The organism is Curtobacterium caseinilyticum, from assembly GCF_030363035.1.
GTDB classification, from domain to species: domain Bacteria; phylum Actinomycetota; class Actinomycetes; order Actinomycetales; family Microbacteriaceae; genus Curtobacterium; species Curtobacterium caseinilyticum.
The window spans coordinates 461,374-519,044 of sequence record NZ_JAUCMN010000002.1; the positions used below are offsets into that span (position 1 = coordinate 461,374).

40 protein-coding genes, 3 tRNA genes and 1 other RNA gene (2 of these 44 only partly in view) are annotated in these 57,671 nt (G+C 72.7%); 33 read left to right on the forward strand and 11 right to left on the reverse strand.

Annotated features, from left to right (window positions below; all coding sequences use genetic code 11):
* From QUG93_RS04715 to QUG93_RS04735, 5 genes are all read left to right on the forward strand, one after another.
* Positions 1–1,261 carry the 3' portion of an ABC transporter ATP-binding protein gene (locus QUG93_RS04715; RefSeq protein ID WP_289472635.1) on the forward strand. Its footprint begins 671 nt before the window's first position, so 1,261 of the gene's 1,932 nt are visible here — the last part of the coding sequence; its start codon lies off the left edge, out of view; the stop codon is at positions 1,259–1,261.
* Between the two features lie 10 nt (positions 1,262–1,271).
* A complete protein-coding gene (locus tag QUG93_RS04720) occupies positions 1,272–2,636 on the forward strand; it encodes a cystathionine beta-synthase (protein ID WP_289472506.1) in 1,365 nt (454 codons plus the stop codon).
* A 116-nt stretch (positions 2,637–2,752) separates the two neighbouring features.
* Entirely contained in the window at positions 2,753–3,898 is a 1,146-nt protein-coding gene (locus tag QUG93_RS04725; protein ID WP_289472507.1) for a cystathionine gamma-synthase, read from the forward strand.
* A 99-nt stretch (positions 3,899–3,997) separates the two neighbouring features.
* Positions 3,998–5,383: an MFS transporter gene (locus QUG93_RS04730; RefSeq protein ID WP_289472508.1), complete on the forward strand. Its 1,386-nt coding sequence runs from the start codon at positions 3,998–4,000 to the stop codon at positions 5,381–5,383.
* A 61-nt stretch (positions 5,384–5,444) separates the two neighbouring features.
* Positions 5,445–5,996 (forward strand): substrate-binding domain-containing protein, encoded by a 552-nt coding sequence (locus tag QUG93_RS04735; RefSeq protein ID WP_289472510.1) that lies wholly within the window; start codon positions 5,445–5,447, stop codon positions 5,994–5,996.
* Positions 5,997–6,027: 31 nt separating this feature from the next.
* Here the strand turns inward: QUG93_RS04735 and QUG93_RS04740 are convergent, their stop codons facing one another.
* Positions 6,028–6,609 (reverse strand): TetR/AcrR family transcriptional regulator, encoded by a 582-nt coding sequence (locus QUG93_RS04740; protein WP_289472511.1) that lies wholly within the window; start codon positions 6,607–6,609, stop codon positions 6,028–6,030.
* 295 nt (positions 6,610–6,904) lie between these two features.
* Between QUG93_RS04740 and QUG93_RS04745 the strand changes: the two genes are divergently transcribed.
* Complete coding sequence (locus QUG93_RS04745; RefSeq protein ID WP_289472513.1) at positions 6,905–8,161, forward strand: multidrug effflux MFS transporter; 1,257 nt, start codon at positions 6,905–6,907, stop codon at positions 8,159–8,161.
* A gap of 382 nt (positions 8,162–8,543) precedes the next feature.
* On the forward strand, positions 8,544–10,622 hold the full coding sequence (locus tag QUG93_RS04750) for a helicase HerA-like domain-containing protein (RefSeq protein WP_289472514.1): 2,079 nt from the start codon (positions 8,544–8,546) through the stop codon (positions 10,620–10,622).
* A gap of 10 nt (positions 10,623–10,632) precedes the next feature.
* Here QUG93_RS04750 and QUG93_RS04755 read toward each other — a convergent pair whose 3' ends face one another.
* Positions 10,633–11,277: a hypothetical protein gene (locus QUG93_RS04755; RefSeq protein WP_289472515.1), complete on the reverse strand. Its 645-nt coding sequence runs from the start codon at positions 11,275–11,277 to the stop codon at positions 10,633–10,635.
* A 281-nt stretch (positions 11,278–11,558) separates the two neighbouring features.
* Positions 11,559–11,646, reverse strand: a tRNA-Ser gene (locus tag QUG93_RS04760).
* Positions 11,647–11,790: 144 nt separating this feature from the next.
* On the opposite strand from QUG93_RS04760, the gene pta reads away from it, so the two are divergent.
* Both pta and QUG93_RS04770 read left to right on the forward strand, forming a co-directional pair.
* Complete coding sequence (pta, locus tag QUG93_RS04765) at positions 11,791–13,899, forward strand: phosphate acetyltransferase (RefSeq protein WP_289472516.1); 2,109 nt, start codon at positions 11,791–11,793, stop codon at positions 13,897–13,899.
* A 74-nt stretch (positions 13,900–13,973) separates the two neighbouring features.
* Complete coding sequence (locus QUG93_RS04770; protein ID WP_289472517.1) at positions 13,974–15,170, forward strand: acetate/propionate family kinase; 1,197 nt, start codon at positions 13,974–13,976, stop codon at positions 15,168–15,170.
* A 126-nt stretch (positions 15,171–15,296) separates the two neighbouring features.
* Here QUG93_RS04770 and QUG93_RS04775 read toward each other — a convergent pair whose 3' ends face one another.
* Positions 15,297–15,971 (reverse strand): SDR family oxidoreductase, encoded by a 675-nt coding sequence (locus QUG93_RS04775; RefSeq protein WP_289472518.1) that lies wholly within the window; start codon positions 15,969–15,971, stop codon positions 15,297–15,299.
* 36 nt (positions 15,972–16,007) lie between these two features.
* Here QUG93_RS04775 and ffs point away from each other — a divergent pair.
* The 13 genes from ffs to QUG93_RS04840 all read left to right on the forward strand — a co-directional run bounded on the left by ffs (position 16,008) and on the right by QUG93_RS04840 (position 38,117).
* Positions 16,008–16,104: signal recognition particle sRNA small type (gene ffs / locus QUG93_RS04780), an RNA gene on the forward strand.
* Positions 16,105–16,438: 334 nt separating this feature from the next.
* Positions 16,439–23,914 carry a choice-of-anchor G family protein gene (locus QUG93_RS04785; protein ID WP_289472519.1) on the forward strand — a complete coding sequence of 2,492 codons (7,476 nt, stop codon included), beginning with the start codon at positions 16,439–16,441 and terminating at the stop codon, positions 23,912–23,914.
* 199 nt (positions 23,915–24,113) lie between these two features.
* Entirely contained in the window at positions 24,114–27,104 is a 2,991-nt protein-coding gene (locus tag QUG93_RS04790; protein ID WP_289472520.1) for a DNA polymerase III subunit gamma and tau, read from the forward strand.
* On the forward strand, positions 27,104–27,703 hold the full coding sequence (gene recR / locus QUG93_RS04795; RefSeq protein ID WP_289472522.1) for a recombination mediator RecR: 600 nt from the start codon (positions 27,104–27,106) through the stop codon (positions 27,701–27,703). The genes QUG93_RS04790 and recR overlap by 1 nt, the downstream gene beginning before the upstream one ends.
* Positions 27,704–27,824: 121 nt before the next feature.
* Positions 27,825–29,090 (forward strand): aspartate kinase, encoded by a 1,266-nt coding sequence (locus tag QUG93_RS04800; protein WP_289472524.1) that lies wholly within the window; start codon positions 27,825–27,827, stop codon positions 29,088–29,090.
* A 52-nt stretch (positions 29,091–29,142) separates the two neighbouring features.
* A complete protein-coding gene (locus QUG93_RS04805; protein ID WP_289472526.1) occupies positions 29,143–30,192 on the forward strand; it encodes an aspartate-semialdehyde dehydrogenase in 1,050 nt (349 codons plus the stop codon).
* A gap of 132 nt (positions 30,193–30,324) precedes the next feature.
* Positions 30,325–31,812, forward strand: a complete 1,488-nt coding sequence (locus tag QUG93_RS04810) for a malate:quinone oxidoreductase (RefSeq protein ID WP_289472528.1) — start codon at positions 30,325–30,327, stop codon at positions 31,810–31,812.
* Positions 31,813–31,858: 46 nt separating this feature from the next.
* On the forward strand, positions 31,859–33,058 hold the full coding sequence (locus QUG93_RS04815) for an Rv2578c family radical SAM protein (RefSeq protein ID WP_289472530.1): 1,200 nt from the start codon (positions 31,859–31,861) through the stop codon (positions 33,056–33,058).
* Between the two features lie 157 nt (positions 33,059–33,215).
* Complete coding sequence (locus QUG93_RS04820; RefSeq protein WP_289472532.1) at positions 33,216–34,460, forward strand: sensor histidine kinase; 1,245 nt, start codon at positions 33,216–33,218, stop codon at positions 34,458–34,460.
* A complete protein-coding gene (locus QUG93_RS04825; RefSeq protein ID WP_289472534.1) occupies positions 34,457–35,635 on the forward strand; it encodes a hypothetical protein in 1,179 nt (392 codons plus the stop codon). The genes QUG93_RS04820 and QUG93_RS04825 overlap by 4 nt, the downstream gene beginning before the upstream one ends.
* The gene (locus QUG93_RS04830) at positions 35,622–36,323 is read left to right on the forward strand and encodes a response regulator transcription factor (RefSeq protein ID WP_289472535.1); all 702 of its coding nucleotides are present in this window, start codon (positions 35,622–35,624) and stop codon (positions 36,321–36,323) included. Before QUG93_RS04825 ends, QUG93_RS04830 begins: the two co-directional genes overlap by 14 nt.
* The gene (locus QUG93_RS04835) at positions 36,323–36,958 is read left to right on the forward strand and encodes a thymidine kinase (protein ID WP_289472537.1); all 636 of its coding nucleotides are present in this window, start codon (positions 36,323–36,325) and stop codon (positions 36,956–36,958) included. Before QUG93_RS04830 ends, QUG93_RS04835 begins: the two co-directional genes overlap by 1 nt.
* A 121-nt stretch (positions 36,959–37,079) precedes the next feature.
* Complete coding sequence (locus QUG93_RS04840; RefSeq protein ID WP_289472539.1) at positions 37,080–38,117, forward strand: LLM class flavin-dependent oxidoreductase; 1,038 nt, start codon at positions 37,080–37,082, stop codon at positions 38,115–38,117.
* A gap of 195 nt (positions 38,118–38,312) precedes the next feature.
* Here QUG93_RS04840 and QUG93_RS04845 read toward each other — a convergent pair whose 3' ends face one another.
* The 5 genes from QUG93_RS04845 to QUG93_RS04865 all read right to left on the reverse strand — a co-directional run bounded on the left by QUG93_RS04845 (position 38,313) and on the right by QUG93_RS04865 (position 43,818).
* Complete coding sequence (locus tag QUG93_RS04845) at positions 38,313–38,933, reverse strand: response regulator transcription factor (RefSeq protein WP_289472541.1); 621 nt, start codon at positions 38,931–38,933, stop codon at positions 38,313–38,315.
* Complete coding sequence (locus tag QUG93_RS04850) at positions 38,930–39,958, reverse strand: sensor histidine kinase (RefSeq protein WP_289472543.1); 1,029 nt, start codon at positions 39,956–39,958, stop codon at positions 38,930–38,932. The genes QUG93_RS04845 and QUG93_RS04850 overlap by 4 nt, the downstream gene beginning before the upstream one ends.
* 165 nt (positions 39,959–40,123) lie before the next feature.
* Positions 40,124–40,197 (reverse strand) — tRNA-Pro (locus tag QUG93_RS04855).
* A 112-nt stretch (positions 40,198–40,309) separates the two neighbouring features.
* A complete protein-coding gene (locus QUG93_RS04860; protein ID WP_289472545.1) occupies positions 40,310–41,266 on the reverse strand; it encodes a metallophosphoesterase in 957 nt (318 codons plus the stop codon).
* Positions 41,263–43,818, reverse strand: coding sequence for a transglycosylase domain-containing protein (locus QUG93_RS04865; RefSeq protein WP_289472547.1), 2,556 nt, complete (start codon positions 43,816–43,818; stop codon positions 41,263–41,265). Before QUG93_RS04865 ends, QUG93_RS04860 begins: the two co-directional genes overlap by 4 nt.
* Before the next feature lie 50 nt (positions 43,819–43,868).
* Here QUG93_RS04865 and sp36 point away from each other — a divergent pair, with 50 nt between their 5' ends.
* Together sp36 and QUG93_RS04875 are read left to right on the forward strand one after the other, a co-directional pair.
* Positions 43,869–44,027, forward strand: coding sequence for a Sp36 family protein (gene sp36, locus QUG93_RS04870; protein ID WP_189319560.1), 159 nt, complete (start codon positions 43,869–43,871; stop codon positions 44,025–44,027).
* Positions 44,024–44,485 carry a RidA family protein gene (locus QUG93_RS04875; RefSeq protein WP_289472550.1) on the forward strand — a complete coding sequence of 154 codons (462 nt, stop codon included), beginning with the start codon at positions 44,024–44,026 and terminating at the stop codon, positions 44,483–44,485. Before sp36 ends, QUG93_RS04875 begins: the two co-directional genes overlap by 4 nt.
* A gap of 79 nt (positions 44,486–44,564) precedes the next feature.
* Here QUG93_RS04875 and acs read toward each other — a convergent pair whose 3' ends face one another.
* Positions 44,565–46,517 carry an acetate--CoA ligase gene (gene acs / locus QUG93_RS04880; RefSeq protein WP_289472552.1) on the reverse strand — a complete coding sequence of 651 codons (1,953 nt, stop codon included), beginning with the start codon at positions 46,515–46,517 and terminating at the stop codon, positions 44,565–44,567.
* Positions 46,518–47,069: 552 nt separating this feature from the next.
* Here acs and QUG93_RS04885 point away from each other — a divergent pair.
* The 9 genes from QUG93_RS04885 (at position 47,070) to QUG93_RS04925 (ending at position 55,933) form a co-directional block, all read left to right on the forward strand.
* Complete coding sequence (locus tag QUG93_RS04885; RefSeq protein ID WP_289472554.1) at positions 47,070–48,167, forward strand: TadA family conjugal transfer-associated ATPase; 1,098 nt, start codon at positions 47,070–47,072, stop codon at positions 48,165–48,167.
* Positions 48,164–49,051, forward strand: coding sequence for a type II secretion system F family protein (locus QUG93_RS04890; protein ID WP_289472556.1), 888 nt, complete (start codon positions 48,164–48,166; stop codon positions 49,049–49,051). Before QUG93_RS04885 ends, QUG93_RS04890 begins: the two co-directional genes overlap by 4 nt.
* A 97-nt stretch (positions 49,052–49,148) precedes the next feature.
* The gene (locus QUG93_RS04895) at positions 49,149–49,379 is read left to right on the forward strand and encodes a DUF4244 domain-containing protein (RefSeq protein ID WP_289472557.1); all 231 of its coding nucleotides are present in this window, start codon (positions 49,149–49,151) and stop codon (positions 49,377–49,379) included.
* Between the two features lie 35 nt (positions 49,380–49,414).
* A complete protein-coding gene (locus QUG93_RS04900) occupies positions 49,415–49,720 on the forward strand; it encodes a hypothetical protein (protein ID WP_289472559.1) in 306 nt (101 codons plus the stop codon).
* Positions 49,717–52,974 (forward strand): type I DNA topoisomerase, encoded by a 3,258-nt coding sequence (gene topA / locus QUG93_RS04905; RefSeq protein WP_289472561.1) that lies wholly within the window; start codon positions 49,717–49,719, stop codon positions 52,972–52,974. The genes QUG93_RS04900 and topA overlap by 4 nt, the downstream gene beginning before the upstream one ends.
* Positions 52,971–53,606 (forward strand): dTMP kinase, encoded by a 636-nt coding sequence (gene tmk / locus QUG93_RS04910; RefSeq protein ID WP_289472563.1) that lies wholly within the window; start codon positions 52,971–52,973, stop codon positions 53,604–53,606. Before topA ends, tmk begins: the two co-directional genes overlap by 4 nt.
* A gap of 25 nt (positions 53,607–53,631) precedes the next feature.
* Complete coding sequence (locus tag QUG93_RS04915; protein WP_289472564.1) at positions 53,632–54,774, forward strand: DNA polymerase III subunit delta'; 1,143 nt, start codon at positions 53,632–53,634, stop codon at positions 54,772–54,774.
* 406 nt (positions 54,775–55,180) lie between these two features.
* Complete coding sequence (locus QUG93_RS04920; protein WP_289472567.1) at positions 55,181–55,816, forward strand: TetR/AcrR family transcriptional regulator; 636 nt, start codon at positions 55,181–55,183, stop codon at positions 55,814–55,816.
* Between the two features lie 44 nt (positions 55,817–55,860).
* Positions 55,861–55,933, forward strand: a tRNA-Thr gene (locus tag QUG93_RS04925).
* A gap of 104 nt (positions 55,934–56,037) precedes the next feature.
* Here QUG93_RS04925 and QUG93_RS04930 read toward each other — a convergent pair.
* Positions 56,038–57,671, reverse strand: the 3' portion of a protein-coding gene (locus QUG93_RS04930) for an HAD family acid phosphatase (RefSeq protein ID WP_289472569.1). 31 nt of this gene lie beyond the right edge of the window; only the last 1,634 of its 1,665 coding nucleotides appear in the window; its start codon lies off the right edge, out of view; its stop codon occupies positions 56,038–56,040.

The following is a 57,671-nucleotide window of genomic DNA, read 5'->3' on the forward strand; positions in this document are numbered from 1 at the left end:
CGCCGGACAGACGCAGGAGTCGCTGTCCGACATGACCGCGATCACCCAGGAGGCACTGAGCGTCTCCGGCATCCTGCTCGCCAAGTCCTTCAACCAGCAGCGCAGCGAGACCAAGCGCTACGAGGACGAGAACCGGAACCAGATCCAGCTGCAGGTGCGCCAGCAGATGTCGGGGCAGTGGTTCTTCGCCATCGTGCAGGTCTTCCTGTCGATCATCCCGGCGGTCATCTACCTGGTCGCCGCGTACTTGATCATCGGCGACGTGCCGATCACGGCCGGCACGATCGTGGCGTTCACGACGGTGCAGTCCCGGCTGCTCTTCCCGACCGTCGGCCTGCTCCGGGTCGTCCTCGACCTGCAGACCTCCGGCGCGCTCTTCGCCCGCATCTTCGAGTACCTCGACCTGCAGCCGGCGATCACCGACGCACCTGCAGCCCGCAAGGTGGACGCCCGCCGGGTCGGGCACGTGGCGTTCGACGACGTGACGTTCGCGTACCCGGACGGCGAGCCCGACAAGCCCACCCTCCGCAACGTGTCGTTCGAGCTCGAGCCCGGGCAGTTCGCCGCATTCGTCGGACCGTCGGGCGCGGGCAAGACGACGATCTCCTACCTGGTGCCGCGGCTGTACGAGGCCTCGGCGGGGTCCGTCCGGTTCGCCGGGGCCGACGTGCGGGACCTCGAGCACGAGGACCTGATGCGCCACGTCGGGATCGTCAGCCAGGAGACGTACCTGTTCCACGCCACGATCGGCGACAACCTGCGGTACGCCAAGCCGGACGCCACCGACGCGGAGCTCGAGCGGGCGGCGCGTGCGGCGAACATCCACGAGACGATCGCGTCGTTCCCCGACGGCTACGAAACGGTGGTCGGGGAGCGCGGGTACCGGCTCTCGGGCGGCGAGAAGCAGCGGATCGCGATCGCCCGGGTGCTCCTCAAGGATCCACCGGTGCTCGTGCTCGACGAGGCGACGAGCGCGCTGGACTCGATCTCCGAGCACGTGGTGCAGACGGCACTCGACACCGCTGCCGCAGGAAGGACGACGATCGCGATCGCGCACCGGTTGTCGACGATCCGCGACGCCGACGTCATCTTCGTGCTCGACCACGGGCGGATCGTCGAGCGGGGCTCCCACGACGAGCTCCTCGACCGCGACGGGGTCTACGCCTCCCTGTTCCGTCAGCAGAACGCCACCGCGCACGACCACGACGTGGCGACGACCCCGTTCGTCGCATCCCAGCCGAGCGCCGGTGGTCCCGCCTAGACTCGGCCGCGTGCGATACGCGAACTCGGTCGTCGACCTCGTCGGCGACACCCCGCTCGTCAAGCTGAACCGCGTCACCGAGGGTCTCCGGGCGACCGTGCTGGTCAAGGTCGAGTACCTGAACCCGGGCGGCTCGTCGAAGGACCGCATCGCGACCCGGATCATCGACGCGGCCGAGGCCTCCGGCGACCTCCGACCCGGCGGCACCATCGTCGAGCCCACGTCGGGCAACACCGGCGTCGGGCTCGCCCTGGTCGCGCAGCAGCGCGGGTACCGGTGCGTCTTCGTGCTGCCGGACAAGGTGGGTGAGGACAAGCGCAACGTGCTCACGGCCTACGGCGCCGAGATCGTCGTCACGCCGACCGCCGTCGCGCCCGACCACCCCGAGTCCTACTACTCGGTGTCCGACCGCCTGGTGCGCGAGATCCCGGGTGCCTACAAGCCGAACCAGTACGCCAACCCGAACGGCCCGCGCAGCCACTACGAGACCACCGGTCCCGAGATCTGGCGCGACACCGAGGGGCAGGTCACGCACTTCGTCGCCGGCGTCGGCACGGGCGGCACGATCTCGGGCACCGGACGGTACCTCAAGGAGGCGTCCGACGGCCGCGTCCGCATCGTCGGCGCCGACCCCGAGGGGTCCGTGTACTCGGGCGGCACCGGACGCCCCTACCTGGTCGAGGGCGTCGGCGAGGACTTCTGGCCGTCCGCCTACGACGCCGGTGTACCCGACGAGATCATCGCCGTGACCGACGCCGAGTCCTTCGCCATGACCCGGCGGCTCGCGCGCGAGGAAGGCCTGCTCGTCGGCGGCTCGAGCGGCATGGCCGTCGTCGCCGCGCTGCGGGCCGCCCGCGACCTGACGGAGGACGACGTCGTCGTGGTGCTGCTGCCCGACGGCGGTCGCGGCTACCTCGGCAAGATCTTCAACGACCGCTGGATGCGCTCCTACGGCTTCGCCGAGGCCGACGACGCCCGCACCGTCGGATCGGTCGTCGCCGGCAAGGACGGCCGTCTGCCCGACCTCGTGCACGCGCACCCGTCGGACACCGTCCGCGACGTCGTCGAGATCATGTCGACGTACGGTGTCTCGCAGATGCCCGTCCTGAGCGCCGAGCCGCCCGTCGTGATCGGCGAGGTGGTGGGTGCCGTCGCCGAGAAGGACCTGCTCGAGCAGGTCTTCACGGGCAGTGCATCGATGACGGACGCGGTCAGCGGCTTCGTCGGCGACCCGCTCCCGCTCATCGGCACCGGTGAGTCGCTCTCGGCGGCCCGTCGTGCGCTGGAGGCCGTCGACGCGCTGCTCGTCGTCGACGACGGCAAGCCGGTCACCGTCCTGACGAGGCACGACCTGCTCACGTCGCTCTCCGAGTGAGCCCAGCAGTCCGAGTGACCCCAAGCCCGAGTGACCCCCGAAGCCCGAGTGACCCCCGCAGCCCGAGTGACCCAGAAGTCCCAGTGACCCCCGAAGCCCGAGGAACCGAAGCACGCATGACCGAGTTCGCCACCCGCGCCGTCCACGCCGGCCAGGACCCCGACGCCACGACCGGTGCCGTCATCCCGCCCATCCACGTCACCAGCACCTACGTGCAGGACGGTGTCGGGAACATGCGGAACGGCTACGAGTACTCCCGCGGCGGCAACCCCACACGGGACGCGCTGCAGACGCTGCTCGCAGACCTCGACGGCGGCGTCGCGGCGTACTCGTTCGCCTCGGGCCTCGCCGCGGAGGACGCCCTGCTCCGCGCGTACCTCGAGCCGGGCGCCCGGGTCGTGATGGGCAACGACGTGTACGGCGGCACGCACCGCCTGGTGAACCGGCTGCACGTGCCGTGGGGCGTCGAGCTCGTGGTCGTCGACATGAGCGACGTCGACCGGGTGCGTGCCGCGCTCGAAGGGGCCCCGGCGAAGACCGTCCTGTGGGTCGAGACCCCCACGAACCCGCTCATGAAGATCGCCGACATCGCGCTGCTGTCCGAGGTCGGGCACGCCGCCGGCGCGCTCGTCGTCGTGGACAACACCTTCGCGTCGCCCGCCCTGCAGCAACCCCTGTCGCTCGGTGCCGACGCGGTGTCGTACTCGACGACGAAGTACCTCGGCGGGCACTCCGACGTGGTCGGCGGTGCGGTCGTGCTCCGCGACCCGGCGTTCGCGGAGCAGGTCGGCTTCCTGCAGTTCGGCGCCGGTGCGATCGCCTCGCCCTTCGACGCGTTCCTGACCACCCGCGGCATCAAGACGCTGCCCGTCCGCATGGAGCGCCACTCGACGAACGCGCAGGCGGTCGCCGAGGCGCTGGTGTCCGCGCCCGGCGTCGAGCGCGTGTTCTACCCGGGTCTCGCCGACCACCCCGGCCACGAGGTCGCGGCGAAGCAGATGCGCGGCTTCGGCGGCATGCTGTCGGTGGCGCTCACCGGCGGCCCCGAGGCGGCCAAGCGCTTCGTCGAGTCGACCGAGGTCTTCACGCTCGCCGAGTCCCTGGGCGGCGTCGAGTCGCTGATCGGGTACCCGAGCGAGATGACGCACGCGTCGGTGAAGGGCACCGAGCTCGCCGTCCCGGAGAACGTCGTCCGGCTGTCCGTCGGCATCGAGGACGCCGGCGACCTGGTCGCGGACGTGCTGCAGGCACTGTCCCGCTGACGCCGTGACGGACGGGAGGCTCCCCACCGGGCCGGTGGGGAGCCTCCCGTCCGTCACGGCGACCGCCGGTCCGTCGGTGCCGGCCCCTAGGCTGGTGCGGTGAGCAGCGTGGCGACGAGGTCGGGGATCCTCGGCGGGCGCTACGCGCTCGCCACCCTCGGCATGGTCGCGATCGTCGGGGTGGCCGCGTTCCAGAACCTCGCGATGACCACGGTCATGCCGGAGATCAGCCGCGACCTGGACGGGCAGACGCTGTACGCGCTCGCCTTCGCCGCACCCCTCGCCGCCGGGGTCCCGGGCATGGTGCTCGCCGGTACCTGGTCGGACCGGTCGGGGGGACGGGTCGTCGCCTGGATGTCCGCGGCGCTCTTCGCGATCGGGACCGCGGTGGTGATGACCGCGCCGACGATGGAGGTCTTCCTCGTCGGGCGTCTGGTCGAGGGCTTCGGCGCCGGAGCGATCGACGTCGTGCTGTACGTGCTCGTCGCGCGGATCTTCCCCGCGGAGCTGCACGGTCCGGTGTTCGCGGGGTTCGCCGCGGCGTGGGTGGTGCCCGCGCTGGTCGGTCCCGCTGTCGCCGGGGTCGTGACCGAGGTGTGGGGTTGGCACTGGGTGTTCGCCGGGGCGCTCGGGATCGCGCTCGTCGCCTTCGCGCTGCTCGTCCCGACGCTGTCCCGGCTGCACGCGCCGCCCGTCGACCGACGGCCCGCCTGGCAGGCGGGCCGCATCGCGTGGTCCATCGGGGCCGCCGTCGCGATCCTGCTGCTCAACGTGGCGCCCGACCTCGGCGTCCGGGGGCGGGTCCTCGCGGTCGTCGTCGGGGTGGTCGGCACGTGGGCGGCGCTGCGCCCGCTCCTGCCGTCCGGCACGTTCCGCGCCGCCCCCGGGCTGCCGACGGTCGTGCTGCTCCGGGGGCTGGTCGCCGCCGCGTTCTTCGGGAGTGAGGCCTACGTGCCGTACCTGCTGCAGGCCCAGCACGGGCTGTCCGCGTCCGCCGCCGGACTGGCACTGACCGTCTCGGCCGTGAGCTGGGCCGGGGCGAGCTGGCTGCACGGTCGGCTCGGCGAGCAGCGCCTCACCGCGACCCGGACGTTCGGGATCGGTACCGCGCTCGTGCTGCTGAGCGTGCTGGTCGCGCTCGCGGTCGCGGTGTGGGACCTGCCGTGGTGGGTGCTCGTCGTCGGGTGGTTCGTCGGCGGGGCCGGCATGGGCGGGATGTACCCGCGGCTGTCGATGCTCACGCTGCGGTTCTCGCGCGAGGGTGACGACGGGTTCGCGAGTTCGGCGCTCACGATCGCCGACGCCTCGGGCAGCGTCGTCGGGCTCGCGGTCACGGGGTTGCTGTTCGTCGGCAGCGGGGGAGCGACGGGCGACTGGTCGTTCCCGCTCGTCTTCGTGGCGATGGCAGGGATCGCGCTCGTGGCCTCGGCGGCCGTGCACCGGCTGGGACCCGTCCCGCCGCCGACGGTGACGCAGGGCACCTGACGACCCGGCCGGTCGTGCGCGCGAGCGGTAGCGTGGTGTCCCGACGAGCGGAGGGACCGGAGTGCGCATCACCGTCGTGGCCGTCCTGGTGGGCGTCGTCCTCGCGCTGACCGGGTGTCAGGGCGCGACGACCGCTGCGCCGACGCCGGTGCGCAGCACGGACCTGACGAGTTCCGACGGCGGCTTCGACCGGAACGCGGTGGTGGGAGTGGTGCTCGCCGCGGGTGACGACGCGCTCGCGTCCGACCTCGAGGACGGGCTCCGTGACGCCGGATTCCGCCCGGACGTCCGCGTCTCCCCACGTGACGGTGCGGCGGCTGCGCAGCGCGGTGCGGTGGACGACCTCGTGCGGGGCGGTGCGAAGGCGCTGCTCGTCCGGGCGGTGGACGCCGGCGCCCTGACCGGTGCGGTGCAGACGGCGCACGACGCCGGCGTGGTGGTGGTCTCGCTCGGCGACGCCGTGCCGGCCAGCGGGACCGGCGGCGACGGGGTCTCCGCGGACCACCGGGTGCGGGCGTCCGGTGACCCGGCGGTCACGGCCCGAGCGGCCGTCGACGTCGTGCGGTCACTGCAGCGTGGCGAGCAGCCCGCCGACGACCGACCGGCCGGATGACGTCAGCGCCTGTGTGACGACTGCCGACAGGTCAGTGCCACCAGGCGGGGAACGACAGCGTGATCGTCTCGACGAGCGACCTCCGCGACCGACGGGGCCCGGCGAGCCAGGCCTCGATCGCACCGACGAACCCCTGGGCGACGAACCCGGCGGCGACGTCGTCCAGCAGGGGTGGGCGGGACGCGGGGTCGAGCTCGCGGATGTGCTGCGCGCTCGAGACGGTGAAGTGCTCGACGAGCAGCCGGTGCAGCGAGGCGTCCTCCGTGTCGGGGAGTCCGCGCGCGTAGATGTCGCGGTGTGCGACGACGTGCTCGACGACGGCGTCGATGCCCCGTCGGGTGATCGCGGCGAGCTCGTCCGGCCCGGCACCGCGCGCCGACGCCGCACGGCGGGCCTCGACGTCGTCCTCACGGATGCGGTCGAGCTCCGGGGTGAGCACGTCGGCGAGGAGCGAACCGGGGGAGACCGCGTGCGAGTAGAACGTCGCACGGTTGATCCCGGCTGCCCGGGTGACGTCGGCGACCGTGATCGCCGATACCGGGCGGTCGGCGGCGAGCCGCAGGATCGCCTCGCGCAACGCTGCCGTGGTGTGCAGGATCCGGGCGTCGACCACGACACCACCCCTTCTTCGTCCGGTGCGCCCGGGCGGCCGACGGCCGGTCCGAGCAGTCCGACGCTACCGCATGCCGACCAGGCGGACGGGTCGGAGAGCGCAGTGTGACGCGAGGATCCGCGAGAGGCGTTCCGAGAGCGCTCACGCTGGCCGTACGATGGTTCCGTCACCGAATCGATTCGATTCGACCGTCGAGAGCCGTAGCTCTCGTGCCCGACCCTCGCCCCGTGCCCGACTCCGTCGCGTGCCCGATCGGCCCCTGCCCGTGCCCGACCTGCCCCGTGAAGGACCCCTCGTGACCGCGCCCGCCACCACCGGCTCGCTCCGCGTCGTACTGCACCCCGGTGATGCCCTCACCCGGAACCAGCGCCTCGTCTACGTCTTCGTGCTCGGCGCGCTCACCGCGCTCGGCCCGTTCACCATCGACCTGTACCTGCCGGCGTTCCCGTCGCTCGAGCGCGAGTTCGGCATCAGTGAGGGCGCCGTGCAGCTCACGCTCACGGCGACGACGCTCGGCTTCGCGGTCGGCCAGCTGCTCGTCGGACCGTGGAGCGACAAGGTGGGTCGGCGTCTGCCGCTCATCATCGCGACCTCGGTGCACGTCGCCGCGTCCGTCGGGGCGGCGCTCGCGCCGAACGTCGAGGTCCTGGCGCTGTTCCGCGTCCTCCAGGGCATGGGCGCCGCGGCCGGCGGCGTCGTCGCCATGGCGACCGTGCGCGACCTGTTCGGTGGCAAGCCGCTCGTGCGGATGCTGTCGCGCCTGGCGATGGTGAACGGCCTCGCGCCGATCCTCGCGCCGCTCATCGGTTCGCAGATGCTGCAGTTCGTCAGCTGGCGCGGGGTCTTCGTCTTCCTCGCCTGCTACGGCGCCGCCGTGGTGATCGCGTCGTCGCTCCTCATCGTCGAGACCCTGCCGCCGGCCCGCCGCCAGGAGGCGGGGCACTCCACGATCGGTCAGCGCTACCGGGCGCTGTTCTCCGACCGCATCTTCGTCGGCGTCGCGCTCATCGGCGCGATGGTGTTCAGCGGGCTGTTCTCGTACCTGAGCGCGTCGCCGTTCCTGTTCCAGACCGTGTACGGCCTCGACGCGCAGCAGTACGGCCTGCTCTTCGCGGTCAACTCGATCGGCGTCGTCGTGGGCGTGCAGGTGTCGTCACGGCTCGCCCAGCGCGTCGGACCGCAGTGGATCCTGGCGTGCTCGACGGCGACGCTGTTCACCGCCGCGGTGGCCATCGTGGTGCTCGACCAGCTCGGCGCGGGCCTGGTCGGTGTGCTCGTCCCGCTGTGGTTCTTCATCGCGGCCTGCGGGTTCACCTTCCCGCTCGTGCAGGTGATCGGTCTCGCGGCGCACGGCAAGGAGGCCGGTACCGCCGCCTCGCTGCTGGGTGCCCTGAACTTCGGTGTCGCCGGTCTGGTCTCGCCCATCGTCGGGTGGCTCGGCATCACCGCGGCGACGCCGATGGCCGCCGTGATGGCGTGCACTGCGGCGGTCGCCGTGCTCGTGCTCTGGGTGGTCGTGCGGCCGCGGACGGTCCCGGCACTCACCCACTGACGTCGAGCGGTCCGCTGGCGTTCGGGCGGGTTGCGGTCCGGCGGTCCGGCGGTCCGGCGCTCTGGCGGCGTCGACTCGAACGACGACATCGTCGTCGAACGACAACGGCGGTGTCGTTCCGCGACCGCGGTCGAGCGGGTCGCGGGCTGGTGACGGTTCGGCGCTTCGGGGGCGTCGGCTCGAGTGACAATTTCGTTGTCGAACGACAGCGGCAGTGTCGTTCCGCGCCCGTCCGACCGTGTCACGGGCTGGGAACGGCCGGGCGGCCCGGGGCATCGGCTCGAACGACGACTTCGCTGTCGAACGACGACGGTCGTGTCGTCGCGCGACCGCGTTCGCCGGCGCCCGCACCACGGGACCTGCGCGTCCGTAGGCTGCGGGGATGAGCGACGCGGTGGAGCAGGCGCGGGCGGCGGCAGCGGCGGCGCAGGCCGCGGCGGAGGAAGCGCGGCGCCTCGCTGACGAGGCAGCCCGACGGGCCGAGGAGCTCGCCGCGGCGCTCGAGCACGCGGCCGGTGTGCCGGCAGCGACCACCCCGGCGTCGGGCACGACCACTGCCGGCGGGACCGATCCGGGGTCGGCGGCTCCGGACGCGACCGCCCCGGACGCTGGGTCGACCTCGGACGCCGTCGTCGCGCCTCCCGGCCCGGCCGACGCGAGCCCGACGGCGGACGCGAGCCCGACGGCCGACGCGAGCCCGACACCGGCCCCGAGCGCCGCTCCTGCCGCCCCCGCCGGACCACTCGGCCCGGACGCCGTCGCGGCCGTCCGCGCCGGCTACTCCGTGCAGGGGACCGCCCTCGAACTCGGCGCCCTCGTCAACGGTGAGGCCCTGCCCGACGTCCAGGTCCGGATCCCGCTCGGCATGCTCAACCGCCACGGGCTGGTCGCCGGCGCGACCGGGACGGGGAAGACCCGCACGCTGCAGCTCCTGGCCGAGCAGATCGCGGCGAACGGCGTCCCCGTCTTCGCCGCCGACGTGAAGGGCGACCTGTCCGGGCTCGCCGCCGCCGGGCAGCCGAGCGAGCAGCTCCTGGCGCGCACGGCCGGCATCGGGCAGCAGTGGGCGCCCCTCGCGAGCCAGGCGGAGTTCTACTCGCTCGGCGGGCAGGGGACCGGTGTGCCGATCCGCGCGACGGTGTCCGGCTTCGGCCCGCTGCTGCTCGCGAAGGTGCTCGGGCTGAACCCGACGCAGGAGTCGTCGCTCGGTCTGGTGTTCCACCACGCGGAGCGCGCCGGGCTGCCGCTCGTCGACCTGTCCGACCTCCGCGCGGTGCTGACGTACCTGGTGAGCGACCAGGGCAAGGCGGAGCTCGCCGAGCTCGGCGGCCTGTCGAAGCAGACGGCCGGGGTGATCCTGCGCGAGCTCGTCACCTTCGCGGACGCCGGTGCGGACCGCTTCTTCGGTGCGCCGGAGATCGACACGCGGGAGTTCCTCCGGACCGCGGCCGACGGTCGCGGCATCGTCAGCCTGCTCGAGGTGCCTGAGGTGCAGGACCAGCCCGAGGTCTTCTCGACGTTCCTCATGTGGCTGCTCGCCGACCTCTTCAACGAGCTGCCCGAGGTGGGCGACACCGAGGAGCCGAAGCTGGTCTTCTTCTTCGACGAGGCCCACCTGTTGTTCGCGGGGGCCTCGAAGGACTTCACCGCGCAGATCGTCCGCACCGTCCGCCTCATCCGGTCGAAGGGCGTCGGCGTCGTCTTCGTCACGCAGTCACCGGAGGACCTGCCGGGCGACGTGCTCGCGCAGCTCGGGTCACGGGTGCAGCACCAACTGCGGGCACACACCCCGGATGACGCGAAGGCATTGCGCGCTGCGGTCTCGACGTACCCGACGAGCGACTACGACCTGGCCGAGGTCCTGACCTCGCTGGCGACCGGCGAGGCGATCGTGACGGTCATGAACGAGTACGGCGCGCCGACTCCGGTGGCCTGGACGCGGCTGCGAGCGCCGCAGGGGTCGATGGCGCCCCTGCCGCCGGCCGAACTGGAGGCGCGGGTCGCCTCGTCCCCGCTCCTCGCCACCTACGGCACCCCGGTCGACCCCGAGTCCGCTCGCGAGGTCCTGGCCGCCCGCATGGAGTCGGCCGCCGCGCAGGCCGCGGCGGTCGAGGCGCAGGCCGATGCGGTCGCTGCGGCGGCCGACGCCGCGCGCGAGGCAGCCCGCGCGGCCGCCGCCGCTGCGGAGGAGGCCGCCGCGCAGGCGGTGCGGGACGAGCGGGAGCGGGCCGCGGCGCAGGCGGCGTACGAGCGGACGCAGCGCGAGTTCGAGCGTGCCGAGCGGGCCGCGGAGCAACGACGGTCGCGGACGATGTCCGCAGGGACGAGGTCCTCGCGGACCCGGACCGGGCGACGGGCCGAGGACCCGCTGTCGGACCTGCTCGGCGGGTCGGGACTCGGCGGGACGATCGCGAAGGAGGTCGTGCGCGGCATCTTCTCGACGCTGCGCCGACGCCGTTGACGCGCGTCGGTCAGCGTGCGAGGAGGCCGACGGTCTCCACGGCGAGCAGCCCGGCGACGACACAGGCCGCGGCGGCGCCGACCAGGAGCACGCCGGCGCGACGTTCGTACCAGGTGCGGCTCGAGGGCCAGCGTCGGGCGGCCTCGCGCACGTGCACCGGACGCCGTTCGTGCTCGACGGGTACGTCGAGGGCCTCGACCACGCGGTCGAGCGCGGGTTCGCCCCAGACGTCGCCCCGCATCCGGAACAGGTGTCCGTCCCCGGCGTCGAACGCCAGCAGCTCGCGGGTCGCTCGGTCGGGTGACGCGCCGTACACCGGAGCCACGACGACCCGGTGCACCCGTGCGCGGGCGATGCGGCGGCTCGGGGAGAGGACCGCGTTGATGACGACGGCGTCGGCATCGATGCCGAGGAACGCCTGGCCGAGCCGGACGAACAGGACACCGACGAGCACCGCGAGGACGACGACGAGCGAGGCGACGAGGGTCCACCAGCGCACCGGCAGCGAGACCCAGACGAGGGCGACCGCGAGCGGCACCGCGGAGCAGAGGACGCTCAGCGCGGTCGACCGGACGAGCGAGCGCCGCGGTCGGAGGACGACGTCGAACACCGGCGTCCGCAGCCGTCCGGCGGTAGGTACCGTCGCTTCCCCCACGTGGCTCTCCTCGCCCTCGGGCGCGCGGGCAGGCCGAAGACGCCTCCCGCAGGCGACGCCCCTGCCGCCCGCTGCACCGTGGTCGACCCGTCCCGGGGTCGACCGTCTGCTCAGACTAGGGGGGAACGGGGGTGGAGGACAGTGCGTTCCACCCCCGATGGGCGTTTCCCGGCCAGACCGTGACCGGACGGGGTGCGGCGGGGTCGGGCAGGTGGGGGACCGCGGAACGCAGCAGGCGCGTCCGCTGTGCGGACGCGCCTGCTCTCGTGCTGTTGTCGTGCTGGCGGAGAATGGGGGATTCGAACCCCCGAGGGCTTGCACCCAACACGCTTTCCAAGCGTGCGCCATAGGCCACTAGGCGAATTCTCCTGGGCCACCTCGCGGTGACGACACCCCATGGTACAGGTCTTCGAGGGTGCTCACGACCACCGGCAGGACCGCCGGCACGAACACCCGCACGACCGCTGCGGCGGCTCCCAGAGGGCACGGCGACCGCGCGACTAGCCTGGGAACGTGTCGACCCGCATCTACATCACGTCAGCAGAAGGACACACGGGCAAGAGCACCGTCGCCCTCGGTGTCCTCGAGACCCTCGCGCGCTCGGTCGGACGGGTCGGCGTGTTCCGCCCGGTCGCCCGCTCGGTCGCCGAGCCGGACTACGTGCTCGAACTCCTGCTGCAGCACAGCGCGGTGGGACTCTCCTACGACGAGGCCGTCGGCGTCACCTACGACGACGTGCACGCGGACCCCGACGCGGCCCTCGGCACGATCCTGAACCGGTTCGCCCAGGTGGAGCGGCAGTGCGACGCGGTCGTGGTGCTCGGGTCGGACTACACCGACGTCGGCAGCCCCACCGAGCTGTCGTTCAACGCCAAGGTCGCCGCGAACCTCGGCGCGCCCGTGCTCCTCGTGCTCGGTGGCCGTGACTCCGCAGAACGCGGCGCCCGGACGCCCGACGCCATGGCACAGGTCGCCGACGTCACCACGAGCGAGCTCCGCGCCGCGCACGCACAGCTCCTCGGCGTCGTGGTGAACCGCGCCGACCCGGACGCGCTCACCGCGATCGTCGCGAGCGTCGAGCACGCGGTGCGGGACGACCACCCGGACACCCCGGTGTGGGCGATCCCGGAGGACCGGGTGCTCGTGGCGCCGACGGTCCGGGCGCTGCTCGAGGCCACCGGCGCGACCCTCGTCCGCGGCGACGAGGCGCTGCTCGACCGCGAGGCCCTGGGCACCGTCGTCGCCGGCATGAGCATGGAGAACGTGCTCCCGCGGCTCATCGAGGGCGGCATCGTCGTCGTGCCGGGCGATCGCAGCGACGTGCTCCTCGCGACCGTGCTCGCGAACCAGTCGGAGACCTTCCCGAGCCTCGCCGGTGTGATCCTCAACGGCGGGTTCGAGACGTCGCCCCAGATCACCCGGCTGCTCGAGGGCCTGTCGAGCTCGCTCCCGATCGCGCGCAACGACCTCGGCACGTACGACACCGCACTGCGCATCACGCACACCCGGGGTCGCCTCGCCGCGGACTCACCGCGCAAGGCCGACCTCGCGCTGGCGCTCTTCGAACAGCACGTCGACGCCGACGCCCTCCGGGACCGCCTGCAGCTCACCCCGTCCGGCGTCGTCACCCCGCTCATGTTCGAGCACGGGCTGCTCGACCGGGCCCGCGGCTACGGCAAGCGCATCGTCCTGCCCGAGGGCGACGACGACCGCATCCTGCACGCGGCGTCGACCCTGCTCGCGCGCCAGGTGTGCGAGCTGACGATCCTCGGCGACCCCGCGGCGGTCCGCTCGCGGGCGACCGAGCTCGGCCTCGACCTCGAGGGGGCGCAGATCGTCAGCCCGTTCGACCCCGAGCTCCGCGAACGCTTCGCCGAGGAGTACACCCGGCTAAGGGCACACAAGGGCATGTCCATCGAGCTCGCGCGTGACACCGTCACCGACGTCTCGTACTTCGGCACGCTCATGGTGCAGCTCGGGCTCGCCGACGGCATGGTCTCCGGCGCGAAGCACACCACGGCGCACACGATCCGGCCGTCCTTCGAGATCATCAAGACCCGGCCGGACACGTCCATCGTGTCGAGCGTGTTCCTGATGGCGCTCGCCGACCGCGTCCTCGTCTACGGCGACTGCGCGGTGATCCCGGACCCGACCAGTGAGCAGCTCGCCGACATCGCGATCTCGTCGGCCGAGACCGCGACCCAGTTCGGCATCGACCCGCGCGTGGCGATGCTCAGCTACTCGACCGGGGACAGCGGCACCGGTGCGGACGTCGACAAGGTGCGCTCCGGCACCGCCTTCGTCCGCGAGCGCCGTCCGGACCTGCTCGTCGAGGGCCCCATCCAGTACGACGCCGCCGCCGACCCGACCGTGGCCCGCACGAAGATGCCGGACTCGCCGGTCGCCGGACGGGCGACCGTCTTCATCTTCCCCGACCTCAACACCGGCAACAACACGTACAAGGCGGTCCAGCGCTCCGCCGGTGCCGTGGCCATCGGCCCGGTGCTCCAGGGCCTGCGGAAGCCCATCAACGACCTGTCCCGCGGTGCGCTCGTCAGCGACATCGTGAACACCGTCGCGATCACCGCGATCCAGGCCGGCACCGCGACCGACGCGGCCTGACCGGCCCGGTCGACGCGACCCGACACGCACAAGCCGCACCGCGCCTCCCGTCCGACACAGAAAGTGACACCCCCGTGACCGCAGCCCTCGTCGTCAACTCCGGATCGAGTTCGTTCAAGTACCAGCTCATCGAGCTGGAGGGCGAGCGCACGCTCGCCTCGGGGCTCGTCGAACGCATCGGCGAGTCGTCCGGATCCTGGAAGCACACCAACGCGGTGACGGGGGAGTCATCGTCGAACGACGCGGCGTCCGTGCCCGACCACGCTGCCGGGTTCCAGGCCATGATCGACGCCTTCGCGAAGGTCGGGCCGTCCTTCGACGAGCACCCGCCCGCGGTCGTCGGGCACCGGGTCGTGCACGGCGGGACCACGTTCGACCGCGCGACGGTCGTGACCGAGGACGTCGAGCAGCAGATCGAGGACCTGAACAGCCTCGCACCGCTGCACAACCCGGCGAACCTCGAGGGCATCCGGGCGGCGAAGCGGGTCTTCGCGGACGTGCCGCACGTCGCCGTGTTCGACACCGCGTTCCACCAGACCATGCCGCCGCACGCGTACACGTACGCGATCCCGGCCGACCTGGCGGCGGAACACCGCATCCGCCGCTACGGGATGCACGGGACGAGCCACAAGTACGTGTCCGAGCAGACCGCGGTCTTCCTCGACCGTCCGCTCGCGGAGCTCAAGACGATCGTGCTGCACCTCGGCAACGGGGCATCGGCGGCCGCGATCGACGGCGGACGGTCCATCGAGACCTCGATGGGTCTGACACCGCTCGAGGGACTCGTGATGGGCACCCGCTCCGGCGACCTGGACCCCGCCGTGCTGATCCACCTGCACCGCGAGGCCGGACTCGGCTTCGACGAGCTCGACACCATGCTCAACAAGGAGTCCGGGCTGCTCGGCCTGACCGGCAACGGGGACATGCGCGACGTGCAGGACGCGGCGCTCGGCGGCGACGAGGAAGCGGAGGCGGCGCTCGCCGTGTACCGGCACCGGATCCGTCGCTACGTCGGGGCGTACACGGCGCAGCTCGGTGGACTCGACGCGGTGGTCTTCACCGCGGGCGTGGGGGAGAACAACGCGCTGCTCCGCCGTCGGGTGCTGGCAGGGCTCGAGCACCTGGGGATCGAGGTCGACGACGACCGGAACGAGCTGCACTCGAAGGAGGCGCGACTGATCTCGACGGACACGTCGCGTGTCGCGGTGCTCGTCGTCCCCACGAACGAGGAGCTCGAGATCGCGCGGCAGTCGGCCGCCGTGGCGCTGTAGCGGCGGCGCTGCTGCTGCCGCTGCCGCGCTCCGCTCCGCTCGGGACGCGACGGTGACACCGGGACCCCGCCGGATCGGCGGCGTCCCGGTGATCCGCGGTCGCGCCGACGGAGGTGTCGTGCGTGGTCAGCTGATGGCGTGCAGGGCCGCGGGGATCGGGGTGTTCCCGCTCGTCACCTCGAACTGCACGCCGACCGCGGTGTCGTCGAGCAGGGCGTGCAGGACGACCGCGGCGACGTCGGCGCGCGGGATCGAACCGCGGGGGACCGTCCGCCCGACGTGCACCGTGCCCTGGGGCGGCGTGTCGAGGAGCGCGCCCGGCCGGACGATGGTCCACCGCAGGTTGCGCATCCGGATGTTCGCGTCCGCCTCGGACTTCGCCCGCAGGTACACCTGGAAGACGTCCGCCTCGGTCCGGGCCGGGACGACCGCGCGCTCCCGGTCGTAGGCATCGGCACCCATGGCCGAGACCATCACGTAGCGCTGGATCCCGATCCGCTCGGCGGCGTCCGCCAGGGTGATCGCAGCGTCGCGGTCGACGGACTCCTTGCGCTCCGCGCCGCTGTTCGGTCCGGCGCCGGCGGCGAAGACGACCGCGTCCACGCCGCGCAGGCGCAGTGCGAGCTCGTCGTCGTCCACCTGCTCGAGATCGACGACGAGGGCGGTCGCACCCTGCTGCTCGACGTCGGTCACGTGGGCGGGGTTGCGGATGATCGAGACGGCGTCGTGGCCTGCGTCGGTGACGAGTCGGGCGAGGAGCAGTGCGATCTGGCCGTGTCCTCCGGCGATGGCGATCTTCATGTGTCCGATACTGCCCGTCGCGTCCGGTAGACTTCCGGAGGCTCCTCACGTGACGCCATCCAGGCCAACTCCCCCAGGGCGGAAACGCAGCAAGGGTAACCGGGCTCTGGCGGGTGCGTGAGGAGTCTTCTTCGTTCCGGCGCCGCGTCGGACGCGCGGCATCCGTGACGCGATTCCGCGCCGACGCGTGCGCTGAACCTGTCCGTGTGCAAAGATCTGCCTCAGGAACCCCCAACCAGGGTTCCGACCCTCTCCCGTCTCACCAGCGGGGGAGTCCGAGGATCAGGTGGCAGGCGCGCCTGCCAGGAAAAGGGACACGCATGCGCAGGCACGTGTCGCTTCGGGGTACCCCTGTACCCGCTGGAGCGGTCAACTGGACACGATGGATCACCGGCGACGGGAGCCGGGCTCGACGACGAGCCCCGGGCGACCGGAGCCTCCTCCTGCGCGGCGGTGTCGTCGCCACGGTGACGGCGCTCATCGCCGCCACCGTGGCGATCCAACCGGCCGCCGCGGCGCCGACCGACGTCACGGAGGCCGAGGGCGTGCTGCTCCGCGGCGGGGGTGTCGTCGACCTCGACGACATCGCGCAGCTCGCGGGCGCCTACGCCGCTCGCGGCGCCACCTCGGGCGGTGGGACGACCAGCCAGCCGGTGGACCTGCAGGCGCTCGACGCGGTCCGCGTCGGCCTCGGCAACGACATCGACCTGCTCGGGCCGCAGGGCATCCTGACGCTCGGCGTCGCCGGGCAGTACGCCTCGGCCACACCGACCGGTGCCACTGCGTCCTCGGGCGCGGTCACCGAGAACGGCGGCATCGGCGTCGGCACCGGCAGCGACGCCGGGCCGCGCAGCACCCTCGACCTGACGCAGCTCCTCGGGGTGGTCGGCGCGGACGACGTGCTGGCGAACGGGGAGCTCAGCTTCGGTGCGCTCGGGTCGACCATCACCTCGACGCGCGGTGCACCGGTCACCACGACGACCGACTACGACATCGCGGACGCCGACCTCACGCTGCAGAGCCCCGCGGTCGCCGGCCTCACGCAGAGCCTGCGCACCGACCTGTCGGCCGTCTCGGACCGGCTCGACGCCACGATCGGTTCCGGCGGCGCGCTGAACGGGGTCGCGAACGGCCTCACCGGATCGCTCCAGCAGGCGGTCCAGCCGCTCGGCCTCATCACGCTGAACGGCACGCAGGTCACCGCGACGGCGGACCTCGACCTCCGGCCGGCACTCGACCGGGTCGCCGCCACGCCGCTGACCTCCGGCGCCGTCACCGTCGACCTCGGCACGGGGCGGATCACCGTCGACCTCGACGAGCTCACCGCGCTGAACGACCAGGGCCCGAACACGCCGGTGCTCACCGACGCGACGATCGCCGCGATCAACACGGCGCTCGCGGACATCCTCGAGCGGCAGCTGCCGACGCTGCTGCAGGCCGCGGTCGTCGAGATCGTGAACGCCACCGCCATCACCATCGACGTCTCCGCGAACGCCCAGCTCCGGACCGGAGTCCTGCCGCCCGTCGGCATCCCGGCACTGCAGCTCCGTGTCGCGACGACGCTGGGTGACGTGCTCGGCACGGCCTCGAACCCCGGCGGCCGCCAGATCACCGCCTCGGGCCTCGTCGGCGGTGCGATCGCACCGCTCTTCACGGGCCTCGTGGGCACGACCCTCCTGCCCGCCGTCGCCGGTGTCCTCGGCCCGGTCGTCGGCGGGGACGGCATCGCCGCGCTCGGTCGGACCCTGACCGCCACGACCACCGCGGTCGCCGGCGTCCTCGCACCCGCCGTCGCCCTCGTGCGACAGGTCGTCGACGTCACCGTCAACGTGCAGGACCCCGAGGGCGACTTCCGCGACCCCCGCGGTTCCGATGCCGGATCCCGCAGCGTGAGCGCGCTCCGCCTCGCGATCCTGCCGGACGTCGGCCCAAGCGCGGCGACGGTGGACCTCGCGACCTCGACGGTCCGTGCGACCGCGTTCGTCGCCCCGACGATCACCGCTCCGACCGCAGGGCAGCAGTTCAGCGTCCCGTCGGACTCGTCCACGCGCTCGGTGACCGTCAGCGGCGCCGGCGAGCCCGGCGCCGCGATCGCCCTCGACGCCGGCGGCGGACGGACCGCGACCGCGACCGTCGGCGCGGACGGCACCTGGACGACGACGATCGCCGGAGTGCCCGTCGGTGACCAGACCGTCACCGCCACCCAGACGGTGGCCGGCGTCGCTGCCGGCTCCGCGACGCAGACGTTCTCGATCGTCGCCCAGCGCCCGCTCGTGATCGCCACGCCGACCGCCGGTCAGCGCTTCACCACGGCCGGCACCACGGCGCCCGTGACCCTCACCGGGACGGCGACCGCGAACGCCCGCATCGACATCGAGCTCGGCGGTGGGCTGACCGCGGACACGACGGCCGACGGCTCCGGCGCCTGGAGCGTCCGGGTCGACGCGGTCCCGGTCGGCGACCAGACCGCCAGCGTCACCCAGACCGTCGGTGACACCACGTCGGGCGCGGTCACCCGCGACTTCACGGTCGTGACCGCCGCCGGTCTGACGATCGACACCCCCACCGAGGGCCAGGACCTGCCGCTCGTCGGTGACACCCGTGACGTCGTCCTCACCGGCGCGGCCGAGCCCGACGCGCAGGTCGACGTCGACCTCGGCGGCGGCCGCACCGCCACCAGCACCGCGACGTCCGGCGGCACCTGGTCCGCCACGGTCGAGGACGTCCCGGCAGGTGCGTACACGGCCTCCGTGACCCAGACGGTCGACGGCACGACCAGCGGCGCCGTCACGCGGGACTTCACGGTCACCGCCGCCCCCGGTGTGACCATCGACGAACCCGCCGACGGGAGCACCCTGACGGTCGCCGACGCCACCTCGACCACCACCGTCACGGTCACGGGCACCGCGGCGCCGGACGCGTCGGTCGCGGTCGACCTCGGCGGGTCCTTCGCCGCCGTCACCACCGCGGACGAGGACGGGGAGTGGACGGCGACGTTCGTCGGCGTCCCGGTCGGCCCACGCACCGTCACCGCTCGGCAGACCGTCGACGGTGCCACCTCGGACCCCGCGACCTCCGGGTTCGAGGTCGTCGCCGGCGCCCCGCTGACGATCGACGCCCCGGCCGACGGGGCCACCGTGACCGTGCTCGGTCCCGACGACACGACCGACCTGGCCGTGAGCGGGACCGCGGAGCCGGGTGCCGAGGTCCGCGTGTCGCTCGGCGGCGGTCTGACCGGCACGACAACCGCCGACGACGACGGGGACTGGACGGTCACCGTGCCGGACGTGCCCGTCGGCCGGTACACCGTCTCGGCGACCCAGACCGTGGGCGGGACGACGTCGCCCGCCGTCGAGCAGACCGTCACCGTCGCGGCCGCCCGCGCGCTCACCGTCACGGCTCCGACGCAGGGGTCGACGACCCTGGTCGCGACCGACGACTCGGTGATCGACGTCCCGGTGACCGGCACGGCGCAGCCCGGTGCCGAGGTCCGCGTGGTCCTCGACGACGGCGACCCCGTCACGACGACCGCCGACGACGACGGCGCCTGGACCGTCACCCTGTCCGACGTCGCCACCGGTGACCACACGATCGCCGTGACGCAGACCGTCGGCGGCCGGACGTCCGACCCGGTCGAGCGCGACTTCGCGGTCGCGGCCGGTGACGCCCTCGTCATCGTCACCCCGACCGACGGCCAGCAGGTGCCCGTCACCAGCAGCGGTCAGGCCGCGGTCGTCGTGCGCGGTACCGCCACGGCCGGTGCGACCGTGACCGTCACGGTCGACGAGGGCGACCCCGTCGACGTGGTGGCCGACAGCGCGGGCAACTGGGCGACCGACCCGGTGCAGCTCGGCACCGGCGACCACACCGTCACCGCCGTCCAGACCGTGAACGGCACGACCGGCCCCGTCGAGACGCGGGACTTCGAGGTCCTGCCGGCCACCGCCATCACCATCGACAGCCCGGCCGTGGGGTCGCGCTTCGTGGTGGTCGACGAGGACGCGACCGCGACGGTGCCGATCAGCGGCACCGCCGAGCCCGGCGCGGACGTCACCGTCACGGTCGGCGACCTCGTCCTGACCACGACCGCGGGGGACGACGGGACCTGGACGGTCGAGGCCGAGGGGCTCGCTCCCGCGGGCGACTACACGGTCGAGGCGACCCAGGACGTGGACGGCGCCACGACGGATGCCCTGCCCACCTCGTTCACGGTCGACGTGGCGACCCCGCTCGCCGTCACGTCCCCGTCGACCGCCCCGATCACGGTCGCCGGCGAGGACGTGGTCCGTGACGTCACGGTGCGGGGCACCGGACAGCCGGGTGTCGCCGTCGTCGCGACGATCGACGACGGTGACCCGGCCGACGGCCAGGCCACCACGGTGGCCGCGGACGGCTCGTGGTCGGTGACCTTCCCCGGTGTCGGAGTCGGCGCCCACCCGGTCTCCGTCACGCAGACCCTGCCGGGCACCGTCTCGGACCCGGCGACGTCGGACCCCGTGACCCGGACCGTCACGATCGTCGCGGCGGACGCCGTCACGATCACCTCGCCGGAGGACGGCGCGGTCCTGCTCGTGCCGGACGCGGACGCCACGCGCGACGTCACGGTGACCGGCACGGCCGAGCCCGGTGCGCCGGTGACCGTGCGCGTCGGCGACGCCGAGGCGTCCACGACCGCCGACGACGAGGGGGACTGGACGGTCACCGTCGGGGGCGTGGGTGTCGGTGACCAGCCGGTCACCGCGACCCAGACGGTCGGCGGCACCACCGCCTCCAGTCCGGAGCAGACCGTCACGGTGCGCGCCGGAGCCGCGCTGCAGCTGACGACACCGGAGGACGGCGACGTCCTCACGGTCGCCGACCCGGACGGCACGGCGGACGTGGTGGCGAGCGGCCGAGCCGAGCCCGGCGCCCCCGTCACCGTGACGCTCTCCACCGGTGAGCGCGCCACGGTCGACGCCGACGAGGACGGTGCGTGGACGCACACCTTCGCGGACGTCCCGGTCGGCGACCACACCGTCCGCGCGACCCAGGTCGTCGGCGGGGTCACCTCGGCACCGGTCAGCGCCGGCGTCTCGGTGCGGGCCGGAGCGCCGCTCACGGTCACCACCCCGGCCGGAGCGACCAGCGTCACCGTCGCCGACGACCGCGCGACGACCGACGTCGACTTCGCCGGCACCGGCGAGCCGGGCGCGACCGTCACGGTCGACCTCGGCGACGCCGGTTCGGCCGAGGCGACGGTCGACGAGGACGGCGCCTGGTCGACCACCGTCGAGGACGTCCCCGTGGGCTCATGGACCGCATCGGTCACGCAGTCGGTGAACGGCACGACGAGCGCCCCCGTCACCCGACCGGTCTCGGTCGTGGCGGCGGCGGAGCTCACGATCCGCCAGCCGGGCGACGAGCCGATCACCGTCGCGGACGACGCCGCCACCACGACCGTCACGGTCGCCGGTGACGCACAGCCCGGTGCGACGGTCACGGTCACGGTCGACGACCGCGACCCGGTCGAGACCACGGCCGGTCCCGACGGCAGCTGGAGCGTCGACGTCGAGGACGTCGCCGTCGGGCAGCACGACGTCTCGGCGACCCAGACCGTGGGCGGGTCGACCTCGACCAGCCCGGTCGAGAGCACCTTCGAGGTCGCCCCGGCTGCCCCGGTGGAGGTCACCACCCCGGCCGACGGCCAGCAGGTCACGGTCGCGGACGAGGACGCCACGACGACGGTCACAGTCGGCGGCACGGCCGAGCCCGGTGCCACCGTGGTGGTCGACCTCGGCGGGGGCCGCGACGCCGCCACCACGGTCGGCGACGACGGAACCTGGCAGGTCGAGGTCCCCGGCGTGCCGGCGGGCAGCACGACCGTCAGCGTGACGCAGCAGGTCGGCGGCACCACGTCACAGCCCGTCATCGTCGGCATCGAGGTCGTGGTCGCCGACCCGGTCACGATCGCCACCCCGGCGGACGGCTCGACCGTCCGCGTCGCCCAGGAGGACTCGCTCGCGACCATCACCGCGAACGGGGCCGCGGAGCCCGGCGCCGAGGTCCGCGTGACCCTCGACGACGGCGACCCGCAGACCGTGACGGCGACCGACGCGGGCACCTGGAGCGTCCGCTTCGCGCGGGTCGCCACGGGCGAGCACACGATCCGGGCGACCCAGACGGTCGGTGGTTCGACGTCCGCACCCGTCGCGAGCACCTTCACCGTCGCGCCGGGCGCAGCCCTCACGGTGACCTCGCCGACCGACGACCAGGTGGTCACGGTCCCCGCGGGCGACCCGACCGTCGACCTGCCGGTCAGCGGCACCGGGCAGCCGGGCGCCACGGTCGTGGTGGTCGTGGACGAGGGCGACCCGGTCGAGGTGACCGTCGGCACCGACGGCACCTGGGGCACGGACGTCCCGGGCATCGGCGCGGGCGACCACACCGTCACCGTCACGCAGGAGGTCGGCGGCACCACGTCGACCCCGGTCGTGGTCGGTGTCACCGTGGACGCCGCCGACGAGGACGCCGTCGTCATCACGACGCCGACTCCCGGCAGCACGGTCCGGATCGTGGGCGACACGACCGACGTCCGCGTCGCCGGCACGGCAGCACCGGGTGCGGCCGTCTCCGTCACCGTCGACGACGGCACGGCGGTCGCGACGACGGCGGACGACGCCGGCGCCTGGGCCGTCACCGTGCCCGACGTCGGCCGCGGTGAGCACACCGTCGCCGCCACGCAGACCGTGGACGGCCGGACGACCGCGGCTCCCGAGGTCGCCTTCACGGTCGTCGCCGCGGCGCCCCTGCAGGTGACGAGCCCGACCGACGGCCAGGTGTTCCCGACCGGGGACGACACGGTCACGGTGCCCGTCAGCGGCACGGCCGAGCCGGGTGCCACGGTGACCGTGGACGTCGACGGCACCACGGTGACGACGACGGCGGGCGGCGACGGCTCGTGGACGGTCACCGTGCCCGACGTCCCGGTGGGCGACCACACGGTGTCCGTCACGCAGACGGTCGGCGGAGCCACCTCGGCGCCGGTGACCAGCGGCATCAGCGTCGTCGTCGCGCAGCAGGACGACGTCGTGATCACCGACCCGACGCCGGGTCGCCTGATCGAGGCCGCCGGGCTCGACGACACCGCGTCCTTCCCGGTCTCCGGGACGGCGGCCGCCGGTGCCGCGGTCGTGGTCCGCCTGTCGAACGGGCAGGTCCGCAGCACGGACGCGGGGTCGGACGGCCGCTGGACGGTGACCTTCGACGGTGTCCCCGCGGGGGAGTGGTCCCTGCAGGCGACGCAGACGGTCGACGGCACGCCGTCCGACTCGCAGGTCGTGCCGATCGTGGTCCGGGTCGCCGACCCGCTCGCGGTCACCTCGCCCGTGCCGGGCGCCCGACAGACCGCCGGCGCCGACGGCACCGCCACCTGGCGGGTCGCCGGTACCGCCGAGCCGGGCGCGACCGTCACGGTCCGCACGGACGGCGACGGTGACGCGTCGGTGACGACGGCGGCGGACGACGGCACCCGGACCGTCACGGTGCCGCTCGCGGTCGGACCGCACACGTTCACGGTGACGCAGACCGTGGGCGGTGCGACCTCCGCAGCGCAGACGGTGGACGTCGTCGTGGTGGCGGCCGGCACGCCGGGCACCCCGGAACCGCCGATCGGCTCGGGCAACGACGGTTCGGGCACCGACGACGGCATCGACGACGGTGCCGGGAACGGGAACGGGAACGGCAGCGGGATCGGTACCGGCAACGGCGCCGGTGTCGGCACCGGTACGGGTGACGGCGCCGGCACGGGAGACGGCAGCGGCAGGGGTACCGGTCGTGGCCTCGCCTTCACGGGCGCCGACGTCGCACCGCTCGCCGGTGCCGCAGGTGGTCTCGTGGTCCTCGGGTTCCTGCTCCTCGGCCTGTCCCGCCTGGCCCGCGGCATCCGCCGCCGCGGACGCGCCTGACCGGTCCGTCCGCACCGACCGCACCGCGCCTCCCGCCCGTCGCACCGACGGACGGGAGGCGCGGTGCCGTCCCGCCCCGTGCCTCCCGTACGGTCCCACCGACGGACGGGAGGCACGGTGCCGTCCCGCCCCGTCGGTCCGCCTCCACAGGCGGTCGCCGGGGCGTCGCGCTGTCGGCCGTCCCGGCTACCCTTGACGCGTGGTCACCGCCCTGTATCGCCGTTACCGGCCCGAGAACTTCGCCGAGCTGATCGGTCAGTCGCAGGTCACCGACCCGCTGCGGACCGCACTGCGGACGAACCGCGTCAACCACGCCTACCTCTTCAGCGGCCCGCGCGGCTGCGGCAAGACGACGTCCGCCCGCATCCTGGCGCGCTGCCTCAACTGCGCCCAGGGGCCGACGGACACGCCGTGCGGTGTCTGCCCGAGCTGCGTCGAGCTCGCACGCGGCGGGGGCGGGTCGCTCGACGTCATCGAGATCGACGCCGCGAGCCACAACGGCGTGGACGACGCGCGCGACCTCCGCGACCGCGCCGTGTTCGCCCCGGCGCGCGACCGCTACAAGATCTTCATCCTCGACGAGGCGCACATGGTGACGCCGCAGGGCTTCAACGCGCTGCTCAAGCTGGTCGAGGAACCGCCGGAGCACGTCAAGTTCATCTTCGCGACCACCGAGCCGGAGAAGGTCATCGGCACCATCCGGTCGCGGACCCACCACTACCCGTTCCGCCTGGTCCCGCCGGCGACCATGCTCGAGTACGTCGAGCAGCTGTGTGCGCAGGAGTCGGTCTCGGTCGCGCCGGGCGTCCTCCCGCTCGTGGTCCGGGCGGGCGGCGGGTCGGTCCGTGACACCCTGTCGCTGCTCGACCAGCTCATGGCCGGCAGCGAGGACGGCGCCATCGCCTACGAGCGAGCCGTCGCGCTGCTCGGGTACACCGACGCCGCGCTCCTGGACGACGTCGTCGACGCGCTCGCCGTTGCCGACCCGGCGTCCGCCTTCGCCGCGATCGACCGTGTCGTGCAGACCGGGCAGGACCCGCGTCGCTTCGTCGAGGACCTGCTCGAGCGGCTGCGCGACCTCATCGTGGTCGCGGCCACGAACGAGAGCGCCGCCGCGGTCCTGCGCGGGGTGTCGCCGGAGGAACTCGACACCATGTCACGCCAGGCGGGCGTGTTCGGGGCCACCGCGCTCTCGCGGTCGGCCGACATCGCGAACCGGGCGCTGACCGAGATGACCGGCGCGACCTCGCCCCGGTTGCACCTCGAACTGATGACCGCGCGGATGCTCGTGCCGGAAGCCGACGACACGCAGCGGGGCGCCCTGGCGCGGGTCGAGCGACTCGAGCGCCGGGTCGGCGTCGGCGAGGTCGGCGGGCACGAGTCCGCGCAGGCACCCGGCGCGACGGCGGGATCGTCCTCGCGTCCTGCTGCCGCGCCGCAGTCCGCCCCGGTCCCGGCGCGCACGGCGGCCCCGACGTCTGCCGCTCCCGCGGCGTCGGCCCCGGCGCCGTCCGCCACCGCTCCCGGGGGCCCGACACCCGACGCCGAGCCGCGCGACCCGGGTGCCGCGGTCCGTGACGCCGCGGCGTCCTGGGCGGCCGTCGCTCCGGGTGCGGCGCCGGCGCCGGGAACGACGCAGGCACCTGACCAGACGCGCGCAGCCGACCAGACGCGTGCAGCCGACCAGTCGCAGCCAGCCGGTACGGCGCAGGCCCCGGCGAACGAGACGTCGACCACCGCTCGCTCGGTGGCGGAGGGCGCCGCGGCTGCCGACGCGCACGACCCCTCCGGGACCGCGAACGGGTCCTCCACCGGGCAGGGCACCGCGGTCGGCGACGAGCCCGTCGTGCGTCCCGAGACCACGGTCGGGTTCCAGCAGATGCGGGACGCCTGGCCGCAGGTCGTCGAGCACGTGCAGCGAGCCCGGCGCTCGGCGTGGTCCGTCGTGGTCACGGCGCAGGTGACGGCCCTCCGCGAGGACGTGCTCACCCTGACCTTCCCGAGCCAGCAGGACGTCGCCTCCTTCAAGGAGATGTCCGACCCGTCCACGAGCGTGAGCGAGCTGCTCCGGTCCGCGATCATCGACGTGCTCGGTCTGCGCGTGAAGTTCGTCGCGCGCGGACCCGGGCAGCAGCGGCAGACGGGCGGTCCTGCCTCGTCCGGACAGCGTCCGACCGATCAGCAGCCGTCCGATCAGCGTCCGTCCGACCAGCGCCCGACCGATCAGCAGCCGTCCGGTGCACCGGTGCCGCGCTCGACCGAGCCGCAGCGGACGCAGCAGCAGCCGACGCAGCAGCAGGCGCCCGACGAGCAGGAGACCCCGCAGCGCACGGCTGCTCGGCAGCAGGCGACCGCTCCGCAGCAGGCCGCTGCACCGCAGCAGGCGTCCACTCCGCAGCAGGCGCCTGCCCCGCAGGCCGTGCAGCGACAGCCGAGCCAGTCGGCACCGCAGCAGTCGGCAGAGCAGCCGCCGGCACCGCGCCAGCCGGCGCAGCAGCAGCCGGCGCAGCAGCGGCCGGCACCGCAGCAGCAGCAGCAGACCGCGCCGGAGTCGACCGGCCCGGTCACCGACTGGGTGGTCGCTGCCATCCCCGCCACCGATCCCACCGCGAGCGCCCCGGCCGTGCACCGCGAGCCGGGATGGTCCGCCCCGTTCGGCACGACGGACACGGGGGAGCCCGTCGCTCCGGTGACGCCGGCGTCCGACCCCGCCGCCGACGCTGCCCTGGCGGCGCAGCTCCGGCCTGCCTCGGCCCTCGGCGGAACGTCAGCGCGGCCGCAGCCGGTCGCTCGGCCCGTCGACCCGGCACCGGAGGAGACGTCCCCCACGACCCCGACCGGCTCCGCGACGGCCCCGGCGACGACGGGCGGTCCGGACGTCCCGGTCGACGACTACCCCCTCGACGACGACCCGTACGACGACGGAGCGCCGTTCCCCGACCCGGGCGCCGTGCCGGCGGCACCGCCGCGGTCCTCCTCGCAGCAGCAGACCGCACCCCGGCAGGCGGCCCCGAGCCAGGCACCCGCCCCGGCGCACCAGCAGGCGCAGCCCGCCCCGGCCCCGCAGCGTTCCGCACCGTCCCAGGTGCGCCGCACCCCCGTGGCCGGCCGGTACGGCGAGGCGGTCGTCCGTGAGATCCTCGGTGCCCAGTTCATCGAGGAGACCGCTCTGCACGAGGAAGGCGCCTGATGTACGACGGCATCGTCCAGGACCTGATCGACGAGTTCGGCCGCCTGCCCGGCATCGGCCCGAAGTCGGCGCAGCGCATCGCGTTCCACATCCTGCAGACCGAGTCGTTCGACCCCGCACGGCTGTCCGAGCTCCTGGCCGAGGTCAAGGAGAAGGTCCGGTTCTGCGAGGTCTGCGGCAACGTCACCGAGCACGTGCGGTGCAGCATCTGCCGCGATCCCCGCCGCTCGCCGAGCGTCATCTGTGTCGTGGAGGAGGCGAAGGACGTCGCCGCGATCGAGCGCACCCGCGAGTTCCGCGGGCTCTACCACGTGCTCGGCGGCGCGATCAGTCCGATCGACGGCGTCGGCCCGGACGACCTGCGCATCCAGCAGCTCATGACGCGCCTGGCCGACGGCACCGTCGACGAGGTCATCATCGCGACCGACCCGAACCTCGAGGGCGAGGCGACCGCGACGTACCTGAGCCGTCTGCTCGTGCCGATGGGCATCCGGACCACGCGCCTCGCGTCCGGGCTGCCGGTCGGCGGCGACCTGGAGTACGCGGACGAGGTCACGCTCGGACGGGCCTTCGAGGGCCGTCGCGTCGTCGGGAACTGAGACCGTCCCGCGCAGGATCGTTGCGTCGCCGCCCGCTCGCACGCAACATCCGCGGAACACCCTCTACGATTGTCAGACCGCGCGATCGTCGCGGAACCGTCGTCCCCGGGAGTACCAGCCAGTGGCCCTGATCGTGCAGAAGTTCGGTGGATCGTCCGTCGCGGACGCCGAGAGCATCAAGCGCGTGGCGAAGCGGATCGTCCAGACGAAGAAGGCCGGCAACGACGTCGTCGTGGCCGTCTCGGCGATGGGCGACACCACCGACGAGCTCGTCGACCTCGCGCACTCCGTGACGCCGATCCCGGCCGGTCGTGAGCTCGACATGCTGCTCACCGCGGGGGAGCGCATCTCGATGGCGCTGCTCGCGATGGCGATCAAGAGCCTCGGGGTCGAGGCCTCGTCGTACACGGGCAGCCAGGCCGGCATGCTCACCGACGCTCAGCACGGCAAGGCCCGCATCGTCGACGTCACCCCGAAGCGCGTGCGCGAGGCCCTCGACGCCGGTCACGTCGCGATCGTCGCCGGGTTCCAGGGGTTCAACCGCACGACCGGCGAGATCACCACGCTCGGTCGCGGTGGATCGGACACCACGGCCGTCGCCCTCGCCGCCGCGCTCGACGCGGACATCTGCGAGATCTACACCGACGTCGACGGCATCTTCACCGCGGACCCGCGCGTGGTGCCGAAGGCGAAGAAGGTCGACCGGATCACGAGCGAGGAGATGCTCGAGCTCGCCGCGTCCGGAGCCAAGGTCCTGTACATCCGTGCCGTCGAGTACGCCCGCCGGCACGGTGTCACCCTGCACGTCCGGTCCTCGTTCAGCAACGCCGAGGGCACCATCGTCTACAACCCTGCAGAGGGGGAAACCGTGGAAGAACCGATCATCACCGGGATCGCCGGAGACCTCTCCGAGGGCAAGATCACCGTCGTCGGCGTGCCCGACACCCCGGGCAAGGCCGCGGAGATCTTCACGATCGTCGCCCGTGCCGGCGCGAACATCGACATGATCGTGCAGAACGTCTCCGAAGCGGTGACCGGCCGGACGGACATCTCGTTCACGCTGCCGAAGGACCAGGGGCAGGGCGTCCTGACCGCGCTCGAGGTCGCCAAGGCCGACATCGGCTACGAGGGCATCCAGTACGACGACCAGATCGGCAAGCTCGCCCTGGTCGGGGCCGGCATGCGCACCAACGCGGGCGTCTCGGCGGCGCTGTTCCGGGCCCTGCACGAGGCGTCGATCAACATCGAGATGATCTCCACGTCGGAGATCCGCATCTCGGTCGTCACGCGCGCCGACACCCTCAACGAGGCCATGCGGGTCGTGCACCAGGCGTTCGGTCTCGACGCCGACCAGGAAGCCGTCGTCTACGCCGGCACCGGCCGCTGACCCGGGCGCGACGCCGCAGCGACACGAGCACGACCACGATCAGGAGCACCACATGAGCACCACCGTCGCCGTCGTCGGCGCCACCGGTCAGGTCGGCGCCGTGATGCGCCGTCTCCTCGAGGAGCGCGCCTTCCCGGCCGACCACGTCCGCTTCTTCGCGAGCGCCCGTTCCGCGGGCACCACGCTGCCGTTCCGCGGCGAGGAGATCGTCGTCGAGGACTCCGAGACCGCCGACCCGTCGGGCATCGACATCGCGCTGTTCTCCGCCGGTGCCACCGCGTCGCGTGCGCTCGCCCCGCGGTTCGCCGCGGCCGGTGCGCTCGTGGTCGACAACTCCAGTGCCTGGCGCATGGACCCGGACGTCCCGCTGGTCGTGAGCGAGGTCAACCCGCACGCGATCGACGAGGCGCCGAAGGGCATCATCGCGAACCCGAACTGCACGACGATGGCGATCATGCCGGTGCTCAAGGTGCTCGACACCGAGGCCGGTCTGCGCCGCCTCGTCGCGACGACCTACCAGGCGGTCTCGGGCTCCGGACTCGCCGGCGTCGAGGAACTGCTCGGCCAGGCCCGGGCCGCGCTCGAGCAGGACACCGCAGCGCTCACGCACGACGGTTCCGCCGTCGAGTTCCCGGAGCCGGTGAAGTACGTGCGTCCGATCGCCTTCGACGTCATCCCGCTCGCAGGTTCGATCGTCGAGGACGGCCTCGGCGAGACCGACGAGGAGAAGAAGCTCCGCAACGAGAGCCGGAAGATCCTCGAGCTGCCGGACCTGCTGGTCGCCGGCACCTGCGTGCGGGTCCCCGTCTTCACCGGGCACTCGATCTCGGTGCACGCCGAGTTCGCGCAGCCGCTGTCGCCCGAGCGGGCGACCGAGATCCTGGCCATCGCCCCGGGCGTCGAACTCGCGGACGTCCCCACGCCGCTGCAGGCAGCCGGTCAGGACCCGTCCTTCGTCGGCCGCATCCGCGCCGACCAGTCCGCGCCCGAGGGGCACGGCCTGGTGCTCTTCGTCAGCAACGACAACCTGCGGAAGGGCGCCGCGCTCAACGCGGTGCAGATCGCGGAGACGATCCTCGAGCGCCGCGCGGTCGCCGCGTAGCGAGCAGCGGTCGCCCGGCGCCCGACGGGTCCGAGGCGACCGGCGTGCGGACGGGAGGCCCGTGGCGACACCGCCACGGGCCTCCCGTCCGTCGGTGCCCACCCTGTCAGCGCGCGCTTGTAGGATCGACGGGTGGCAGTGAAGCAGGTGGACCCGATCGACGTCGTCCTGGTCGGGGGAGGGATCATGAGCGCCACGCTCGGCGCCATCCTCCACCGCCTCGAGCCGACCTGGAAGATCCGCGTGTACGAGCGGCTCGGGTCGGTCGCGCAGGAGTCGTCGAACCCCTGGAACAACGCCGGGACCGGTCACTCCGCGCTCTGCGAGCTGAACTACACGCCGGAGATGCCCGACGGCCGCGTCGACATCGCCAAGGCGGTCACCGTCAACGAGCAGTTCCAGGTCTCGCGGCAGTTCTGGGCCCACCTGGTCGAGACGGGGGCGCTGCCGCAGCCGTCGAACTTCATCAACCCCACCCCGCACATCTCGTTCGTGTGGGGCGCGGACAACGTCGAGTACATGCGTAAGCGGTACGAGGCGCTCAAGAACCACCCGCTCTTCGCGGGCATCGAGTTCTCGGACGACCCTGCGCAGATCCGGAAGTGGGCACCGGCGCTCGTGCCGGGCCGCAAGAAGGACCAGCCGATCGCCGCGACGTACTCGGCAGCCGGGTCCGACGTCGACTTCGGTTCGCTCACGCGGCAGTTGTTCGACGAGCTGGAGATCGCCGGTGTCGAGTTCGAACCGTCGCACCAGGTGGGGAAGATCACCCGCTCGAAGGTCTCCGAGGGCTGGGTCCTCGACGTCCGGAACGAGGTCGGCAGGTCCACGCAGCGCATCGCGGCGAAGTTCGTCTTCGTCGGTGCCGGCGGCGGTGCGCTGCACCTGCTGCAGAAGTCGGGCATCCCGGAGATCCGCGGCTACGGCGGCTTCCCGGTGTCGGGCGAGTTCCTGCGCACCGACGAGCCCGAGGTCGTGCAGAAGCACGCGGCGAAGGTCTACGGCAAGGCCAGCGTCGGCGCCCCGCCGATGTCCGTGCCGCACCTCGACACCCGCATCGTCGACGGCAAGGCTTCGCTCATGTTCGGTCCGTACGCCGGGTTCAGTCCGAAGTTCCTCAAGCAGGGCTCGGTCCTCGACCTGTTCCGCTCGATCCGTCCGCACAACCTGCGGCCGATGCTGAGCGTCGCGTTCTCGAACTTCGACCTGGTCCGCTACCTGGTCGGGCAGCTCCTCGCGTCGAAGCAGACGAAGTTCGACGCGCTGCGCGACTTCATGCCGACCGCGGAGCCGGAGAACTGGCACCGCATCACGGCGGGGCAACGTGTGCAGGTCATCAAGCCGGACCCGGAGAAGGGCGGGGTGCTGCAGTTCGGTACCGAGGTCATCACCTCGGCCGACGGGTCGATCGCCGGCCTGCTCGGTGCGAGCCCGGGTGCGTCCACGGCCGTGCCGATCATGTTGACGATGCTGCAGCGGTGCTTCCCGGACCGGTGGGACGGCTGGGCGCCGATGGTCCGCACGATGGTGCCCACCTACGGCAAGGACCTCGGGTCGGACCCGGAGCTGGCGGACCGGACGCTGGAGCACACCGCAGCGGTGCTCGGCCTCCACCACTGACCGGGTCCCGCTTGCACGTCGTTCGAACATGTGTTCGAATGGCATCGTGCGGTGGAGTGGACAGGCGATCGACGCGGAGCGTGGGGACGCGCTCCCGGGCCTCGAGTCGAACAGCGGGCTCGTCCGGAGCGTCACCACGCCGGAGTTCGCAGGTGTGACCTTCCACGAGGTCCTCGCGAAGAGCGCGCTGAACCGCGTCCCCGCGGCGGACGGCAGCGGCACGTACGGCTGGACCATCAACCCGTACCGCGGGTGCAGTCACGCGTGCGTGTACTGCTTCGCACGGCCCACCCACACCTACCTCGAGTTCGACGGCGGCGCGGACTTCGACCAGCAGATCGTGGTGAAGACCAACGTGGCCGACGTCCTGCGCCGCGAGCTCCGGCGTCCGAGCTGGGACCGGCACCCGGTCGCCCTCGGCACGAACACCGACCCGTACCAGCGGGCGGAGGGCCGGTACCGGTTGATGCCGGGCGTGATCCGGGCCCTGGCGGAGTCGGGGACGCCGTTCAGCATCCTGACGAAGGGCACCCTGCTCCGGCGCGACCTGCCGCTCATGGTCGAGGCGGCACGGTCGGTGCCGGTCGACCTCGCCATGTCCATCGCGGTGTACGACGACGCCCTGCAGCAGCAGGTGGAACCGGGGACGCCCACGACCGCCGCGCGTCTGGCGACCGTGCGGGCCATCCGCGACGCCGGGCTCGAGTGCTCCGTCTTCCTGATGCCCGTCCTGCCGTTCATCACCGACACCCGCGCCCACCTCGACGACGCGATCGGGCGCGCGGCCGAGGCGGGCGCGTCGAGCGTGATGTACTCGGCGCTCCACCTGCGGCCGGGCGTCAAGCCGTGGTGGTACTCCTGGCTCGGGGCGACCCGGCCCGACCTGGTCGCCCGGTACCGGTCGATGTACCTCGACAACACCTACGCCCCGACGGACTACCGGCGGTGGCTCGCGGAGCGCGTCCGGCCGATCCTCCGTGCCCACGGCCTCGGGTTGGGCCGGGTCGACCCGACGACGGGCTCGATGGGGTTCAGTGACCGGCAGGCGCACCTCGTACCGACCGCGCCCGACAGCCCCGCTCCGGGCGCACGCACGGGCATCTCGAACGGGTACCGAGTGCCCGTGTCGCTCGAGGAGCAGTCCCGGCCGACGTCGTCGCCCCTGAAGCGAGCCGACCCCGGGTGGGCCCGCAGGACGGCGAGGGCCGGCGTCGGCAGCGACGCCGCGGAGCCGACACTGTTCTGAGGAGCATCCGGCTTCCGCGTTCGGGGGACACCTCGTGTCGGTGATCGGCGGTAACATCGTCCAGGTCGCCGGATCGCGCCTGATCCGGGGTACACCTCCGTTCCGCAGGCGGTCGTGACGGCCGGCGACGGACGACTCCCGGAAGGACTCTCGACCCGTGCTCGGCATCCCCACGCACCTCGCTCCGCGAGTGAACGCGTGGTCGACGGTGCGCGCCTTCCACGCCGCGGCCGTCGGGTCGGTCGTCGCCGCGGCGGTGACGCTGCTGCTGTACCGGCTCGCCGAACCGGACGTCCGGGTCGCCGGCGCCGTGCTCGCCCTGCTGCCGATGCTCGCGATGATCGGCGTGCACGTGCAGTTCGGCACGTGGCGGTCGGCCGTCGCGTTCCTGCTCACCGGCGGGGCCTGCACGTGGTGGTTCACGACGATCGTGCAGCGCGAGGTGCCCGCGGGTTGGGTCACGAGCTACCTGCTCTCGCTCGCGGTGATCCCGCTCGTGCTCGTCGGCGGTGCCGGGGCGGTCGCGGGTCGGGTCGTGCTCTGGTCGATCGGCGGCTTCCTGGTCGGCCGGTCCGCCACGTCGATCGCGGTCCTGCAGGCGGGCGGACCACCGCGTCCGCTCGTCCTGGCCTGGATCACCCTCGGGTTCGTCGTCGCACTCGTGCTCTTCACCAGCCGGAACACCGCACGCTCGGAGCGGGTGCAGCCGGAGTTGCTGCGGTCCGCGCGCGAGGAGCACGTCTCCGCCTACCGCGCCGGGGTCGAGGCCGAGGCCGCCGCGATCCTGCACGACACCGTCCTCAACCACCTCGGAGCGATCTCGCTGGCACCGGACGGCCCGATGGACCCACAGCTCGCCCGGACCGTCGAGGCCGACGTCGCGATGCTCACCGGCAAGCAGTGGCTCGGGGCGAGCGACCCGGCCGACGAGCCGGAGTCGGGCGCGGCCGCCGCCGCGTTCGAGGCCATGGTCGACGAACACCGGGCCGAGGGGCTCCGGGTCGCCGTCACCGGCGACCCGTCAGCGTTGTCCCGGCTCGACGCGACCGGGGCGACGGCGTTGCTCCGGGCGGTCGGGCAGTGCCTGGCCAACGTCCGGAAGCACGCGGGCACGGACGCGGCCGAGGTGAGCGTGTTCGACGACGGGGCCTCGTGCACCGTCATGGTGGTCGACGACGGCCGGGGGTTCGACGAGCAGGAGACCGGCGCCGACCGGATGGGGCTCCGCGGCTCCGTCCGCGAACGCATCGCCCGGGTCGGCGGTGACGTCCAGGTGTGGTCGTCGCCGGGCTCCGGCACGAGCGTCATGATGACCGTGCCGTACGCGCCGGTCGACGCCCGCGCCGACGACACCGGCGCCTACGCCGTGACGGGGGAGTCGGACCGGGGAGCAGCCCGGTGAGCCGTGTCGACGCCGTGCGCGCGGCGGCGAGGGGCTCGCGGACCGCGCAGCAGTACGACCCGCTCGGTGCGATGGGATCGCGGCCGCTCGCCGTGGTGCTCGGCGCGGCCGGGGTGCTCTGGGCCCTGCTCGTGTCCGTGTTCGACCGTGACGTGACCGGGAGCCCGACGCTGAGTGCACTGACCGTGCTGCTCCTCGCCGCCTCCGGGGCCGTCGTCGTGACGGCGTCGTCCCCGTTCCGTGCCCCGTTCCCGCGCTGGGCGTTCGTGCTCCACGTCGGCCTGCTCGCGGCGGCGTCGGTGGCGAGCGTCGCCGCGCAGTGGGGTCCGGACCGCAGCGGTCTCAACGACTTCATGTGCCTGCTGACCGCGACGGGCATCGTGGTGGTCGCGCCCTACCGCCCGTGGCGCGACCTGGCGGTCGGCGGTGCCGTGCTCGCCGCGGTGGACGGGACGGCCTTCGGCGTCGCGGCCGCGGTGTTCCCGCACCAGGTGCCGGTGGCGGTCGCGGCCTTCGTCGCCGCCGCGCCGACACTGGTGCTCGCGGGCGCGGCCGTGGTGTTCGCGTGGACGTTCGGCGGCCTGGCGGAGCGGGTGCAGATCCGTGCCGGGTCGTACTCGGTCGCACGCGCCGAGCGGGACGGGATCGCCGCGAGCGTGCAGCAGGACCGGTCGGTGATCCTGGCCCGCGACGTCGCGCCGTTCTTCGCGGAGCTCCGCGACCGCGAGGTCGTCACCGATGCCGACCGCGCGCGTGCCCGCGCGATCGCCGACGGGATCCGCAGGGCGATGGTCGCCGACGCCGACCGGACGTGGTTCGAGTACGCCGTCGTGGTCGACGGTGGGCCGGCCGAGTCCGTCGACGACCCGGACGGCCTGATCGCGACCCTCGACGCGGATCAGCGCACCGTCGTCCGGACGTTCCTCCGGGCAGCCCTCGGTGCTGCGACCGTCGATCCCGCACGGTTCCACGCCACCGTTCGTCGAGCCGAGGAGCCGGGCGCGCCGGCGGGTCGCGTGAGCGTCCGGGTGGAGCTCGCCGTCGACGACTCCGACGTGGGCATCCACCGCACCTTCGACCCCTACTTCGCGGTGCTCCGCGTGACCTTCCCCGACCTCGACGTCACCGTCCGACCATCGTCCCTCGCACTAAGGTTCTCCTATGACCAGCACTGACCCGACCCGGACCACGGAGGGCGTGCCCCCGCTCCCGCAGCCCGGAACCCGACGCGTGCGGCTGGCGATCCTCGACGACCACGAGGTGCTGCTCGACAGCCTGTCGAGCTGGATCGCCGTGAACGCCTTCGACTTCGACCTGGCCCTCACCGCGCACACGTGGCTCGAGATGGTGCACAGCGAGAACTTCCCGACGGACCTCGTGTTCCTCGACTTCCAGCTCAAGGAGCCGGTGTCGATCGAGGCCCGTGTGCGCACCTGCCGTGCCGCCGGAGCGAAGGTGATCGTGCTCTCGAGCGTCGACAGCCGCGAGTCCCGCGACCGTGCGCTGGCGGCCGGCGCCGCCGCCTTCCTGTCGAAGTCCCTGCCCATGCGCGAGGTCATGGACGTCGCACGCGAGGTCATGGGCGTCTCCCGCGAGACCCCGCCGCAGCGTGACTGGCGTCCGCTGCCGACCGGTGCGAACGCCCACCAGCGGCCGAAGCTCAGCGCGGGCGAGGAAGAGGCGCTCCGGCTGTACGTGTCCGGCTACTCGACGAACGAGGTCGCCGCGCAGATGAACGTGCAGTACGAGACCGCGAAGACGTACCTGCGCCGTGTGCGCGAGAAGTACAGCAAGGTCGGGCGTCCCGCCTCGAAGAAGTCGGACCTGATCCGCCGCGCCGCCGAGGACGGGTTCCTCGCGTAGTGGCGAAGCTCTACTTCCGGTACGGCGCCATGAACAGCGGCAAGAGCACCGGGCTGCTGCAGGCGGCGTACAACTACGAGGAACGCGGGCAGCGCGTCCTGCTGGCGAAGCCGTCGGTCGACACCAAGGGCGACCGCGAGATCGTCTCCCGCCTCGGCGTCACGCGGGAGGTCGACGTCGTCTTCGCGCCGCAGGACGACGTCCGCGCGGCCGTCGCGGACGCCGGTGCCACCGACCCTGCCTCCGCTCGGCTCGACGGCATGGTCCGTCCGGTGAGCTGCGTGCTCGTCGACGAGGCGCAGTTCCTGACACCCCGGCAGGTCGACGACCTGCTCCGGGTCGCCGTGCTCGACGACGTCCCGGTGCTCGCCTACGGCATCCGTACGGACTTCCGGACCGAGGCGTTCCCCGGCAGCGCACGGCTGCTCGAGGTCGCGCACTCGCTCGAGGAACTCAAGACCATCTGCCGCTGTGGCCGCAAGGCGGTATTCAACGCGCGGAAGGTCGACGGTCGCTTCGTCTTCGACGGCTCGCAGGTGGCGATCGATGGGGTGCACGTCACCTACGAGTCGCTCTGCGCGAACTGTTACCTCGCCGAGTCCGGCGGCCGGCTGGACGGCGAGCTCGGGCGCTGACCCGGCCCACGTCCGGTGGGTGACGACGGGACGGACGGGAGGCGCGTGACGGCGCCGTCCCGCGCCTCCCGTCCGTTGCGTGGTGCGGAATGCTCGTGGGCAGGCGACGGTTGTCGCCTCCATGAGCGACGCCACCGTGCACCTGTCCGTCCTCGACCTCGCGACCCGTGAGTACGGGCAGTCGAACACCGACGCCCTGCAGGGCACCATCGACACCGCGGTGCACGCGGAGCGGCTCGGCTACGAGCGGATCTGGGTCGCGGAGCACCACGGCATGCCGGGCATCACGTCGTCCGCGCCGGCCGTCCTGCTGAGCGCCGTGGGTGCGGCGACCTCGCGCATCCGGATCGGCTCCGGGGGAGTGATGCTGCCGAACCACGCACCGCTCGTGATCGCTGAGCAGTTCGGCACGCTGCGTGCGCTCTACGGCGACCGCGTGGACCTCGGCATCGGACGTGCGCCGGGGACGGACGGTGCGACCGCGATGGCGCTGCGTCGCACCGACCGGCTCGACGTGGACGACTTCCCGCAGCAGCTCGCCGACCTCATCGGCTTCTTCACCGGCATGGAGGCGTCGAACCCGCTGTCGCGCATCCGCGCCGTGCCCGGGTACGGGGACGTCCCCGAGTTCTGGCTGCTCGGTTCGTCCGGCTACAGCGCGCAGGTCGCTGGCGCGCTCGGCGTCTCCTTCGCGTTCGCGCACCACTTCGCCTCGGACAACACCGAGGCGGCGCTCGCGCTGTACCGGGACTCCTTCCGACCGTCCCGCTTCCGGCAGACGCCGAACGCGCTGATCGGTGTGCAGGTCGTCACCGACGAGGACCCCGCGATCGTGGACGAGCAGAGCGCGCCGGGGATGATCTCGTTCATCCGGATGCGGCAGGGCGCGAAGCCCGAGCCGGTGTCGATGGACGAGGCCCGCGCGTACGAGTTCTCGGACCTGGAGCGTCGGTTCGTCGCTGCGCGGACCGAGCGCCAGGCGTACGGCTCGCGCGATCAGGTGGCGGCGAAGATCAACGAGCTCGTCGCGTCGACCGGGGCGGACGGTGTCATCGTGGCACCGGGGGCCGCGCAGGCACGGTACCGGCTCCAGGCGCTCGAGGTCGTCGCATCGCTGCAGGCCGAGGGCCGGCTCGTTCCGGCGGGCGCGAGGGTCTAGGGTCGCGCCGACCGGTCGTCCGCGTGCGCGGCCGGGCGCGTGCGCGTGGACGTGCACGACCGGTTCCGCGTTCATGGAGCAGAAGACGTCGGGTGCCGGACGGCGACTCGACGTCTTCTGCTCCACCGACGGTGCGCGTGCGCGTGCCCGTGCGCGAACGGGTGCGCGGACGCGGGCGCGGGCGGGCGCTGGACGTCAGGCGAGCAGGCCCAGGCGGGTGGCGGTGGTGATCGCGGCGACCCGTGTGCCGACGTCGAGCTTGCGGAACACGTTGTAGACGTGACGCTTCACGGTGCCGATCGCGAGCCCGAGCTCGGCGGCGATCTCGGCGTTCGAGCGTGCGGCCGCCACGAGCCGGAGCACCTCGAGCTCCCGGTCGCTGAGCGGCGACCCGGCCCGCGCCTCGGTGACCAGGTCGATCGGGAACGTCACGGGCGACGCGCCGGCGCGGGTGGCACGGACGATCCGTTCGACGAGCTCCCGGCTCGGGGTGTCCTTCGTGACGAAGTCGACCGCTCCGGCGTCGAGCAGTGCCCGGCGCAGGACGGCGTCCCGGTGCATGGTCAGCACGACGACGCTGACGTGCGGATGGGTCCGCCGGACGGTCGCGATCGTGGTCCGAGCCGGAGGGCCGTCGAGTTCGACATCGAGCAGGAGCACGTCGATCGCCGCGGACTCGGGGGAGTCGAGCACGTCGGACGGGCGTTCCCCGTGCGCGACCACCCGGATCGTGGGGACGGACCCGAGGATCGACGCGAGCCCCTCGCGGAAGAGCCGGTGGTCGTCGACGATCGCGACGTGTGTGACGCCGGTCACAGGGAGCCCCGCGGAACGGTGAGCCGGACCGTGGTGCCGGCGCCGGGAGCGCTGTCGACGTCGAGTCGGGCACCGAGCACGCCCGCGCGCTCGCGCATCGTGTGCTGCCCGAGGCGCCCCGCTCCGGCAGTGCCCGGCGTGAACCCGGGGCCGTCGTCGTGGACCGTGGCCACCACCGCCGCCGGTGACCACGCGAAGGTGACCGTGCCCGTGGAGTCGGGTGCGTGCTTCCGTCGGTTGGTGAGGGCCTCGAGCAGGATGGTCAGTGCCTCCTCGGCCTTCCAGTTCGGCAGCGTGCCCGCGACGCCCGTCGTCGTGATCGTCAACCGGTCGTCACCGGGGAACAGGTCGTCGACGTGGCGACGGAGCGCGTCGTCGAGGCGGTCGTCCCCGACCCGGGCGTGCAGCGACACCGCGAGGTCCTGCACGTCCGTCAGTGCCGCGCGCAGCAGTCGGCTCGCGGCCTCGAGCTGCTCGGTCCGTGCGGCGGTCGGCAGGTCGGCGAGGAGCACCAGGTCGAGTCGCTGCAGGCCGGCGAGGACGCCGTGCGCGACGCGGTCGTGCAGGTCGCGGGCGATCTGCGTGCGCGAGTCGAGGTTCGTGGTCGTCACCCGCTGCCGCAGCGCTTCGGTGTAGGCGATCGCCCCTGCCGGGAAGCGGCTCCACACGCCGGCGTGCAGGGCGCGGGTGGCCCGCAGGACCTCGTCCGTGGTGCGCGCACCGACCTCGTCGACGAACACCGGCAGGTAGGCGTCGAAGAGCATCTCCGCGGCGAGCATCGCTCCGGCCGGGTGCTGGGCGTGCTCGGCGTGCAGCGCGCCCGTCGCCAGGTGCGCCGGATCGAGGTAGCGGTCGCTGACGATGCCGGGCGTTCCGTCGTCCGAGGCGTAGCGCTCGTGTGCGTCGGCGATCATCGACGTCACGTTGTCGAGCAGGCTCTGCGCGAGGACCGGGTCGTGGGAGAGGTCCGGGAACCGCGCGCCGATCTCGGCGAGGACGGCGGCGAGCGGGGCTGGGATCGTCATGACGGTTGCGAGCGTAACGCTGGAGCGAGTTGACGGTGGCCGCCGTGCGCCTCGGTGTGCCGGGGGACACACGGTCCCGCCGGGCAGGTCTGCGCTCGCGGGTGAGAAGCAGCAAGGCCCCGATCCGGAGATCAGGGCCTTGCTTCGTACTGTCTCAACACAGTGTCGGGGTGACAGGATTTGAACCTGCGACCTCCTCGTCCCGAACGAGGCGCGCTACCAAGCTGCGCCACACCCCGCGGTGTGATCACTCCGAACCGGAGCGACCAGGAAAGTCTACCGGACGTTCGAGGGTGCTCACGACCATCTGCGGAACACCCGGGCGCGTCGCCGTCGTGGCGTCCCGGCGCCTCAGGACGTCCGGGCGGTCAGGGTCACGACGACGGCCTCGGGGCGGCAGGAGAACCGCACGGGGGCGTAGATCGACGTTCCGATCCCTGCCGACACCTCGAGCCAGGACCAGTGCCCTCGGTGCTGCCACTTGTGCAGGCCGCTGACGTACTGGCGAGGGAGGTCGGAGTTCGTGACCAGCGCACCGACGCCGGGGACCTGCACCTGGCCGCCGTGCGTGTGCCCGGCGAAGACGACGTCCGCGCCCTGGTCGACGAACGCGTCGAGGACCCGGCGGTAGGGGGCGTGCGTGATGCCGATCGCGACGGGGGAGGGGCCGTCCTCGTCCTCGGTCCACGGCACCGCGCTGCGCATCTCGTCGACGTTCGTGGGCAGGAGGTCGAGGCGGTCCCAGTCGCGGTGGGCGTCCGACGTGCCGAAGAGTTCGAACCGCGACCCACGGAGCTCGATCGCGTGGGCCTGGTCGTTGACGTCGAGCCAGCCGAGCGACTCGAAGAACGCGGTCTGCCGGTCGATGTCGAGTTCGACCGGACGTCGCTCCGCATGGAGGCGGCTCGGCCCCGTGAAGTACTTCAGGGGGTTCCGCGGGGAGGGGCCGTAGAAGTCGTTCGATCCGTGTGCGAAGGCCCCTGGGACACCCCGGAAGGGCTCGAGCGCGTACTCGACGGCGGCGTTCGCGGTGGGGTGGCCCAGGTTGTCGCCGGTGTTCACGACGAAGTCCGGCTCGACGAGGCTCAGGTCGCGGAGCCACTGCTGCTTGTCGGCCTGCCACGGAGCCATGTGGATGTCGGAGAGGTGCAGGACGGTCACGTCCCGCGAGCCCTCTGGCAGCACCGGCACGGTCTCCCAGCGGATGCCGAAACGGCGACGTTCGACGAGGGAACCCCACGCCGCCGTCGCCGCTCCGACGGCCGCGCCCGCTGCGATGACTCCCAGCGTGGCGCGACCCCGCGTCACTTGCAGTCCTTCGGCGCCTTGCCGTCCTTGGTGCCGTAGATCTTGACGGTCACCGCGGTGTCCTTGCTCGTCGCCGTCCCGGGTGCGGGGGCGACCGCCGCGACCTTGCACCGCGTCGAGTCGTCGCCCTTGGCGTACTCGTCGATCACCGAGACGTTCGAGAACCCGGCGTCCCCGAGCTCGGCGCGGGCGTCCTGCAGGCTCTTGCCCGGCAGGTCCGGCACGGTCGCCTGCGATCCGTCCGACGTGTACACGGTGACACTCGAACCACGCGAGAGGTACGAGCCCGCGGCCGGCGAGGTCGACGAGACCGAACCCGGCTGTCCGCCACCGGGCTGCGCCCCGCCGTCGACGTAGTTCAGGCCGGCGCCGGCGAGCGTGGCGCGGGCGTCCTCGGCGGACTTCCCGCTCACGTCGGGCACCTGGATGCTGTTGCCGCGGATCGACGTGGACGACGGATCCGTGAAGGCTCCCGCCGGGTAGGCCTCGTTCACCGGGGTCTGCGCCTGGCGCCACACGTCGGCACGGACACCGGCGTAGGTGCCGTTCACCCCGTTGCTGAAGTGCCGCAGGTTGAGCTTCTTGCCGTCGGTGTTGCCCTGCCAGTACGACGTCGCGACGCGCGTGCTGGAGCCGACGAGCCAGATCTGCTCGGCCTCGTCGGTGGTACCCGTCTTGGCGAACATCTGCGTGCCGTCGTAGGTCTGCGCGCCCCGCGCCGTACCACTCGTGATGGTGCGCTTCATGGCGTAGACCGCGGTCTGTGCGACGGACGGGTCGACGGCCTGCTTGCAGTCCTTCGTCTGGCCGCCGAGCTTCTTGCCCTCGTCGTTCGTGATCTGCTCGATGGCGATCGGCTTGCAGAACACACCGTTGTTGGCGATGCCGGCGTAGGCGGCGGCCATGGTCAGCGGTGCGACCTCGTTCGTGCCGAGGATGAACGAGGGGTTCTTCCGCAGCTCGGTGCCGTCGGCGCGGTGCACGCCGAAGTTCTCAGCCATGGTCTTGATGTCGCAGAGGTCCAGCTTCTGCGCCATCGAGGCGAAGGCGCCGTTGATCGAGCCGGCGGTGGCGCCGATCACGCTGTAGTTGCCGTTCTCACCGGGGGAGTCGTTGGACACCTTGAACTGCGTGTAGTCCGTCTGACCGCAGATGTTCCACGGCGACACCGTGCGGGCCGTGCCGTTGACGGTCTCGTTCAGGCCGTGGCCCGCCTTGACCCAGTCGAGCAGGGTGAACGCCTTGAACGTCGAGCCGGTCTGGAAGCCCTTCGAGCTGCCGTACTTCTCGTCGACCGCGTAGTTCAGGGACGTCGACGTGGGCGCGGACTTCAGGGACTGGTCGTAGTCCTTGTTCTGCGCCATCGTCAGGATCCGACCCGTGCCGACCTCGACGGAGTTGAGGGTCGCACCGAGCGCGATCCGTGCCTCCGCCTTGTTGTCGTACGTGTTCAGGATCTGCTTCTGCTGCGCGTTGAGTCCGATGTCCAGCGTCGTCTGGATCTGGTAGCCACCGTTGCGCCAGGCGGCGTCGCGCTCCTTCTGGCTGCTGCCGAGCTGCGACATCTCCTTGACGACCTTGACCGCGTAGTCGCAGAAGAACTGCGAGCCGTCACCGACCGACGCGCGACACCCCTGCGAGGGCGCGGTCAGCTTGACGTAGTCCTTCGGGTTCGACGCGATCGCCTGGTCGAACTGCTCCTTGGTGAGGTGCTCCTGCGCGTACATCGACTTGAGGATGACGTTGCGCCGCGCGACGTTCGCCTCGTACTTCGACGGGTTCGACAGGTTGCGGGCCTCGGGGTACTGCACGATCGCGATGAGCGAGGCTGCCTCGGCCGGGGTCAGGTCGGTCGCGTTCTTGTTGTAGTAGTGCTGCGCGGCGGCCTGCACGCCGTAGGTCTGGTCGCCGAAGTAGGCGATGTTGAGGTACCCGGTCAGGATCTCCTTGTGGGTGTACTTCTTCGCGAGGCCGATCGCGAGCTTCATCTCCTCGAGCTTGCGGGGGATGGTCTGCTCGGTCGCCTCGGCGTAGGCCTTCTGCTGCTCCTCCTTCGTCGGGAGGTCGAGGGCCTGGTTCATCTTGATGTTGCGGACGAGCTGCATCGTCAGCGTCGACCCACCGCCGGAGTCGCCGAGCCCGCCGGCGACGCTGCCCACGCCGGCGCGGACGAGGGACGTCAGGTCGACGCCGCCGTGGTCGTAGAAGCGCTTGTCCTCGCCGTCGATCGCGGCGTTCTTCAGCTGGTCGCTGATCTGGTCGTACTTCAGTTCCTGACGGTTCTGGTCGTAGACCGTCGCGAAGTGGACCGACTTGCCGCCCTGGTACGCGTAGAGCTCGTTGCGCTGCGGGAGGTCACCGATCTCGATGTACTCCGGCAGGGACTCGAACACGCCGATGGTCGAGGTCGTCGTGACACCGGCGACGGCGATCGCGGGCGTGACCCCGATCGTGACCAGCAGACCGGCGAGCGCGCTGAATCCGACGAAACCGACGAAGGCGCCGATCGCGGAGACGGGCTTGGTCCGCGAGGCAGACTTCTGGGCAGACATAGGATGCAGCCTAAACGACGCCCACGACTGAAAGGCTGGCAAGGATCTCCATGATGCGCTGGGAGTACCGCACGACGCCGTTGATCATCCACAACACGACCGCGATCCTCAACAACTTCGGCGACGAGGGCTGGGAGCTGGTCCAGGTCGTCACGGGGCCGGAGGGCGGCCTGGTCGCCTACCTGAAGCGTCCGAAGGCCGACGCGTGAGCGTCGCGGACCGTCTGGCCGAGCTCGGCATCGAGCTCCCCGGCGTCGCCGCGCCGGTCGCCGCGTACGTCCCCGCCGTGGTGACGGGACGGTACGTGTACACGGCCGGGCAGCTGCCCTTCGTCGACGGCGCGCTGCCCGTCACCGGCAAGGTCGGTGCCGGCGTGGACGCGGAGACCGCCACCGCCCAGGCCCGCGTCGCCGCGCTCAACGCGCTCGCGGCCGTCGGGTCCGTCGCCGGGTCCCTCGACCGGGTCGCCCGCGTCGTGAAGGTCACCGTCTTCGTCGCCTCCGACGCGTCCTTCACCGGGCAGCCCGGGGTCGCGAACGGCGCGTCGACGCTCGTCGGCGAGGTCCTCGGGGACGCCGGCGTCCACGCGCGCAGCGCGGTGGGCGTCGCGGTGCTCCCGCTGGACGCGCCCGTGGAGGTCGAGCTGGTGGTGGAGTTGACCGCCTGACGGACCGTCATCGACGCTCGTCACGCGAGCCGCGCCTCCCGTCCGACCCGGTCGGGAGGCGCGGCTCGCGTCGTTCCCGCTACATGAGTTCCGCGATGGTCGCCATGATCGTCGGGTCGGCCAGCGTGGTCGTGTCGCCGATGCGACGGCCCTCCGCAGCGTCGCGGAGGAGCCGGCGCATGATCTTGCCGGACCGCGTCTTGGGCAGCTCCGGCACCACCACGACCTGTCGCGGCTTGGCGATCGCGCCGATGCGCTTGCCGACCCAGTCACGGAGCTCCTTCACGGCGGCGTCGCGGTCGGCGCCGTCGGCGGCTTCCGCGGTCAGGATCACGAAGGCCACGACGGCCTGACCGGTGGTCTCGTCGGCCGCACCGACGACCGCGGCCTCGGCGACGCCCTCGTGCCCGACGAGCGCCGACTCGATCTCGGCCGTCGACAGCCGGTGACCGGACACGTTCATCACGTCGTCGACCCGGCCCTGCACCCAGATGTCGCCCTGCCCGTCCAGCCGCGCGCCGTCACCGGCGAAGTACCGGCCGGGGAAGCGGTCCCAGTAGGTCTCGACGAAGCGGTCGGGATCGTTCCAGATGCCGCGGGCCATCGACGGCCACGGGTCGGTGATCGTGAGGTAGCCGCTCTCGCCGGGCTCGACGCGGTGTCCGTCCTCGTCGACGATCTCGGCGGTGATCCCCGGCAGCGGGGTCTGCGCGGCGCCGGGCTTGAGCTTCGTGACGCCGGGGAGGGCGGAGATCATGATCGCCCCGGTCTCCGTCTGCCACCACGTGTCGACGATCGGGGTGCGGTCGTGGCCGATGACCTGGCGGTACCACTGCCACGCCTCGGGGTTGATCGGCTCGCCGACGCTGCCGAGCAGGCGGAGGGTCGCGAGGCTGCGGGCCTCCGGGATCTGTCGGCCGGCCTTCATGGCCGCCCGGACCGCGGTCGGGGCGGTGTAGAGGACGGTGACGCCGTAGGAGTCGACGAGGTCCCACCAGCGGCCGGGCTGCGGCTCGTCGGGCGTGCCCTCGTACAGCACCTGCGTGACGCCGTTCGCGAGCGGGCCGTAGACGACGTACGTGTGGCCGGTGATCCAGCCGATGTCGGCCGTGCACCAGTAGACGTCCTTCTCCGGGTGCATGTCGAAGACGTTCCGGTGCGTGTAGGCGGCCTGCGTCAGGTAGCCGCCGGAGGTGTGCACGATGCCCTTCGGCTTCCCGGTCGTGCCCGAGGTGTAGAGGATGAAGAGCGGCGTCTCGGCGGGGAAGGCCTCGGGCTCGTGCTCGGGCGCCGCCTTCGCCAGCTCGTCGTGCCACCATCGGTCGCGGTCGGTCCACGCGACGTCGTTGCCGCCGCGCTTGACGACCAGCACGTGCTCGACGCTGTCGGTGCCCTCGCCCTCGAGTGCCTCGTCGACCGCGGGCTTGAGCGGGGAGACCGCACCGCGACGCCAGCCCCCGTCGGCGGTGACGACGAGCTTCGCGCCGGCGTCCTCGATGCGGGCGCGGAGGCTCTCGGCGCTGAAGCCGCCGAACACGACGGAGTGCACGGCGCCGATGCGGGCGACCGCGAGCATGGTGACGACGGCCTCGGGGATGAGCGGCATGTAGACGACGACGCGGTCACCACGTTCGACGCCGAGGTCGGTCAGCATGTTCGCCGCGCGCTGCACCTCGGCGGTGAGCTCGGCGTAGGTGATGCGTCGGGTGTCGCCCGGAGCGCCCTCGAAGTGGATCGCGACCCGGTCGCCGTTGCCCGCCCGGACGTGCCGGTCGAGGCAGTTCTCGGCGACGTTCAGCGTGCCGTCGTCGAACCACTTCGCGAACGGCGCGCCCGTCCAGTCGAGGGTCTGCGTGAACGGCGTGCGCCAGTCGAGCAGGGAACGGGCCTGGGCTGCCCAGAACGCCTCGCGGTCGGCGGCAGCCGCCTCGTGCAGGTCCTCGCGGGCGACGGCGTCCGCCACGAACTCCGCCGGGGGAGCGAACGTGGGGCCGTCCTCGTGGCGTTCGTCGGCCTGGGTCGGTGTGGACATCGGTGTCCTCTCGCGTCGGTGCGGCAGTGGTGCAGTCGGAGACTACCCCTCGGCCTCGGGGCGGCTGCGACCACGGCCGGGTGGTCCCGGGAGGATCCGGCCAGGGGGTTGGCGAGCAGGGCCGTTCATGGGGTACAGTGGTTCCTGCCGGACTCGTTTCCGGCGGCACCGGGCCGGATTCCCCCCAATCCACCGATGTCAGGCGGCACCAGTTCCCCCCAACCGGTGCCGCCTCTTCTTTTTTGTCCGACGCGTGTCGTGCATCCCTCGACTCGGACGCCGGGTGATCCGCACGGCTGCGCCGAACGGTGGACAGAACGGTCCACGGTGTCGTTGCACGCGCTGGGTGCTCCGACGCGGTCGAGGTCACCTCGCGCGGAGCGGACAGGCACCCGGTTCCCCGTTCGGTCGACTCCTCGATCCGCAGGACCGAACGGGGTACGGCTTTGCGTTTCGGGGGACAAACGTGACCGTTGGTGGTGGCCATCGACGTTGTGCACAGCACACACGGACTCCTCCTGCCCGCAGCCGGCGCCGCCCTACCGTCGACGCATGCACCGACACCGCGCCGAGGTCCCCGAGTCCGACCGACGTCCGACCGACCGGGCGGCCACCGGGTCGGTGTCGGGAACGCCGGCGTCGGGGACGTCCGGCCGGGCAGCGCCGGTGCCCTTCCTGCCCGGCGCCGAGCGCGCCCGCCGACGTCGCGCGCTCGACACCTCGGTGTTCGAGGAACTCGCCGCCCTCGTCGCCGACGCCGCCACGACCGACGTGCTGGTGCTCGGAGGGCGCGGCACCTGGGTGGACCGCGGGCACGGGCTCGAGCGCGCGCGTCCGGAGCTGTCCGAACGCCGCGTGCGCGCCCTCGCAGCGGAGCTCGTCGCGCTCGGCGGGCGGCACGTCGACGAGTCCACGCCGTGTGCGGACGTCCGGCACGGCGACGGCGTCCGGGTGCACGTGGTCCTCGCACCGGTGTCGGTGGGCGGGACCGCGCTCTCCATCCGGCTGCCGCGACCGGAGCGGCCGACCCTCGACGGCCTCGAGCGGCTCGGAGCCTTCCGGACCGTGCCGCGTGCGGTGCTCGAGGCAGCGGTGGCCGACCGACGCAACGTCCTCGTCACGGGTGCGACCGGGAGCGGCAAGACCACCCTGCTCGCGGCGGTACTGGGCGCGGTACCGCACGACGAACGCATCGTGACCGTCGAGGACACCGCCGAACTGCGCGTCGACCACCCGCACGTCGTGTCGCTCGAGGCACGGCAGGCGAACGCCGAGGGTGCCGGGGCACTCGGCCTCGACCGCCTGGTGCGCGAGGCCCTGCGGATGCGACCCGACCGCCTGGTGGTCGGGGAGTGCCGCGGCGCCGAGGTCCGCGACCTCCTCGGCGCCCTCAACACCGGGCACGACGGCGGTGCCGGGACACTCCACGCGAACGGGCTCCCCGACGTCGGTGCCCGGCTCGAGGCGCTCGGGGCACTGGCGGGGCTCGGACCGCAGGCGCTCGCCCGGCAGGTCGTCAGCGCGGTCGACCTGGTCGTGCACGTCGAGCGGCGGGCGTCGTGGCGCGGGGTGACGGCGATCGGCACGTGCACGATCGACCGCGACGGCAGGCTCGAGGTCCGCACGTCCCGGGGGACCGCACCCCGGTGAGGCGCACGACCGCGGCCCGCGACCCGGTCGCCGTCGCGCGCGTCCTGGACCAGGTGGCGGTCCTCGTGGCAGCCGGTGTGCCGCCGCCTCGTGCCTGGACGCTCGTCGGGGGCCGCCCGGACGACCCCTCACCGGCGTGGCAGGACGTCCGGGTCGTCCTCGAGGTCGCCGACCGCACCGGGGCGCCGTCGGCCACCGCGCTGCGGTCGCTCTCCGCGGCGATGCGGCGGAGCGCGTCGGCAGACCGAGCCGTCCTCGTCGCGCTCGCCGGTCCCCGGGCGAGTGCACGGGTCGTCCTGGCCCTCCCGATCCTCGGGCTGGCGCTGGGGACGGTGTGGGGAGCGGGGGCGCTCGAGGTCCTCCTGACCACACCGGTCGGCTGGGCGTGCTGCGTGACGGCGGCGGGGCTCGTCGCCGTCGGTCAGCGGTGGTCGCGGCGCATGGTGCTGTGGGCGACCCCGGACGGACACGTCCCGGGGATCGAGCTCGACGCCTGGGCCGTCGCACTGTCCGGTGGTGGCTCGTGGCAGGCGGCGGAGACCACGGTGCGCGAAGCCCTCGCTGCGCGTCCGGCCGACGCCCGTCCAGCACGGCCCGCGGGTTCCGCACGGCCCGCGGGTTCCGCACGGGCCGAGGCGGACGCGCGGCTGCGCGAGGTGCTGGACCTCAGTCGTCGGGCAGGGGTGCCCGCGGCGGCGCTCCTGCGTGCTGCGGCGGAGGACCTCCGTGACGACGCCGCCGCGGCCGGGCTGGCCGCGGCGGAGCGGTTGGGCGTCCGGCTCGTGCTGCCGCTCGGCACCTGTGTCCTGCCGGCGTTCGTCCTGCTCGGGGTCGTCCCGGTGGTCGTCGGGGTCCTCTCCTCCACCGTCGACGGCATCCGCTGAACCGTCCACAGACCGCTCCCGCCGACCTCGGTGCGCCGCGGTGGTCGGCGATCGTCGACGTCACGACAGCACGACCACAGAGAGAAGGAGAACGGCGATGACCGACACCACCACCCCGGACCGACGACGCAGCGGAGTGAGGCGGGCACGACAGGAGCACCGCAAGGCACCCCTGCGGGTCGCCGACGACCGGGGATCGGCCACGGCGGAGTACGCGGTCGTGATCCTCGCGGCGGTCGCCTTCGCGGGGGTCCTCGTCGCGGTGATGCGCTCGGGCGAGGTCCAGCAGATCCTGACCGACCTCGTCCGCGGGGCACTCGTCCCGTGACCGGAGGGGCCCGGCGGACCGCGGACCGGGGCAGCGTGAGCGTCGAGTTCGCGGTCGCGCTGCCCGTCGTCGCGGTCGTCCTCGTCTCGCTCGTCGCCGGCGTCGTGCTCGCCGACCGGCTCGGTCGGTACCAGGCGGCCGCGGGCGTCGCGGCGCGGGCGCTCGGCCGGGGCGACGACCGGTCGGCCGCCGCGGCGCTGGCCGACGGCGCTCCGAGGACCTCGTCCACCGTGCGGCACGAGGCCGGGCTCGTCTGCGTCGTCGTCGCCGGTCGGGCCACCGGTCCGTTCGCGCTCCTGCCGCTCCGTGCGACCGGTTGCGCTGCGGAGGGCGGGCGGTGACCGGTCGGACGCGCCTGGGCGGTGGCGGTGGCCGTCGCGGTGACCGTGGCTCGGCGACGGTCCTGCTCGTCGCGGTGGTCGCCCTCGCCGTCGTCGTCGGTTCCGCCGCCCTGGGTGGCGCGCGCAGTCGGGTGCTCGATGCCCGCGCACGCACCGCCGCCGACGCCGCAGCGCTTGCCGCGGCCGCCGTCCTGGTGGACCGGGTCCCGGGCTCGCCCTGCACCGTCGCCGCTCGGGTCGCATCGGCGAACGGCGCCCGGGTGGGGACCTGCCGCACCGTGGACGCGACCGCGCGCGTGACGGCCGTCGTCGGCTCCGGACCGTTCGTCGTGCGCGCGGTCGCGGTGGCCGGTCCGGCGACCGGGTCGCCCGATCAGGGTGTGTATGGTGTGCACGTCGGCCCCCGGTCACCGTCGTCCCGGTCGACCCGGACACCGCAACGGTCCAGGGCCGGCACGCACCATCGATCAAGGAGTCACGTGCCAGGCACGAAGAAGCTCGTGATCGTCGAGAGCCCCGCGAAGGCGAAGACGATCGCGCAATACCTCGGTGACGGGTACGAGGTCCAGGCGTCCGTCGGACACATCCGCGACCTCGTCGAGCCCAAGAACCTGCCCGCCGACCTCAAGAAGGGCTCGCTCGGCAAGTTCTCGGTCGACGTCGACAACGGCTTCGAGCCCTACTACGTCGTCTCCGACGCGAAGAAGAAGACGGTCATCGAGCTCAAGCGGGCCCTCAAGGACGCCGACGAGCTCTTCCTCGCAACCGATGAGGACCGCGAGGGCGAGGCCATCGCGTGGCACCTGCTGCAGGTCCTCAAGCCGAAGGTGCCCGTCAAGCGCATGGTGTTCCACGAGATCACGAAGGAGGCGATCCAGCGCGCGAAGGAAGCCACCCGCGAACTCGACACCGCCCTCGTCGACGCGCAGGAGACCCGCCGCATCCTCGACCGCCTGTACGGGTACGAGGTCTCACCGGTGCTCTGGCGCAAGGTCGGTCCGGGCCTGTCCGCCGGACGCGTGCAGTCCGCCGCCACGCGGCTGGTCGTCGACCGCGAGCGCGAGCGTCTGGCGTTCGTCTCGGCCAACTACTGGGACCTGACCGCCCGGTTCGAGAAGGTCGGCGACGCTGCCTTCACCGCGCGGCTGGCCCGCCTGCAGGGCACGCGCGTCGCCTCAGGTCGTGACTTCGACGACCGCGGCGCGCTGAAGGGCGACGCCGTCCGGCTCGACGAGGCCTCCGCCGCAGCACTCACCGCGGTGCTCGAGGGTGCGGGTGACGCCGTCGTCCGCAGCGTCGAGTCGAAGCCGTACACGCGTCGGCCCGCAGCGCCGTTCACCACGTCGACCCTGCAGCAGGAGGCCGCGCGCAAGCTCCGCTTCTCGGCGCGTCAGACGATGAGCGTCGCGCAGTCGCTCTACGAGAACGGCCACATCACCTACATGCGCACGGACTCGTCGTCCCTGTCGCAGCAGGCCGTGACCGCCGCGCGCAAGCAGGCGTCCTCGCTGTACGGCGCGGACACGATCCCGGACAAGCCGCGCAGCTACGCCGGCAAGAGCAAGAACGCGCAGGAGGCCCACGAGGCAATCCGTCCCGCCGGTGACACGTTCCGCACCCCCTCCGAGATGGACGGCGTGCTGCGGGGCAACGACTGGAAGCTCTACGACCTGATCTGGAAGCGGACCGTCGCCTCGCAGATGGCGGACGCCAAGGGGTCGACCGCGTCGGTCGTGCTCGGCATCACGTCGACGGAGCCGGTGGCGGGCATCGCGGCGACCGCGAACGGCACCGACGCGGAGTTCACCGCCTCGGGCACGGTGATCACGTTCCGCGGCTTCCTCAACGCCTACGAGGAGGGCCGTGACGAGGAACGCCACGGCGGCGGCGAGAACGGCGACGCCAAGCTCCCGCAGATGGCCGAGGGCGACCACCTCGGCGTGAGCGACGTCGAGGCCAAGGGCCACGACACGTCGGCACCGCCGCGGTACACCGAGGCGAGCCTGGTCAAGACGCTCGAGGAGCTCGGCATCGGTCGCCCATCGACCTACGCCGCGATCATCTCGACGATCATGGACCGCGGGTACGTGACCCAGCGGGGGAGCGCCCTCGTGCCGAACTGGATCGCGTTCAGCGTGGTCCGCCTGCTCGAGGACCACTTCGGCGACCTCGTGCAGTACGACTTCACGGCCGGCATGGAAGAGGACCTCGACCGGATCGCGAGCGGTGACGCCGACCGCACCGACTGGCTCACGGGCTTCTACTTCGGCGGCGGCGACCACCGCGGTCTCCGGACCGTCATCGACAACCTCGGCGAGATCGACGCGCGCGACATCAACTCGGTCGAGCTCGCCCCGGGCCTGACCCTGCGCATCGGCCGGTACGGCCCGTACATCGAGGTGCCGAGCGACGACCCCGAGAAGCCCCGGCGCGTCAACGTGCCCGAGGACCTCGCGCCTGACGAACTGACCGCCGAGAAGGCGAAGGAGCTCGTCGACGCTCCCGTCGTCGGCGACCGTGTCGTCGGGATCAACCCGGAGACGGGCAAGGAGGTCCTGGCGAAGGACGGCCGCTTCGGTCCCTACGTCACCGAACGCACCCCCGAGCCGGAGCCGACGGTGGATCCGTCCACCGGCGAGGTCGTCGAGCCGGTCGCCGAGCAGGCACCGGCCACGGCGACCGCGACGGCGGCGAAGGGCACGACGAAGGCCCCCGCGAAGAAGACGACGAAGAAGGCCGCGGCGCCGAAGGAGCGCACCGCGTCCCTGTTCAAGTCGATGGACCCGCAGACGGTGGACCTCGAGACCGCGCTGAAGCTCCTCGACCTGCCCCGGGTCGTCGGCAAGGACCCGGAGTCCGGTGACGACATCACGGCGCAGAACGGTCGCTACGGCCCGTACATCAAGAAGGGCACGGACACCCGGACGCTGCCGAGCGAGGACGCGATCTTCGACGTCGACCTGCCCGGGGCACTCGAGCTGTTCGCGCAGCCGAAGTACGGCGGCCGTCGCACCGCGAGCTCCGCGCTCAAGGAGTTCGACGCCGACCCGGTGTCGGGCAAGCCGATCAAGATGAAGGACGGCCGGTTCGGGCCCTACGTCACCGACGGCGAGACGAACGCGACCATCCCGCGGGGCGAGGACATCGAGACCGTCGACCACGCGCGTGCCGTGCAGCTCATCGCCGACAAGCGCGCCAAGGGCCCGGTGAAGAAGAAAGCGCCGGCGCGGAAGACCGCGGCGAAGAAGAAGTGACCGGACGCTTCATCACCCTCGAGGGCGGTGACGGCGCGGGCAAGACGACCCAGGCCGAGCTCCTGACCGCATGGCTCGAGGAACACGGTCGCACGGTGGTCCGGACGCGTGAGCCCGGTGGCACCGAGCTCGGGCAGCGCATCCGCGAGATGGTCCTGCACGAGCGGGGGCACGTGGCACCACGGGCCGAGGCGCTGCTGTACGCCGCCGACCGCGCCCACCACGTCGAGACGATCGTGCGTCCGGCCCTCGCGCGTGGCGAGGTCGTGCTGCAGGACCGCTACATCGACTCCTCCGTGGCGTACCAGGGCGTCGCCCGTGGCCTCGGGGCCGACCGGGTCCGCTCGGTGTCCGAGTGGGCGGCCGACGGGCTCGCGCCGGACCTCACCGTGCTGCTCGACCTCGACGTGACCGCGGGGCGCGCCCGGGTTGCAGCAGCCCGGGGTGCCACGTTCGACCGACTCGAGTCTGAAGCCGCGACGTTCCACGAGGCCGTCCGCCGGGCGTTCCTCGACGCGGCGGCGGCGGAACCCGAGCGGTTCCTCGTCGTCGATGCCGGGGCCGCCGCCGAGGACGTCCAGCGCGCGATCCGTGCCGGCGTGGGCCCGGTCGTCGGCATCGGTGCAGCGTGACGGTGGTGCCTGCCAGGATGGCCCCGTGAGCGTGTGGGACGGCCTGACCGGGCAGGACGAGGCGGTCGCCGCCCTCCGCAGTGCGGCCGAGGCGCCCGACGGCACCGGCGGCATGACCCACTCGTGGCTCATCACCGGCCCGCCTGGCTCCGGACGGTCCAACGTCGCCGCAGCCTTCGCCGCGGCGCTGGTCGGGCCCGGTCCGGACGACGACCACACGTTGCGGCAGATCACCGCGCGCACCCACCCCGACGTGTCGGTGCTGACGACGCAGCGCGTGATCATCACGATCGACGAGATCCGGCAGCTCGTCACGTCGTCGCACTACTCGCCGTCGGTCGGTCGGTACCGCGTGGTCATCGTCGAGGACGCCGACCGCATGACCGAGCGCACCTCGAACCTGCTGCTCAAGGCGCTCGAGGAGCCGCCGGAGCGCACCGTGTGGATCCTCTGCGCCCCCAGCGAGGCGGACCTGCTGCCGACCATCCGGTCGCGTGTCCGTTCGGTGCGCCTCCGAGTGCCCGACATCGCGTCGGTCGCCGAGCTCATCGTCACGCGCACCGGGGTCGACCGCGCACTCGCCACCGACGCGGCCCGCCAGGCGCAGAGCCACATCGGGATGGCACAGCGACTCGCGACGAGCGAGGACGCTCGCGGTCGTCGTCGTCGCACCCTCGAGACCGTGCTCGGGGTCCGCTCCGTCGGAGACGCCGTGATGGCCGCCGCCGAGCTGCTCGCCGTGGCCGACGAGGACGCCAAGGCCATCACCCAGCAGCGTGACAGCGAGGAACGGGACGCGGCGCTGCGCTCGCTCGGCGTGGAGCCGGGCGGCACGGTCCCGCCGGCGCTCCGGTCGCAGCTGCGTGCGCTCGAGGAAGACCAGAAACGCCGCGCGACCCGGAGCCTCCGCGACGGGCTCGACCGCATCCTCGTCGACGTGTCGTCGCTCTACCGCGACCTGCTCCTGCTCGGGCTCGGTGCGCCGGCCGACCCGGTCAACCTGTCGATGCGGGACCAGCTGGACCGGGCGCTCGAGGTCGTCACGCCTGCTGCCGCGCTCGAGGTGCTCGACGCCGTCGCGCTCGCCCGGCAGCGGATCGCTGCGAACGTCGCCGCGCTGCTTGCCCTCGAGGCCCTGTTGGTCACCGTCGCGCGCCCGTCGCGCTGACGGACGCTCCCGTCGCGCTGACGGGCGCTGGTCGCGCTCACCGCGGGGATCGCGCGGCGGCGCCCCCACAGGGGCCGTCACCGCCGGACGACGGGAGGCGCGTGGCGGACGCGCCACGGGTGTCCCGGGGCCACGAGAGGCCGGAAGGCGCGTGGCGGACGCCGCTACGGGCGTCCCGGCGCCACGCGAGGACGGAAGGCGCGTGGCGGACGCCGCTACGGGCGTCCCGGGGCCACGAGAGGCCGGAAGGCGCGTGGCGGACGCCGCCACGGGCCTCCCGTCACCACGCGAGGACGGCAGGCGCGTGGCGGACGCTGCCGCGGGTCTCCCGTCCGTCCCGCCGCCCCCCCCGGAGCCTGCGCACACCCGCAGCCGAGCGCCCGGGTCACCGTGAGAAGATCACGACATGCCCGACGCCGAACCCGGACTGCGCGAACGCAAGCGACGTGCCACCCGCACCGCGATCCAGCAGGCCGCACTGCGGATCGCCATCGAGTCCGGCTGGCCCGCGGTGACGGTCGACGAGATCGCCCGTCGTGCCGACGTCTCCCCGCGGACGTTCTTCAACTACTTCCCGAGCAAGGAGCAGGCGATCCTCGGTGACGACCCGACCCTGCCGGAGGGCGACGCGCTCGACGTGTTCCGCGCAGGAGGTCCGTCGGGGGAGCTGCTGGCGGACCTCGGCACGCTGCTCGTGCACGCAGCCGAGGAACTCGTCGACGACCGCGGGCTGCTCGCCGAACGACAGCAGGTGCTCCGCGCCGCGCCCGAGCTGTTCAGCAGGCGGATGGCGTCGATGAAGGAGTTCCAGGCCCAGGTCGAGGACGCCGTCGCGGTCCGGCTGACGGCGACGGAGACGGACCTGGCGGACGACCGCGATGCCCTCCGTCGCAGGGCACGACTGGCATCCGTCGTCGCGCTCGCGGCCCTCCGGCACGCGTGGTGGGAGTGGTCGGACGGGGCGACCGAGACGCACCTCGTCGACGAGCTCCGGCGGTCGTTCGACGAGCTCGGCGCGCTCGTTTCGCATTCGCTCGTCTGAACCTGTACAGTAGTGACCCGTGCCGCTCCGGAGACGGAGCGTCCGCCGCCTTAGCTCAGTCGGCAGAGCGATTCACTCGTAATGAATAGGTCGTCGGTTCGATTCCGACAGGCGGCTCGACACCGGAACCCCCGGTCGGACAGTGTCCGACCGGGGGTTCCGTCGTTCGTGGGCGACCCTCCGCTGCCCGACACGAGTGCGTCGGGCAGCGGAGACCTGCCCTACGGCAGGTAGTAGGTCGGGTTCGGCAGCTTGATGCTCCGGTCCGCCGACCCACCGATCAGGTCGCTGTACTGGTCGCCGACGTTCGCGACCACGTCGTACCCGCCGCCCGCACGGGACTCGATGTGCGCCCGGGTCTGCGACTTGTACTCGATCGTGGTGCACTTGGCGGCGGCGCAGGAGACGTAGGACGGCTGCTGCGATGCGCCGGTCCCGGTCCACTTCGTGTAGTACGTCCGCGTGCCGTGCTGCACCGCGCTGAACCGGGGGTACCCGACGGCGTTCAGGTTCGCGATGGTCGCACGCTGCTGGTCGTCGTTGCGGCCGGTGAGCCCGATGACCGTGCAACCGGCGCGCTCGGCCACGGACACGAGCGAGCGCATCGACGGGGTGGCGGGGAAGCGCTCGTCCTGCACCCACTCGTCCTGCCGCGCCGGGTCGAAGACGAAGTGCATGTCCGCGACCTCCATGTCGTACGTCCAGAGCGTCGTGTCGTCCGCGTCGAGGACGATGGCGGGGTTGCGGTGCTGGTGACGCGCGACCGAGCACTGGCGGGCGACCACGGGTGCCTGCTGCGCCACGAGCCGACGCATCTCGCGGATGTACGGCGAGTCCGTCTTCGCCGCGATGCCGGTGCCGGGGTCGCCGTAGTACGTCGCGATCGTCTTCTTGACCGAGTCGATGTTCGGGATGCCCTCGCCGCCCTGCGTCGCGCCGGACGAGCCGTCGGCCGCCATCGTGAACCGCGTCCGGGGCGTCAATCGCGGCTCGCGCACGCCCGGGAGGTCCGCCGAGGGGAGGAAGTAGGTCGGGTTCGGCAGCTTCACCGACCGGTCGGCGTACCCGCCCTGCAGGTCGCTCCACTGGTCGCCGACGTTGAGCGCGATGTCGTAGCCCAGGTCCTGCTCGATGTGCTTGCGCGTGAGGGCCTTGTACTCGACGGTCGTGCACGTCGCGGTGGCGCAGTGGACGTACGAGGGCTGCTGCGACGCCCCCTTCCCCGTCCACTTCGTGAAGAACCGGTCCTCCTGGAACGCGGTGTAGCCGACCTTCGCCAGGTTCTGCAGCGTCGCGGTCTCCTGGTCGTCGTTGCGGCCGGTGAGGCCGAAGACCGTGAAGCCCATCGCCTCGGCCCGGTCGACGAACCCGACCATCGACGGGACGGCGGGGAAGCGCTGGTCCTGGACCCACTCGTCCTGGCGGGCGGGGTCGAAGACGAAGTGCATGTCCGCGACCTCCATGTCGTACGTCCAGAGCGTCGTGTCGTCGGTGTCGAGCACGATGGCGGGGCGCTGACCGTGCCGCACGGCGGCGTCGTGGATGCGACGGAGCTGCCGGGTCTCACGGTCGATGACGGACCGCACCTCGCGGACGTAGGGCGAGTCCGTGCGGTCCGCCAGGCCGGTGCCGGGGTCGCCGTAGTACGTCGCGATGGTCTTCTTGACCGAGTCGATGTTCGGGATGCCCTCGCCGCCCTGCGTCGCGCCGGACGAGCCGTCGGGGGCCATCGTGAAGTGGGTGCGCGGGGTGAGCGTGGAACCCCGCCCGCTCCCGGAGCCGGGTGGTGCCCAGCCGTGCGCGTCGGCCGGTGCGGCGACGAGGACGGTGGACGCGGCGAGGAGCGCGGCGCTCG

Excerpts from the sequence above, each read along its gene's own strand:
- QUG93_RS04725 (WP_289472507.1), top strand. The coding sequence starts at position 2,753 with ATGACCGAGTTCGCCACCCGCGCCGTCCACGCCGGCCAGGACCCCGAC.
- QUG93_RS04750 (WP_289472514.1), top strand. The coding sequence starts at position 8,544 with ATGAGCGACGCGGTGGAGCAGGCGCGGGCGGCGGCAGCGGCGGCGCAG.
- QUG93_RS04775 (WP_289472518.1), bottom strand. The coding sequence starts at position 15,971 with ATGAAGATCGCCATCGCCGGAGGACACGGCCAGATCGCACTGCTCCTC.
- recR (WP_289472522.1), top strand. The coding sequence starts at position 27,104 with ATGTACGACGGCATCGTCCAGGACCTGATCGACGAGTTCGGCCGCCTG.
- QUG93_RS04805 (WP_289472526.1), top strand. The coding sequence starts at position 29,143 with ATGAGCACCACCGTCGCCGTCGTCGGCGCCACCGGTCAGGTCGGCGCC.
- QUG93_RS04830 (WP_289472535.1), top strand. The coding sequence starts at position 35,622 with ATGACCAGCACTGACCCGACCCGGACCACGGAGGGCGTGCCCCCGCTC.
- QUG93_RS04840 (WP_289472539.1), top strand. The coding sequence starts at position 37,080 with ATGAGCGACGCCACCGTGCACCTGTCCGTCCTCGACCTCGCGACCCGT.
- QUG93_RS04850 (WP_289472543.1), bottom strand. The coding sequence starts at position 39,958 with ATGACGATCCCAGCCCCGCTCGCCGCCGTCCTCGCCGAGATCGGCGCG.
- QUG93_RS04865 (WP_289472547.1), bottom strand. The coding sequence starts at position 43,818 with ATGTCTGCCCAGAAGTCTGCCTCGCGGACCAAGCCCGTCTCCGCGATC.
- sp36 (WP_189319560.1), top strand. The coding sequence starts at position 43,869 with ATGATGCGCTGGGAGTACCGCACGACGCCGTTGATCATCCACAACACG.
- acs (WP_289472552.1), bottom strand. The coding sequence starts at position 46,517 with ATGTCCACACCGACCCAGGCCGACGAACGCCACGAGGACGGCCCCACG.
- QUG93_RS04885 (WP_289472554.1), top strand. The coding sequence starts at position 47,070 with ATGCACCGACACCGCGCCGAGGTCCCCGAGTCCGACCGACGTCCGACC.
- QUG93_RS04895 (WP_289472557.1), top strand. The coding sequence starts at position 49,149 with ATGACCGACACCACCACCCCGGACCGACGACGCAGCGGAGTGAGGCGG.
- QUG93_RS04920 (WP_289472567.1), top strand. The coding sequence starts at position 55,181 with ATGCCCGACGCCGAACCCGGACTGCGCGAACGCAAGCGACGTGCCACC.